The organism is Synechococcus sp. W60.1, from assembly GCF_047461575.1.
Classification (GTDB): Bacteria; Cyanobacteriota; Cyanobacteriia; order Thermostichales; family Thermostichaceae; genus Thermostichus.
Genome location: NZ_JANSHL010000002.1, coordinates 242,797 through 299,803, shown reverse-complemented (window position 1 = coordinate 299,803; position 57,007 = coordinate 242,797). Strand labels below are relative to the sequence as shown.

General features: G+C 60.0%; 51 protein-coding genes (2 of these 51 running past the window's edge). 26 read left to right on the top strand and 25 right to left on the bottom strand.

The genetic code is table 11. From position 1 onward, the window contains the following. Positions 1-672 carry the 3' portion of a response regulator gene (locus tag NW805_RS03490; RefSeq protein ID WP_414421648.1) on the top strand. It extends 339 nt beyond the left edge of the window, so the window shows 672 of its 1,011 coding nt (coding positions 340-1,011); its start codon lies beyond the left edge, outside the window; it ends in the stop codon at positions 670-672. On the opposite strand, the gene NW805_RS03485 is transcribed toward NW805_RS03490, so the two are convergent. Next, positions 673-1,839: a septal ring lytic transglycosylase RlpA family protein gene (locus NW805_RS03485; protein WP_414421647.1), complete on the bottom strand. Its 1,167-nt coding sequence runs from the start codon at positions 1,837-1,839 to the stop codon at positions 673-675. A gap of 144 nt (positions 1,840-1,983) precedes the next feature. On the opposite strand from NW805_RS03485, the gene purM reads away from it, so the two are divergent. From purM to NW805_RS03460, 5 genes are all read left to right on the top strand, one after another. After that, positions 1,984-3,048, top strand: a complete 1,065-nt coding sequence (purM, locus tag NW805_RS03480) for a phosphoribosylformylglycinamidine cyclo-ligase (protein ID WP_414387809.1) — start codon at positions 1,984-1,986, stop codon at positions 3,046-3,048. A gap of 215 nt (positions 3,049-3,263) precedes the next feature. Then, positions 3,264-4,274 carry an ABC transporter ATP-binding protein gene (locus NW805_RS03475; protein ID WP_414343290.1) on the top strand — a complete coding sequence of 337 codons (1,011 nt, stop codon included), beginning with the start codon at positions 3,264-3,266 and terminating at the stop codon, positions 4,272-4,274. Beyond that, positions 4,271-5,056 carry an ABC transporter permease gene (locus tag NW805_RS03470; RefSeq protein WP_011433262.1) on the top strand — a complete coding sequence of 262 codons (786 nt, stop codon included), beginning with the start codon at positions 4,271-4,273 and terminating at the stop codon, positions 5,054-5,056. The genes NW805_RS03475 and NW805_RS03470 overlap by 4 nt, the downstream gene beginning before the upstream one ends. 23 nt (positions 5,057-5,079) lie before the next feature. Continuing rightward, complete coding sequence (locus tag NW805_RS03465) at positions 5,080-6,642, top strand: GldG family protein (RefSeq protein ID WP_414421646.1); 1,563 nt, start codon at positions 5,080-5,082, stop codon at positions 6,640-6,642. An 18-nt stretch (positions 6,643-6,660) separates the two neighbouring features. Continuing rightward, positions 6,661-8,145, top strand: a complete 1,485-nt coding sequence (locus tag NW805_RS03460) for a DUF4340 domain-containing protein (protein ID WP_414421645.1) — start codon at positions 6,661-6,663, stop codon at positions 8,143-8,145. A 4-nt stretch (positions 8,146-8,149) separates the two neighbouring features. On the opposite strand, the gene NW805_RS03455 is transcribed toward NW805_RS03460, so the two are convergent. From NW805_RS03455 to rpsF, 4 genes are all read right to left on the bottom strand, one after another. Then, positions 8,150-8,797 carry a universal stress protein gene (locus NW805_RS03455; protein WP_414421644.1) on the bottom strand — a complete coding sequence of 216 codons (648 nt, stop codon included), beginning with the start codon at positions 8,795-8,797 and terminating at the stop codon, positions 8,150-8,152. A 95-nt stretch (positions 8,798-8,892) separates the two neighbouring features. Next, on the bottom strand, positions 8,893-9,591 hold the full coding sequence (locus tag NW805_RS03450; protein ID WP_414421643.1) for a M14 family zinc carboxypeptidase: 699 nt from the start codon (positions 9,589-9,591) through the stop codon (positions 8,893-8,895). Between the two features lie 27 nt (positions 9,592-9,618). Further along, a complete protein-coding gene (locus tag NW805_RS03445) occupies positions 9,619-10,017 on the bottom strand; it encodes a single-stranded DNA-binding protein (RefSeq protein WP_414421642.1) in 399 nt (132 codons plus the stop codon). Between the two features lie 73 nt (positions 10,018-10,090). Next, the gene (rpsF, locus tag NW805_RS03440) at positions 10,091-10,381 is read right to left on the bottom strand and encodes a 30S ribosomal protein S6 (RefSeq protein ID WP_414421641.1); all 291 of its coding nucleotides are present in this window, start codon (positions 10,379-10,381) and stop codon (positions 10,091-10,093) included. A gap of 231 nt (positions 10,382-10,612) precedes the next feature. Here rpsF and NW805_RS03435 point away from each other — a divergent pair, with 231 nt between their 5' ends. From NW805_RS03435 to NW805_RS03420, 4 genes are all read left to right on the top strand, one after another. Then, complete coding sequence (locus NW805_RS03435; protein ID WP_414343279.1) at positions 10,613-10,858, top strand: acyl carrier protein; 246 nt, start codon at positions 10,613-10,615, stop codon at positions 10,856-10,858. A gap of 33 nt (positions 10,859-10,891) precedes the next feature. Then, on the top strand, positions 10,892-12,172 hold the full coding sequence (fabF, locus tag NW805_RS03430; protein WP_414421640.1) for a beta-ketoacyl-ACP synthase II: 1,281 nt from the start codon (positions 10,892-10,894) through the stop codon (positions 12,170-12,172). 12 nt (positions 12,173-12,184) lie between these two features. Beyond that, positions 12,185-12,454 (top strand): hypothetical protein, encoded by a 270-nt coding sequence (locus NW805_RS03425; protein ID WP_414421639.1) that lies wholly within the window; start codon positions 12,185-12,187, stop codon positions 12,452-12,454. A 193-nt stretch (positions 12,455-12,647) separates the two neighbouring features. Then, on the top strand, positions 12,648-13,352 hold the full coding sequence (locus NW805_RS03420) for an HAD family hydrolase (protein WP_414421638.1): 705 nt from the start codon (positions 12,648-12,650) through the stop codon (positions 13,350-13,352). On the opposite strand, the gene queA is transcribed toward NW805_RS03420, so the two are convergent. The 4 genes from queA to NW805_RS03400 form a co-directional block, all read right to left on the bottom strand. Next, positions 13,349-14,527 carry a tRNA preQ1(34) S-adenosylmethionine ribosyltransferase-isomerase QueA gene (gene queA / locus NW805_RS03415; RefSeq protein ID WP_414421637.1) on the bottom strand — a complete coding sequence of 393 codons (1,179 nt, stop codon included), beginning with the start codon at positions 14,525-14,527 and terminating at the stop codon, positions 13,349-13,351. The genes NW805_RS03420 and queA overlap by 4 nt on opposite strands. Positions 14,528-14,610: 83 nt before the next feature. Further along, complete coding sequence (gene dcd / locus NW805_RS03410; RefSeq protein ID WP_011433274.1) at positions 14,611-15,192, bottom strand: dCTP deaminase; 582 nt, start codon at positions 15,190-15,192, stop codon at positions 14,611-14,613. A gap of 123 nt (positions 15,193-15,315) precedes the next feature. After that, positions 15,316-16,023 carry a cob(I)yrinic acid a,c-diamide adenosyltransferase gene (locus NW805_RS03405; protein ID WP_414421636.1) on the bottom strand — a complete coding sequence of 236 codons (708 nt, stop codon included), beginning with the start codon at positions 16,021-16,023 and terminating at the stop codon, positions 15,316-15,318. 1,074 nt (positions 16,024-17,097) lie between these two features. Further along, positions 17,098-18,309: a phosphodiester glycosidase family protein gene (locus NW805_RS03400; RefSeq protein WP_414421635.1), complete on the bottom strand. Its 1,212-nt coding sequence runs from the start codon at positions 18,307-18,309 to the stop codon at positions 17,098-17,100. 338 nt (positions 18,310-18,647) lie between these two features. On the opposite strand from NW805_RS03400, the gene NW805_RS03395 reads away from it, so the two are divergent. Beyond that, entirely contained in the window at positions 18,648-19,574 is a 927-nt protein-coding gene (locus tag NW805_RS03395) for a D-isomer specific 2-hydroxyacid dehydrogenase family protein (protein ID WP_414421634.1), read from the top strand. A gap of 84 nt (positions 19,575-19,658) precedes the next feature. On the opposite strand, the gene NW805_RS03390 is transcribed toward NW805_RS03395, so the two are convergent. From NW805_RS03390 to gltX, 3 genes are all read right to left on the bottom strand, one after another. Continuing rightward, positions 19,659-20,741, bottom strand: a complete 1,083-nt coding sequence (locus NW805_RS03390) for an isocitrate/isopropylmalate dehydrogenase family protein (protein WP_414421633.1) — start codon at positions 20,739-20,741, stop codon at positions 19,659-19,661. A 167-nt stretch (positions 20,742-20,908) separates the two neighbouring features. After that, positions 20,909-21,715 (bottom strand): GAF domain-containing sensor histidine kinase, encoded by an 807-nt coding sequence (locus NW805_RS03385; protein ID WP_414421632.1) that lies wholly within the window; start codon positions 21,713-21,715, stop codon positions 20,909-20,911. 78 nt (positions 21,716-21,793) lie between these two features. After that, the gene (gene gltX, locus NW805_RS03380; RefSeq protein WP_414421631.1) at positions 21,794-23,257 is read right to left on the bottom strand and encodes a glutamate--tRNA ligase; all 1,464 of its coding nucleotides are present in this window, start codon (positions 23,255-23,257) and stop codon (positions 21,794-21,796) included. A 234-nt stretch (positions 23,258-23,491) separates the two neighbouring features. Here gltX and NW805_RS03375 point away from each other — a divergent pair, with 234 nt between their 5' ends. Further along, entirely contained in the window at positions 23,492-23,842 is a 351-nt protein-coding gene (locus tag NW805_RS03375; protein ID WP_414421630.1) for a hypothetical protein, read from the top strand. Positions 23,843-24,128: 286 nt separating this feature from the next. Here NW805_RS03375 and miaB read toward each other — a convergent pair whose 3' ends face one another. Then, complete coding sequence (gene miaB, locus NW805_RS03370; RefSeq protein ID WP_414421629.1) at positions 24,129-25,463, bottom strand: tRNA (N6-isopentenyl adenosine(37)-C2)-methylthiotransferase MiaB; 1,335 nt, start codon at positions 25,461-25,463, stop codon at positions 24,129-24,131. Positions 25,464-25,584: 121 nt separating this feature from the next. Here miaB and NW805_RS03365 point away from each other — a divergent pair, with 121 nt between their 5' ends. Genes NW805_RS03365 through argB form a run of 3 tightly spaced genes read left to right on the top strand, consistent with a single transcriptional unit; the run spans position 25,585 to position 27,896 of the window. Next, the gene (locus NW805_RS03365; RefSeq protein ID WP_011433287.1) at positions 25,585-26,019 is read left to right on the top strand and encodes a BlaI/MecI/CopY family transcriptional regulator; all 435 of its coding nucleotides are present in this window, start codon (positions 25,585-25,587) and stop codon (positions 26,017-26,019) included. Further along, positions 26,016-26,945: a M56 family metallopeptidase gene (locus tag NW805_RS03360; protein ID WP_414421628.1), complete on the top strand. Its 930-nt coding sequence runs from the start codon at positions 26,016-26,018 to the stop codon at positions 26,943-26,945. The genes NW805_RS03365 and NW805_RS03360 overlap by 4 nt, the downstream gene beginning before the upstream one ends. 12 nt (positions 26,946-26,957) lie before the next feature. Continuing rightward, positions 26,958-27,896 (top strand): acetylglutamate kinase, encoded by a 939-nt coding sequence (argB, locus tag NW805_RS03355; RefSeq protein ID WP_414373667.1) that lies wholly within the window; start codon positions 26,958-26,960, stop codon positions 27,894-27,896. On the opposite strand, the gene NW805_RS03350 is transcribed toward argB, so the two are convergent. After that, positions 27,893-28,702, bottom strand: a complete 810-nt coding sequence (locus NW805_RS03350; protein ID WP_414421627.1) for a hypothetical protein — start codon at positions 28,700-28,702, stop codon at positions 27,893-27,895. The two genes, argB and NW805_RS03350, sit on opposite strands and share 4 nt — an antisense overlap. Before the next feature lie 230 nt (positions 28,703-28,932). Between NW805_RS03350 and NW805_RS03345 the strand changes: the two genes are divergently transcribed. Beyond that, complete coding sequence (locus tag NW805_RS03345; protein ID WP_414421626.1) at positions 28,933-30,801, top strand: ABC transporter ATP-binding protein; 1,869 nt, start codon at positions 28,933-28,935, stop codon at positions 30,799-30,801. 21 nt (positions 30,802-30,822) lie between these two features. On the opposite strand, the gene NW805_RS03340 is transcribed toward NW805_RS03345, so the two are convergent. Beyond that, the gene (locus NW805_RS03340) at positions 30,823-31,029 is read right to left on the bottom strand and encodes a hypothetical protein (RefSeq protein WP_041436551.1); all 207 of its coding nucleotides are present in this window, start codon (positions 31,027-31,029) and stop codon (positions 30,823-30,825) included. Between the two features lie 178 nt (positions 31,030-31,207). Between NW805_RS03340 and NW805_RS03335 the strand changes: the two genes are divergently transcribed. The 3 genes from NW805_RS03335 to NW805_RS03325 all read left to right on the top strand — a co-directional run bounded on the left by NW805_RS03335 (position 31,208) and on the right by NW805_RS03325 (position 33,764). Further along, the gene (locus tag NW805_RS03335; RefSeq protein ID WP_041436554.1) at positions 31,208-31,579 is read left to right on the top strand and encodes a hypothetical protein; all 372 of its coding nucleotides are present in this window, start codon (positions 31,208-31,210) and stop codon (positions 31,577-31,579) included. 198 nt (positions 31,580-31,777) lie between these two features. Continuing rightward, positions 31,778-33,289, top strand: coding sequence for an AAA family ATPase (locus NW805_RS03330; RefSeq protein ID WP_414421625.1), 1,512 nt, complete (start codon positions 31,778-31,780; stop codon positions 33,287-33,289). Positions 33,290-33,413: 124 nt separating this feature from the next. Continuing rightward, positions 33,414-33,764, top strand: a complete 351-nt coding sequence (locus NW805_RS03325; protein ID WP_011433295.1) for a DUF1257 domain-containing protein — start codon at positions 33,414-33,416, stop codon at positions 33,762-33,764. Positions 33,765-33,887: 123 nt separating this feature from the next. On the opposite strand, the gene NW805_RS03320 is transcribed toward NW805_RS03325, so the two are convergent. Beyond that, a complete protein-coding gene (locus tag NW805_RS03320; protein WP_414421624.1) occupies positions 33,888-35,126 on the bottom strand; it encodes a phosphoglycerate kinase in 1,239 nt (412 codons plus the stop codon). A 207-nt stretch (positions 35,127-35,333) separates the two neighbouring features. On the opposite strand from NW805_RS03320, the gene pds reads away from it, so the two are divergent. The 3 genes from pds to NW805_RS03305 all read left to right on the top strand — a co-directional run bounded on the left by pds (position 35,334) and on the right by NW805_RS03305 (position 38,687). Further along, entirely contained in the window at positions 35,334-36,752 is a 1,419-nt protein-coding gene (pds, locus tag NW805_RS03315; RefSeq protein WP_414421623.1) for a 15-cis-phytoene desaturase, read from the top strand. A gap of 156 nt (positions 36,753-36,908) precedes the next feature. Further along, positions 36,909-37,796 carry a phytoene synthase gene (locus NW805_RS03310; RefSeq protein WP_414421622.1) on the top strand — a complete coding sequence of 296 codons (888 nt, stop codon included), beginning with the start codon at positions 36,909-36,911 and terminating at the stop codon, positions 37,794-37,796. A gap of 75 nt (positions 37,797-37,871) precedes the next feature. Beyond that, positions 37,872-38,687 carry an ABC transporter permease gene (locus NW805_RS03305; protein ID WP_414342371.1) on the top strand — a complete coding sequence of 272 codons (816 nt, stop codon included), beginning with the start codon at positions 37,872-37,874 and terminating at the stop codon, positions 38,685-38,687. 14 nt (positions 38,688-38,701) lie between these two features. Here the strand turns inward: NW805_RS03305 and NW805_RS03300 are convergent. From NW805_RS03300 to NW805_RS03275, 6 genes are all read right to left on the bottom strand, one after another. After that, a protein-coding gene (locus NW805_RS03300) for an IS5-like element ISSoc13 family transposase (RefSeq protein WP_414421273.1) occupies positions 38,702-39,444 on the bottom strand; the annotation gives its coding sequence in 2 pieces (ribosomal slippage) (positions 38,702-39,126 and positions 39,126-39,444; 744 coding nt in all). A gap of 52 nt (positions 39,445-39,496) precedes the next feature. Next, positions 39,497-40,501, bottom strand: coding sequence for a Zn-binding domain-containing protein (locus NW805_RS03295; protein ID WP_414421621.1), 1,005 nt, complete (start codon positions 40,499-40,501; stop codon positions 39,497-39,499). Beyond that, on the bottom strand, positions 40,495-44,544 hold the full coding sequence (locus NW805_RS03290) for a DEAD/DEAH box helicase (RefSeq protein ID WP_414421620.1): 4,050 nt from the start codon (positions 44,542-44,544) through the stop codon (positions 40,495-40,497). The genes NW805_RS03295 and NW805_RS03290 overlap by 7 nt, the downstream gene beginning before the upstream one ends. Positions 44,545-44,636: 92 nt before the next feature. Then, the gene (locus NW805_RS03285; RefSeq protein WP_414421619.1) at positions 44,637-44,843 is read right to left on the bottom strand and encodes a type II toxin-antitoxin system VapB family antitoxin; all 207 of its coding nucleotides are present in this window, start codon (positions 44,841-44,843) and stop codon (positions 44,637-44,639) included. 30 nt (positions 44,844-44,873) lie between these two features. Next, on the bottom strand, positions 44,874-47,795 hold the full coding sequence (locus tag NW805_RS03280) for a DUF559 domain-containing protein (RefSeq protein WP_414421618.1): 2,922 nt from the start codon (positions 47,793-47,795) through the stop codon (positions 44,874-44,876). Between the two features lie 1,582 nt (positions 47,796-49,377). Further along, positions 49,378-52,272, bottom strand: coding sequence for a helicase-related protein (locus tag NW805_RS03275; RefSeq protein WP_414421617.1), 2,895 nt, complete (start codon positions 52,270-52,272; stop codon positions 49,378-49,380). Between the two features lie 97 nt (positions 52,273-52,369). Between NW805_RS03275 and NW805_RS03270 the strand changes: the two genes are divergently transcribed. Continuing rightward, the gene (locus NW805_RS03270; RefSeq protein ID WP_414383478.1) at positions 52,370-52,930 is read left to right on the top strand and encodes a Crp/Fnr family transcriptional regulator; all 561 of its coding nucleotides are present in this window, start codon (positions 52,370-52,372) and stop codon (positions 52,928-52,930) included. A gap of 156 nt (positions 52,931-53,086) precedes the next feature. Continuing rightward, positions 53,087-54,106 (top strand): type I glyceraldehyde-3-phosphate dehydrogenase, encoded by a 1,020-nt coding sequence (gene gap, locus NW805_RS03265; protein ID WP_414421616.1) that lies wholly within the window; start codon positions 53,087-53,089, stop codon positions 54,104-54,106. A 34-nt stretch (positions 54,107-54,140) separates the two neighbouring features. Here gap and NW805_RS03260 read toward each other — a convergent pair whose 3' ends face one another. Further along, entirely contained in the window at positions 54,141-54,701 is a 561-nt protein-coding gene (locus NW805_RS03260; RefSeq protein WP_414373648.1) for a 2'-5' RNA ligase family protein, read from the bottom strand. Positions 54,702-54,760: 59 nt separating this feature from the next. On the opposite strand from NW805_RS03260, the gene NW805_RS03255 reads away from it, so the two are divergent. After that, positions 54,761-55,210, top strand: a complete 450-nt coding sequence (locus tag NW805_RS03255) for a (2Fe-2S) ferredoxin domain-containing protein (protein ID WP_414383476.1) — start codon at positions 54,761-54,763, stop codon at positions 55,208-55,210. Here NW805_RS03255 and NW805_RS03250 read toward each other — a convergent pair. Together NW805_RS03250 and NW805_RS03245 are read right to left on the bottom strand one after the other, a co-directional pair. Then, entirely contained in the window at positions 55,179-55,811 is a 633-nt protein-coding gene (locus NW805_RS03250) for a lysophospholipid acyltransferase family protein (RefSeq protein ID WP_414421615.1), read from the bottom strand. The two genes, NW805_RS03255 and NW805_RS03250, sit on opposite strands and share 32 nt — an antisense overlap. A gap of 87 nt (positions 55,812-55,898) precedes the next feature. Continuing rightward, positions 55,899-56,609: a Uma2 family endonuclease gene (locus tag NW805_RS03245; protein ID WP_414330056.1), complete on the bottom strand. Its 711-nt coding sequence runs from the start codon at positions 56,607-56,609 to the stop codon at positions 55,899-55,901. Between the two features lie 152 nt (positions 56,610-56,761). Between NW805_RS03245 and NW805_RS03240 the strand changes: the two genes are divergently transcribed. Beyond that, a protein-coding gene (locus NW805_RS03240) for a GNAT family N-acetyltransferase (RefSeq protein ID WP_414330053.1) crosses the window boundary here: on the top strand, positions 56,762-57,007 show its 5' portion. The gene runs 234 nt beyond the window's last position; 246 of the gene's 480 nt are visible here — the first part of the coding sequence; its start codon is at positions 56,762-56,764; its stop codon lies off the right edge, out of view.

Sequence of the window (57,007 nt, the reverse complement as noted above, 5' to 3'; positions counted from 1 at the left end):
AAAGAGCGGGAACTCTACACCACCATCGAAATTGCCCTGCACAACCACCGCCAGAGCCTCGAGAACCGCAAGCTGGAAGAAAAAAGAATCGAAGAGCTGCGGCAAAAACTGCAGCAGCTGCAGCAGTTCTCGGAGGTGAAGGGCACTCTGTTCAAGAAATTCTTGCAGGATCTGAGCGAGCCCCTCTCGAACCTCAGCTTTGCCTTGGGTCTGCTCAAGGATGCCGAGTCGGAGCAGAAGCGGGAGCACTATCTGCAGGTGCTGGAGGATGAGTTTCGCCGTGAGCTGGAGCTGATCCACCAAACCTCTAACCTGGAAAATCTTTTAAACCTGGAAAATGTTGGCCTGTTGAGCCAGTTCAGCCTGCTGCGTCCCCAGGAGCCCAGCCGTAGTCACCGGTTGGAGGAGGAAGCCCCCACCCCTGCAGCCACGGCCCCCCAAGAGTCGGCAGGCTCTGCCCCCGCACCCAGCCCCACCGCCGTTACGGCGCCACGGGCACCGCTGCGCCCCCTCAACCAGACTCAGTTGGCGGAACGTTTGGGGGTGGTGGTTTCCGCCATTACCTATTGGAAATTCAAAACCGGGTTTCCGGAGTGGAGCCGCAGCCGGGATCCCGAGGGCATTTCTTGGCGCTATTCCCCCGATTCCAAGCGCTTTTCACCCGTGCCCTAGCTAGCGTTGCACCACTTCCACCCGCACAGGCGCCAGCCCTGAGCGCACCATCCCCAACACCTCTGCCGCCCGCAGGGAAAGGTCGATGATCCGACCGGGAATAAAAGGGCCGCGATCGTTGATGCGCACCACGGCCTGGCGGCCATTTTTCAGGTTGGTCACCCGTACCTCGGTGCCAAAGGGCAGGGTGGGGTGGGCAGCCGTCATCTCATGGCGGGTTGGGTGCAGGTCATACCAAGAAGCAATGCCCTCTTGCACAGGCCCAACCACACGGACGGGGGTGGGTTCCTGCTGAGGGGCTGCTTTCGACTTGGGGCCTGCCATGGTGGCTTTGGCGGTCAGAGCAGCCGGTTGAGGCAGGGCCGGAGCTGCAATGGGCGGGGCATCGAGCAGCAGACGGCGGAGACGGTTGGCGGCCAAAACAGCCACATCCACCGGGCGCTGGTTATCGATCAACAGCACTCCAGCGTCGATGCGCAGCAATTCCTTGTTGTTGACCTGAATGGTGTAGAGAGGAACACCCAAGCCTTGTTCGGCCAATTCCAGATCTGCCCAACCTAAGGTGATGGTGGTGTCTTTCAGGGATCCCTGGGCCATTTGGTTGAGCTGGGCCACAAGGGCGCTGGCCCGCATGAGCGGTGGCTCCAGCCCAGGGTGCTCGACAAAGCTGACAATGGGCAGATCCCGCACATAGACAGTGACCACCTGTCGGCCATCCATCTGATACTCGTAGAGGGTGGAGATGGGCTGGCTGGTTTGCTGCCGTTGCTCGCCGATCTTGAGAATGGGATCCTCTTCCAGGCGGTGCGGGATTGCCTGGCGAGTTCGGTTCAAAGAAGGATCCAAGTTCAGGGTACCCAGTTTGGCAGGGGCAAGACCTTTGTGGTCGGAGATAGAGGTTTGGGGAATTCTCGGCAGCGTTCTGACTGGGGCTGCGGCAGCAGGGAGGGGTTGGGAAGGGGTGGCCGGGGGGGGCAATTTGGATGCAGGTGACAGCTCTGCTGCTCGGGTGTTGGGGGATCCGGTTCGCGTCGAGGCTTGTGCTCGCGAAGTCAAGCCGCCCAACATGCCTACCGGCAAGCCCAAAGCCGTGACACAGAGACAGCTGACCAAGCCCATTTTGCGGGCGGGATCCAGTCCCTGTCCAAGCTGTTTCCAATTTCGCATGAGGCCGCGCTCCTCTCCAATCCTGTACAACTTCCAAGGCGACGGTTAAAACAGAAGTTAATGTACCATAGGTTCCTGAGTTGACCAGTTTGCACAGTCGGGCACAAAAGCCCAAGTCTTGATAGCATAAGGGGTTTTGGCATTTTGGACTACCGCTCAGCAGGGGTTGACATCGATCTGGGCCAGGCCTTTGTCAGGGGGATCCGCGAGCGCGTTGAACGGATTCAAGTTCCGTCTTCAGGTTCTTCAGAAACCTTGGGTGGCATCGGCGGCTTTGCCGGCCTGTTTGAGCTGCCGACAGGGTATCAAGCGCCGGTGTTGGTGGCGGGCACCGATGGGGTGGGGACAAAGCTGGACATTGCCCAGCAGTGGGGTCAGCACCAGGGGGTGGGCGTCGATCTGGTGGCGATGTGTGCCAACGATGTGCTGACGGTGGGGGCCCGGCCGCTGTTTTTCTTGGACTATGTGGCCACTGGCAAGCTGGAGCCAGAAGCCCTGTGGCAGGTGATCGATGGCATCTTGGCGGGCTGCCAGGAAGCGGGCTGCCAACTGCTGGGCGGGGAAACGGCGGAGATGCCGGGGTTTTATCCCCCTGGGAAGTACGACCTGGCCGGGTTTTGTGTGGGAATTGTGGAGAAGGCGGCCATTCTGGATGGGTCGCGGGTACAGCTTGGGGATCGGTTGTTGGCTTTGCCCAGCAGCGGCCTACACAGCAACGGCTACAGCTTGGTGCGGCGGATTGTGGCCGACCGGGGTTGGCGCTGGGATCACCGGCCTCCCGGCTGGGATCGGCCTTTGGCGGAAGTATTCCTCACCCCCACCCGCATCTACGTGCAGGCGGTGCAGCGGCTGCAGGCAGCAGGGATCGCCATCCACGGCATGGCCCACATCACTGGCGGCGGGATCCCGGAAAACTTGCCCCGCTGTTTGGCCCCCAACCAGGCGGCGCGGCTGCAGCCCCATAGCTGGCCCATCCCACAGGAGTTTCTCTGGCTCCAAGAACAGGGCCAGGTGGAGACCTTGGAGATGTTCCGCACCTTCAACCTGGGGGTGGGCTATGTGCTGGTGATCCCCCCTGAGGCGGAAAATCAGGTGAGATCCCTGCTCCCCGAAGCCTTTCCCATTGGGGAGGTGGTGGCGGCCTGTCCAGGGGAAAGCCGCGTTCTGGGACTGGAACAGTGGGGATCCCTCACAAGCCCTGCCGACTAGCCAACCGATGGATCCCCACCAAAAGGGGGAAAGGGATCCCAGTTCCCTCGACTCATCCTCGCCGTCGCTATGCTAAGTTGGCATGTGGCCTCAGCGCTGTTGCCCGCCTTCTTGCCCGAGCCTGCTTCCCGACATTTGTCCTCTTTGGGAATAGGGGTAACTCGGCCTTGGACCGTTTGCTAATCGCTGCTGACCCTCTAGGTTAGGAGTTGCTGATGACAGGTTTACCCACTGCTCGTGCAACCGCGGGTGCCATCGAAGTTGAGCATCTGAGCAAAACCTACGGCAGCTTCACTGCCATCCGCGATGTTTCCTTCCAGGTGAACGCCGGCGAGATCATGGGTTTTTTGGGGCCGAATGGGGCTGGCAAGACCACTTCCATGCGCATTTTGGCGGGGTATCTGCCTGCCAGCGAGGGGACGGCGCGGGTGGCCGGGTTTGATGTTCACGAAAACTCGATGGCGGTGCGGCAGCGCATTGGCTATCTGCCGGAAAACCCACCCCTCTACCCCGACATGACGGTGGAGGCGTACCTGCACTTTGTGGCCCAGATCAAGCGGGTCAGCGCTGGCGATCGGCCCAGGCGGGTGGACGAGGCGATCCGGCGGTGCAGCCTGGAAGAAAAGCGCCACACCCTCATCCGCAAGCTCTCCAAGGGGTTTAAGCAGCGGGTGGGCATCGCCCAAGCCCTGGTTCACGACCCGCCGGTGATCATCCTGGATGAGCCCACCATTGGGCTGGATCCCAAGCAGATTATCGAGGTGCGCAAGCTCATCAAGAGCCTGGCGGGGGAGCACACCATCATCCTCTCCACCCACATCCTGCCCGAGGTGAGCATGACCTGCGACCGAGTGGTGATCATCAACCGCGGCCAGGTGGCGGCCATTGGCACGCCTGCCGAGCTGACAGCCCAGCTCCAGGATCGGCAGCAGGCAAAGCTGGTGGTGGGGGCAACCGAGGCAATGGCCATCCGGACGGCCCTGCAGCCTTTGCCCCAAGTGGAGGTGGTGAGCCTACAGCCCTTGGCGGCGGATCCCTCCCGCTGGCAGGTGCAGCTCAAGAGCAACGCTGCCGCGGACGGCTGGATCCCGGAGGTGGCCAGGGTGCTGGTGCAGGCAGGGATCGACCTCTACGAGATAGGCCGCCCGCAGGCTTCTTTGGAAGAGATTTTCCTGCAGCTCACTACGCAAGAGGGATCTGAGGGCGCATTGGAGGAAGCGGCATGAACGGAGTGGTTGCCATTTTTCGCAAAGAGCTGCGCGGCTACTTCACCTCCCCCATTGCCTATGTGGTGGCCGCGGTGTTTTGGGGACTGGCGGGGTTTTTCTTCTTTAATATTCTGGTGCGGGTGATCAGCTTTTCTCAGCAGGTGGATCTTTTCGCCCAGTTCGGCCAGGAGAACAATTTCGACGCGGCCACCATCCTGTCACAGCAGTTTCTCAACCTCTTGGGCACCCTCTCCTTATTTCTATTGCCCATCTTCACCATGAGCTCCTATGCCGAGGAGCGGCGGCGGGGCACCATGGAGCTGCTGGCTACTTCTCCCATCACCAACTTGGAGGTGGCCCTGGGCAAATGGTTGGCGGTCTGGGTGTTTTTCATCACGCTGCTGCTGCCGCCGCTGGTCTACCATGTGCTGGTGCTGAGCAGCGCCAACCCGGCAGTGGACTACCGCCTGACCCTGATGGGCTATGTGGGCCTAACCCTGCTGGCGGGTAGCGTTATGGCCTTGGGGTTGTTTATCTCTTCTCTGACAGACAGCACCCTCATCGCAGCAGTGGCCACCTTTGGCTTGATTTTGTTGCTCTGGGTGATCGACGCGGCAGCCGGCCAGGAGGAAAACTGGATTGCTGCAACGCTGCGGCATGTGTCTTTGCTGCAGCAATATAGCAACTGGGTGCAAGGGATCCTCAGCAGCAGCAGCCTCATTCTTTTCTTGAGCATCATCGTCCTGGGGCTGTTTGCCACGGTGCAATCGGTGGAAAGCCTGCGCTGGCAACAGAGCTGAGGTCAGATGGGAGGAGTGCGGTGATGAAGGACTGGCGCGCGTTATTGGACTGGACAGGGATCCTGGGCATTGGCGTCATCGCCATCGGCCTGGTGGTGGGATCCGCCTTCACCGGTTGGACGGCTGTGCCCCTGAGCATGCTGGCAACAGGTTTGGCCCTGCTGGTGGCTTGGGGCATCACCCACCGGCAGGAGGTGGGGGTCTTCCTCGGTTTGCGTTCCACCCAGACCAACGCCAACATCCTGGTGGCGGCGGCGGCGATGGCCGTCATTCTAGTGCTGGTGAATGTAGTGGCGGTGCGCTACGACCTGCGGCTGGATCTCACTGAGGAGGGTCTGTTTACCCTCTCGCCCCAAACCCGGCAATTGGTGCAGGGATTGGCGCAACCGGTCAAAGTTTGGGTGGTCACCACTGCGCCGGATCCCAATCTGCGGGAACAACTGGAGCGCTATCGCCGCCTTAACCCCAACCGCTTCCAGTTTGAGTTTGTGGATCCCAACCGGGATCCCCTGACCATTCAGCAGCTGCAGGTGACCCAGAACAACACCCTGGTGGTGGAGGCCGGAGAAAGCCGGCAACAACTGCCTCAGCCCCCTGCCCCTGATCTGGAGAGCAAACTGACCCCCGTCCTGTCCAAAGTGGTCAACCGAGGGGAGTTGCTGGCCTATTTCGTGCAAGGGCACGGGGAAGTGGGGCTGGAAGCGAGGGAAGGTACTCCAACTCTGGCCCAGGCGGCGGCAGCCCTGGGTCAGGAAGGCTATCGGGTAGAGCCCCTCAACTTGGTGCAATCGGGGATCCCAGAAGAGGCGGATGTCCTGGTGCTGGCGGGGCCACAGCGGGCTTTGTTCCCCGGCGAGGTGGAGAAACTGCAGGATTATCTGGCGAAAGGCGGACGGCTGCTGTTGTTGATTGGGCCACGGGTGGATGCCGGCCTGGATCCCTTGCTGGAAGAGTGGGGCGTGGTCTTGGGGGATGACATCCTCATTGAGGTGAGCAGCGTCAGCCAACTGTTGGGGACAGGGCCGGCGGTTGCCCTGGTTACTACCTACGGGGATCACCCCATCACCGCCCCCTTGGCGGCCCAGCGGCTAATGACCCTGTTCCCCCTGGCCCGCTCTGTGGAAACCGAAGCCCGCGAAGGGATCCAAGCCACGCCCCTACTGCGCACCAACCCGCAAAGCTGGGGGGAGACCAGTCCTGACCTGGAAAGTGGCCCCCTGCAGTTCGATCCGGAGCAGGACAAGCCTGGCCCCCTTACCCTGGGCGTTGCTTTAACCCGCCGTCTGGACACCGACCCAGAACAGGGCTCGGGATCCCGGCAGGAGGCCCGCCTGGTGGTGATCGGCAATGTCAACTTCGCCCTCAACGGCAACTTGCGGCAGCAGGGCAACCGGGATCTCTTCTTGAACACCCTCAACTGGCTGACTGAGCAAACGGAGCAGATCTCCATCCGCCCTAAATCCATCACGGATCGCCGTCTCACCCTGACCGGTCAAAACTTCCGCTGGCTGGTGCTGGGATCGACGGTCCTTTTGCCCTTGGCGGCCCTGGGTTCCGGAGCTGCCCTGTGGTGGCAAAGACGGTAGAGCTGGAGGAAAGCAGGCATGTTCAAGCGAACCACCTGGATTCTCCTGGGTTTGGCGGTGGCCTGTTTGCTGGGCTACTTCCTCTTGGACAACATCCGGCAACTGCGTCAGGAGCAACAGGCGGAGCGAGCGCGGCTGTTCCACTTTGCCACCGACACCATCGCCCGCATTGAAATCCGCCAACAGAAAGAGGGGGAACCCGTTCGCGGCAGCGGTGCGGAGTACTTGGAAATCCTTTTGGAGCGCAATCCAGAAGAAGAGGGATCCCACTGGCGGATCGTCGGTCCCATCCAGTCGGCGGCGCTGGACTTCCCCATTGAGCAGTTGCTCAACACCTTCTCCCGCCTCACCCCCCAAATCACTCTGGAGGGGGTCACTGACCTGGCCGCTTTTGGCCTGGATCAGCCGCGACACCAAATTGCCCTTTTCCCCAAAGAAGGGGATCCCTACCGCCTAGCCATCGGCAACGACAACTTCGATGGCTCCGGCTTCTACGCCCAGCCCGAAGGGGGACAGGTGGTGCTTCTAAGCAGTGCCCAGAAGGGATCCCTGTTGCCCTCTCTCTTGGCTTTGCGGGACAAGACTTTGCTTCAGTTTGATACAGCCGAGGTGAAAGCCCTGCAAGTGCAGTTGGCAGAGGCGGAGCCGGAAGTTGTTCGCCTGCAGCGGCAAGACGTTCGCGCCAGCGGTGCGGAGCACTTTACTTGGCAGATTGTCCAGCCCCGCGAGCTGCCTGCCGATGACCTCAACGTCGATCGTCTGCTCAATACTTTGTCTCGCCTGCAAGCCGTGGAGTTCCCCGCCGAGACCAAAGACGAGCTCGCCCCCTATGGCTTGGAGCAGCCTTCCGCCCGGCTGACGGTAGAGCTGGAGGGCGGCAAAACCCTGAAGGTCGCTTTGGGATCGGAGAAAGATGGCCAGGTGTACGTCATCACCTCTGAGCACCCGGCAGTGGCCACCCTGCTCACCAGCACCGCCGATATTCTCCGCTCCGACTTGGAAGAGCTGCGGGATCACCGCATTGCCCGCCTCAACGCCAACCAAGTGGGCCAAGTCACCTTAGAATCCCAAGGGGAAAAGGTCACCCTCACCCCTCGGCCTTCAGAGAAGGGATCCTTGGAGCTGCGCTGGGAAAACCCGGAGCAACCGGGCCAGCCTGTGGATCTCAGCTCTCTGTTCTCCAGCCTGAATGCTGCCCGCGCCAAGGAGTTTGTGGAACAGGCCGACGCGGAAGCCCAAAGGGTGTTGTCTGAGCCCGACCTACGGCTGACCTTTGAGCCCAAGCCTGACGCCGAGCAGGATCCCTTAACCCTGACCTTGGCCTCCTCTGGCTTGCGGGCTTATGTGCAAAGCAGCCGCCAGCCGGACATTGCCGTGATCGAGCTGAGCACCTTCAACAGCCTGGAAACCGAAGTGAATCGCCTCTTGGAAGGCCAGCCGGAGAGCAAGGACTCCGCCCCACTCACGCAACCGCCTTCCACCCCCTCGCCCCCGAGTTCCTAGAGCCTTAGCCAGCAGAGGTAGCTGTCTTCTCCTCCGCGGTTTGGGTTGCTTTTTTCAGGGCTTCCCCTTGTATCGTCAGCACCGAGCAGGGAGCGCGGTGGAGCACGTAGTTGCTAACGCTGCCCAGAAACAGCTCGCTCAGGCCGGAGTGGCCGCGGCGGCCCACCACCACCAAGTCCGCATCCCAAGAGCGGGCCAGATCGCAGATGACCCGACCGGGGTTGCCGTAGTTGAGGGTGTACTCAGCGCGGATCCCGTGCTCAGCCGCTTTCTCCACCAGCGAGCGCAGGTAGTCCATCTGGTTTTGCTCTAAGATGGCACATTGCTCCCGGTAGGACTGCCACAGCTCGGCGCTGATGGTGGAGCTGTAATCTACCCCCAGGATCATCGGCGGCTCTGGGGCGCCCGGCTCTTCCTGAGACAGAACATGGAGAATCATCATCTGGGCCTGCATGGCCTTGGCCACTTGGACGGCCTTTTGAAATACTCCCTGGCTCAGCTCCGACCGATCCACTGCCACCAAAATCCTGCTGAACATATCGGCTTCCTCCAGATGGCTAACAGCGGGGCACAAGGCAGAAGCAGCGTGACTTCGGGGTTGACCTCTGACCCCTTTTCCCTCGACTCCAAGCTCCCCTCTGCTCTGCCCCACCTATCTGTGTTGTAGAAGATTTGGGCGAGAAAACCCCAGATATCTTGAACGAACTAGGCAGATTGGCAACGAAAGTTCAGAGATCTTGACACCGGTCAGAAGGCATCGCCCTGGGCCGCCCACTCCAACACCGCCTGCAGCGCCTCGGCCTGCTCTTGCCAGACTTGATCGAGGGGAGTGCCCCGCAGGATTTCCAGCGTTAGGGTTGGGATCCGCCGTTCCTGCCCTGCCCAAGTGCCCAGAGAACCAGGGGTAGGGTAGCCAATGTCGGCGGTAATGGGCAAGCCGTTGCAAGCGGCCATCACCTGGGCCAGCTCAAGGGCAGGGCCGTTGTAGTTCACACAGGGGTGTGCCTGACAGGAGTGGGCAGAAAGGATAAATTGGGGCCGCATCTGGGCCAAGCCCTCCAACAACGCCTGCGTCTCGGGCTCGGAGCCTGGGGCTGCTCCGGGCGGATAGCGAGCTTCCAAAGAGGCCGGGATCCAATCTTGGGTGGGCAGATTGCGGTTGAGATCGACGCCGTTGGCATTGAGACGTTGCCCCAAGGCACAGCCATCCGGGTTCAAGCGAGGGATTGCCCATAGGGTCGCCTTCCCGGCCAAGGATCCCCATCTCCCCGAGGCCACATAGCGCTCGATCAGGGCATAGCCCTCCACCTCATCCCCGTGTACTCCGCCGATCAGCAGCAAGGAGCGGCTCCCTTGGGTGAGCTGCCAAAGGTGAATAGGACGTCCCTGCACCGAGTAGCCGATGACCTGCAGGGATCCCAAGGGTTCGCCAAGTTTTTGAGACATGGGGGATCCCGACAAATCTCACAACCTCTAGAACGGGATATCGTTGGGATCGGGTGGGGAAGGGACATCCCCTTCAGAGGATTCCACAATCGCCGGTTCGCCCATCCCCGTCAGAGAGAGGACGCGAGCGGATCCCAGCTGATGGACACGGCGCGCAGTGATCTCGGCCAGCTTTTCCTTGCGCCCATCTCGCTCCACCACATTCATGTGCAGTTGGCCTTCCACTGTGATTTGGTCGCCCACATGGCAGGTGTCCACCACCCTTTTGGCCAGTTCTCCAAAAGAGGAAACGCGCACCCGGTAGGGCGGCTCATCCGGGCGCAAGCTGGGAAAGCCAATCACCAAGGACGCAACAGCTAAGTTACCAGGGGTGTAGCGCAGCTCTGGCTCAGACAGAACCTCGCCCATCAACACAATCGAGTTCATAACGGAGCCATCCAGGGATAAGGGGCAGCTCAGGGCACTTCCATCATGCCCGCAGGCCAGGATGCCGTCAAACCTAGCCGACGCGGAGAGTCATGTGGCGCAGCACACTCTCGTTGATGCGCAGGTTTTTCTCCCAGGCAGCCACCGCATCGGGTTCGGCTTCGTAGTTGAACTGGATGTACAGACCCTCCTTGAACTTTTTCATCTCAAACCCGGCAAAGCGGCGCTTGCCCCTATTGGTAATCTCCACGTGGGTTACTCCGTTCTCTCGCAGGATTGCCTCCTGACTGCTGAGCAGTTGTTCGAGGGGTTCATCTGACAGATCAGGACGCACAATCAGCATCGTTTCGTAAGCGCGGGGCATGGAAGCAAGTTCTCCTTAGAATCCAGTGGTAGAGACGCAGTGGACTATACTAGCTTTTCTTTCCCACAACCGAAAAGGCTGCCGCCCAATTCCCATACCCTGGCCGCAGCAGCCAATGCAGGTGAGGCTGCTCACAAGAGGGAATCCATTGTCCGATACAATAGGGATTGCTTCATTGGCCGCTGGTTGGCCCGGCCAAGACACGCTGAATCGAGAGTTGGGATTCCAAGCATGAGCGCAGACGAAGTTTACAGCCGTGTTCGTAAGATCGTGTCCGATCAACTGGGCGTGGAAGATGACAAAGTGACCCCAGAAGCCAATTTCCAGAACGACCTGGGGGCCGACAGCCTTGATACGGTGGAGCTGGTCATGGCTTTTGAAGAGGAATTCGACCTGGAGATCCCCGATGAAGATGCAGAAAGGATCGCCACCGTGCAAGACGCTGTCAACTACATCCTCTCGAAGAAAGCTGCCTAATCTGCCTCCATACCCCTGGGCTAACACCGGACGATGGCTACTCTGGATCCCGCCACTGCTCTCAGGCCAACCCGCCGCGTTGTGATTACGGGGCTGGGCGCGGTCACCCCCATCGGCAACTCTCCTGCCGAGTTTTGGCAGAGCCTGCTGGCAGGGCGCTGCGGCATTGGGCCGATTACCCATTTTGATGCCTCCCGCCACGATTGCCGTATTGCCGGAGAGGTGAAGGGATTTGATCCCCTCGACTACTTGGATCGCAAGGATGTCAAGCGCACCGACCGCTTTGTGCACCTGGCGATGGCGGCCACCCGGCAAGCCTTGGAGGACGCCGACTTTCACATCACCGATCTCAACGCCGAGCAAGTGGGGGTGATCTTGGGCACCGGCATCGGCGGCATCCGCGTCTTGGAAGAGCAGCAGACCATCTATCTGCAGAAAGGGCCGGATCGCTGTAGCCCCTTCATGGTGCCCATGATGATCGCCAATATGGCTGCGGGTCACCTGGCCATTCATTTTGGCGCCAAAGGCCCCAATTCCTGCACAGTTACGGCCTGTGCCTCTGGCTCCAACGCCATTGGCGATGCCTTTCGGCTCATCCAGAGGGGAGAGGTGCAAGCGGCGATTACAGGTGGCACGGAAGCGGCGGTCACCCCTTTGTCCATGGCGGGGTTCAGTGCCATGAAGGCCCTTTCCACCCGCAACGACACCCCGGAGCAAGCCTGTAGGCCCTTTGATCGGGATCGGGATGGCTTTGTCATGGGGGAAGGAGCAGGGATCCTGGTGCTGGAGGAGTTGGAGCACGCCCGCGCCCGCGGGGCCAAGATCTATGCGGAGATAGTCGGCTATGGCCTCACCTGCGATGCCCACCACATGACCAACCCTGCCCCCGGCGGCGAGGGAGCGGCCCGGGCGATGCGGCTGGCCCTCAAGGATGCCGGGCTTCAGCCTGGGGATGTGCAACACATCAATGCCCATGCCACCAGCACCCCTGTAGGGGATATCGCCGAGGTCCAGGCCATCAAGTCGGTCTTTGGCGAGCATGCCCCCCGTTTGGCCATCAGCGCCACCAAGTCCATGACCGGCCACCTGTTGGGGGGAGCGGGCGGCATTGCCACGGTGGCCACAGCTTTGGCCATCCACCACGGCTGGGTTCCTCCCACCCTCAACTTGGACAACCCCGATCCCGAGTGCGAAGGGCTGGATTTTGTCCCCCACAAGGGGCGGCAGATGGCTGTTGAGGCCGCTTTGGTGAATGCCTTTGGGTTTGGTGGGCACAACGTCACGCTGGCCTTGCGCCGCTACTCTCCCGCTTGAAGGGCTTGGCCTATGTCTTCTCCCGAAAGTTCACTGCCCTCAGTTCGCCAACAAGCCTTGGCCGCTTTGACGGCGGAGCTGGCGCAGCAGGGTCACCCGCCCGAATATGCTCAGCACATGGCGGCGGCGGTTATTTTTCAAGCGGATTTGGATCTGTGTGCAGCTCAATTGGCGCGGGTGCTCAGTTGGCTGAAGCAAAACCATCCTGAACTCTATCCAGAGGCGGTGCAATTGGTGGACGCCACCCGCGAAGAGTTCGAGCGTCGCGTTCAAAATGGATAGACAAGCCATCTGCTGTGATCTGAAGCAGGGATCCGGCAGTTGGGTTGCGGTCGTTAGCAGAGGGTGATGTCCCCCCTATGGGACTGCAAGGGGTGATCTTGAGCTGGAGTGGAGTGGTGGCCGATGACGAGAACTTGCACCTACAGGCCATCAACCAACTGCTGGTGGAAGAGAACCTGCGCCCCTGGAACCTGTGCTGGCCGAAGTCGGGATCCCCTGGGCAGCGGAGCTTTACCGGCTGCAATACCTGGGCCGACCGGATCGAGAGCGCCTGCCGGCTCTGTGGGGGGAGCAGGGGCGGGTGCTCAACCCCAAGCAGCTGGAAGAGCTGCTGAAACGCAAGGCCCTATACTACCAGCAGGCTTTGCAGGGGCAAAGGGAGCTGCCTCTCATTCCCGGCCTGAGGGAAACTTTGGAGACGCTGGAGCGGCTGCAACTGAAGGTCGGCCTGCTGTGCGGCCAAGCGGCAGCCGAGGTGACCGCTTTTCTGGAGCGCTTCCAGCCATGCTGCCCGGCCCTGACGCGGTTGACCGATGGGGGATCCTACCGAGTGACGGGGGATGATGCAGGCCCAATGCTTTCCCCAGGACACTTGCACCGCCTGCTTTTGCAGCGGATGGAATTGCCCGCCCAGGCGTGTTTGAGCATTGAAGCCACCTACTCTGGCATTCAGGCAGCCCGTTCGGCAGGGATCCCGGTGCTGGCTCTGGCCACCTTCTTTCCTCTGCACATGCTGCAGCGGCGGGCCAATTGGGCGGTGGACGGCTACCATCAGGTGGAATGGGATCGCATCCGGAACTGGTTTGCCGGCGGGCAAAACCGTCCTTCGACCCCAGTTGAAGGAGAGGCGGAGGCCGGTTCCTTCAAGGGATCCCAGGGAGGTCAGCCCCAGCCCTAGGGCAGGATCAGCATGCCATCCCCAAAGGAATAGAAGCGATACCCCTGGTCGACGGCCTCTCGGTAGAGATCCAGCAGCCTTTGCCGCCCGATCAGCGCAGCCACCAGCATCATCAGGCTGGAGCGGGGCAGATGAAAATTGGTGACCAGTCCTTGAATCACCCGCCAGGAGTAGCCGGGGTAGATGAATAGATCGCTTTTCCCCTGCCAAGGCTGCAAGGTGCCAGAGGCTGCCGCGGTTTCCAAAGAGCGCACCACAGTCGTTCCCACCGCGATCACCCGCCCCCCTCGGGCTTGGGCTTTTTGGATGGCTGCCACCGTTTCTGCCGGCACCTTGAGCCACTCGCTGTGGAGACGATGCTCGGTTACCCGCTCCGCTTCCACCGGTCGGAAGGTACCCAGGCCGATGTTCAGGGTGATGTAGGCCGTTTGGATCCCTTTTTGGGCCAGCCGCTCCAGCAGCTCCTGGGTAAAATGCAGCCCTGCCGTGGGAGCAGCCACCGAGCCGGGGTGTTTGGCCCAGAGGGTTTGGTAGTCTTGAGGGCGAACTTGTCCTGAGCCCGGGGATCCGGAAGCCTTGATGTAGGGAGGAAGCGGGATCCGGCCCACCTGTTCCAGGATTTCCTCAAAAGGCTGTGCCCCCTCCCACTCAAACTGCACCACTCGCCCACCGGTCTCCGGATCCAAATCCAGGACAGTGGCTCTCAGCCCAGAGGGGGATCCCTGCTTGCTCCAAAAACCAATCCGATCCCCCACCTTCACCCGTTTGCCCGGCCTGACCAAAACCCGCCAGTTCCACGCCTGATCTGGCAGAGGTTGCGCAGCGGCAGGGATCCCTTCCAGACAAGGCTCCAGCAGCAACACTTCGACCCGCGCCCCGGAGGGTTCCTTGGCCCCGAACAGGCGGGCCGGGATCACCTTGGTATCGTTGAGAACCAGCAGATCCCCCTCCCGCAGGTAGTCGGGCAGATGGCAGAAGCGGCGATGCTCGTGCCTATCCGGGTACACCACCAGCATCCGCGCCTGATCCCTGGGCTCCACCGGCGTTTGCGCAATCTGGTCTGGAGGGAGAGTGTAATCGTAGGAAGCTGTGAGCAGATCGGGATTGGACTCCCTATCGCCCAAAGGCTCAGCCTCACCGGGGGGAGCGGCAGCAGGCGAAAAAGAGTCAGGCATGGAGATGAATCAAGATGGGGTTCTACGTGGATCCAGCATAGCCAACCGGATCCCGCCAACCCTCTCCCTTTTGAGGGAAGCAGCTAAACCTTGGCCACCACCACCTGCTGCGGCTGATCCTGATACTTGCCGGCGCGGTCGGCGTAGGTCACTTGGCAGGGATCCCCTTCCAGAAAAAGAAGCTGGACCACCCCTTCGTTGGCGTACACACGGCAGTCGGCGCTGGAGGCGTTGGAAAACTCCAGGGTGAGATAACCCCGCCATCCCGCCTCAGCGGGCGTCAGGTTGGCAATCAGGCCCACCCTGGCATAGGAAGATTTGCCAATGCAGATCACGGTAATGTTATCCGGAACTTGCAGCCGCTCCAAAGACACCCCCAACCCATAGGAGTGGGCCGGGATGATAAAGTAATCCCCCATCTCGTCGTGGTGCAGCTCCACCGCTTCCAGATTCTTGGGGTTAAACCGTTTGGGATCCACCACTGTGCCGGGCACATGGCGGAAGATCTTGAACTCCACCGGCGACAAGCGGATGTCGTAGCCGTAGGAAGACAGCCCGTAACTCAAAACGGGCCGAGATTCAACAGCGCGCACCAGCTCAGGGCAGAACGGCTCGATCATCCCTCGCCGCGCTTGCTCACAGATCCAGCGGTCGTTTTTCAACATGGCTACAGCCGGCTTCCTGGAGAGTGAGGGCACATCTGGTGGACAAGCTCCAGTCTTATTGGGACTCCGCCCCCCTGACGCGACCCGTGTTGCCTAGGTCTTTCGGAGCGGAAACTGTTTGCGCTAGCGGTGCGGAGCAACATGGGCTGCTGTAGGCATAGCACCTGTGCCGCTGACTTGAGGGGGATCCAGAGAACAGGCAACATTCCCATCGGCAGTGCGGAGCCCTGGGCCTGGGATGCCACGTAGGCGCAGCTGCGTGATCAAGTCGGCCCGCTCCAGAAACGAATCTGGCATCTCCGGCCCGGTGATCACCATGTCCATGGAGATGGGGCGTTGGTCGATTAAGCTCAGCACTTCCGCTTCTGGGATCAGGCCCAACTTCACAGCCAAGCTCAGCTCATCCAACACCACCAAGTCATAGCGGCCACTCCTGACAGCCTCCTGGGTAAATTGCCACAGCTCATCCAATGCCACCCGCTCCTCAGGCTCTAGGTGAGGTGTATCGATGCAGCGGTGCAGGCGACAACGAACCCACTCCAAGGATCTGCCCAGGGAGAGACGATTTTCGGGCCCCTGATTGATCCCACCCTTGAGAAATTGCACGATCAGCACCCGCGTTCCCTGGCCTGCCAAGCGCATCGCCTGAGCCATGACGGGCGTAAACATGCCCCGGCTGGGGTGGGTGTAAAGCTGCAGGGATCCCTGGGGAACCAACTGGGCGGAGAGGGATCCATTCTGCTGAAGGAAAAGCTCGCCGGCAGCAGGGCTGGCTTGAGGCGCAGGCTGTTTGGCGCGGGCTACAGGAGCGGCATCCTTGGAGGAAGGCATAGGATTTGGAGAAGCAGTGCAAACCACGTTCTATCTCGCGAGCAGGCTAGAGAACACGGCCCTAGGTTATAGGGCCTACAAGTGGTGGAGAGCGTCGGCTATGGATTCCATGAAACACCACCTGTGCGTATCCGTCAATGAGTCGGTTCTGCTTCTAGCTGGCATACAAATCATCCCCAATAGAGTAATAGAAAATACAATCCTTGCCCATCCTAGCCTTTTGGCACAAGAGGCAATACCTGAAAAGCTTTGACAGGGGATCTCAATAAAATTTCAGGCCTAGCCCAGAAGCTTGTGTGCAGGGCTATCTCACTTGAGTATAGAGGTGCTCTATAAAAATTTGAGAAAAAGATCAATTTCTTCCAAATAAGATTAACTCTCACAAACAGGAATGCCAGTACCAGCAGCCCACCCACGAGAGAGGAGCAAGGGTCAACCTACCCCAAAAGCCTTGTCCACCAGGAGAGATAGTCATTTTTAAAATAACTATACATTTGGTCGGGAGCCGGGTAGGCCTACACATTAGCGAACATTCGTAGTAGAGAGAATTGTAACCAAAAGTCCAAGGAGTTAATTTCTAACCTCGAGAGTGAAGAAATATAAATTCGTCAATCATCTTCGTCAAAAAATGGATTATTGACAATACTTTTTTGAAAACCAGCATCTGATTTAGCAGAAGCGTAAAGAATTGCGTGCCTTTTATACTCTGAGGTCGTCTTCTTCAAGAGATCGCCTCTTTGATCATTTTTCTTACCGGTCTCAAGGCCAATGTTTTCTACTTAATTTAATCTCTATTTCTGTTATGAGAAATGAGCATTGGGCGTTCAGTTTGGATCCCACTTAAAATTGACCTGAAAAAGCTCTGGGGCTTTGGGTGCTGAGATTGCCGGGATCCCATTGCGCAATCAAAGCCGAGTCCTTCCTCTGGCGAGGAGAGATTTTTGTTGAGAAGGTAGATCCAATCCTGGAGAATACTTGACCCCTCATCCAATCAGCCAGAAAGTCCGGGGATCCCACCCTCGATCCCTGGATCAAAGGGAAAAGACTCCATCCCGCCGGCACAAAAGTTTTCTGTCACCGACTTGGGCTTGGGAAAAACCCTAGGCCATTGTGAACTCGGGGTGTACGCCGCCGGGAGGGACTGGGATCCGTCTCACTGTTGGGTGGGCTGGCTTCTGGGTGTCGGTGTTCCAAATTGACGGCCTCTCCCCCCAGCACCAAGGTGGAAGCATTGCCCCCATCCAAGTTCAGGGCATGGCGACAGCCCAATTGCTGCATCAACTGCGCCATCTCCAGCAGGGTAAGCCCTTGGTTTTCCTGGGCATTGCCGGCGGTCACCAGCAGCAAATGTCCGCTGTCCAGTTGGCCGATGGCACTGCGGGCGGCTCGCTGCCGGCGAAAGAGGGGTTGAAATGCCTCCAATCGGGCATCCAAAACCACCTGCCCATCCAAGAGCAAGAGCGGCCCTGCCCCTAGGATGTGGGGATAAGCTTCCAGCTCGGGCGGATCCAAGCGCAGATGAAGGCTGAGGCGATCCCCGGGAACCAGCTTGCGGGCTTCTAGGGCACCTTCTAGCCCCCGCCCTGCCAATACATACCCCTCGCTGGGAATCTGTACCGTCAAACTGCCGGCCAGGCCCGCCACCAGAATTTCTTGCACCTGATCCTGCCGCACCATCACGAGCATTTCGTCGTCCGTTTGGGTGGTGTAGGTGGATCCCCAGTCGGGGGTGAACTGGGAGATGCCGGGCAGGATATAGCCTGTATTGATGCCCACCACTGGGATTTGATCCCCAATGGCATTGCGCAGCTCTGCTTGCATCCGCAAACGGGCAAAGCGCACGGATCCCCCTTCTTGCCCTGCCGTCCCATCCGACCAGGCGATGACCCCACGACCCAAAATGGGGCTGGAGATCCAACGGCCATCCCGACGAATTGCCCCCAGCGGCTGACGGGTGTTGCGGTTGAAAAACCCACCGTTAATGGCGGCTACTGCTCCCTGTTCGGGGCCAAAGGAAGACAGCTCCCCCAGACCCACCAGCCCCGCAGGTGCAGCCCAGATAGGCCGCAGTTGGCCCGCTGCGAGAGAAATGACCACGATAGAAACGGGGATCCGATTGTCTCCAACCCAAACCTCCTTCTGGTGCAAAGGGATCCCTTGCACCACCCGCACCGGCTGCACACCGAGGGTCACCTGAGCTTGAGCAGCCACGCTGGGCAAAAAGAGAGCAGCAGTGCAGGCTAACCCCCAGCCCATGACCCAGGCGCTCAGCTTGGTTTTGGACATGTCTTCACGTCTTTAGGGCTTCACCATTGTCATTGGGGGAGATGATTATCCCCCTGCGGCAAAGGTTCCCATCACAATGAGCGACAACAGGATCCCGGGAAAGAGCAGCGTCACCAAGATCAGCAGTTCGGATAGGGTCATTGGGGAATGCTACCTACTTAAGGATTGAGCCAACACAGCAGCCCTAATTTTCACCCTAGCGATCCTATGGAAGTGGCCCAGGATCCCTTTGGGATCCCTTAACACTCGATCACCGGTTTTTGCGGCTGCCCGTGCATGCCATCTCTCGCTCTGCCGACAGTATCCTGGCAAGGGGAAAGCCTTATCCAACGGTTCCTATGGGCATCCAAGGCAAACGCATTGCCGTCGAACCCGGCCATCTTCGCCCCTGGCTCAAAGAGGCTGTTTTGGCAGGGGGTGGCGAAATTGTGCCCCTGGCAGAAGCAGAAGCCTTGGTCTGGGCCGATGCCTTTGATGTGCCTGGCCTGAAGCGTTGTCTGGCGGAAGGGAAAGGGATCCGCTGGGTGCAGTTGCCCTGGGCGGGGGTAGAGCCTTTTGTCCGGGCAGGGGTTTTGCATCCTGCCTATGTGTGGACTTGTGGCAAGGGAGTCTATGCTCAACCGGTGGCAGAACATGCCTTGGCCCTGACCTTGGCCGGCTTGCGCGACTTGAAGATCCGCGCCTTGGCCCAAACTTGGCAGGAGGGCTCCGGTACCAGCCTCTGGGGTAGCCGTGTGGTCATTTTCGGGGCCGGGGGCATCGCCCAAGAGTTGATCAAGCTGTTGCAGCCTTTTCAATGCTCCATCGACGTGGTGCGTCGCAAGGCGGATCCCTTGCCGGGTGCCACACGGGTGGTGACGCTCGCGGAACGGCAAACGGTGTTGGCAGGGGCAGATGTGGTGATCCTGGCTTTGGCCCTCACGCCGGAAACCGAGGGGATCATCGCCCAAGCTGAGTTGGAGCAGATGGGATCCCAGTGCTGGCTGGTGAATGTGGCGCGAGGAAAACACATCGTGACCTCCGACTTGGTGGCCGCCCTGCAGCAGAGGGTCATTCGCGGGGCTGCCTTGGATGTTACGGATCCCGAGCCCCTACCGGATGGGCATCCCCTCTGGAGCTTGCCCAACTGCCTGATTACCCCCCACACTGCTCTTACCGATGCCATGATTGTCCCAGCCCTCTCTAAGCGGGTGCGAGAAAATGTGCGGCGCTTCCGGGCCGGGGATCCCTTGCTGGGGGTGGTGGATCCGGTTTTGGGGTATTGAGGCCCTCACCCCCACTGACTCTTCCCAAGAGAGAGGGGAGAGCGGAGTCAGAACGTTTGATTGATCCCCAATCAGCGATCCCAACTACTGCGGAGCCATCTCCTGCACGCGGGCAGCAATGGCCTTGGCCATCTCCTGAGTGCCGACGGGATCCCCTGTGGCCAGGTCATAGGTGACCTGCTTGCCCTCGGCGATCACCGCCTGCACCGCCGCCTCCACCCTTGCGGCAGCCTCCCGCTCTCCCAGGTAGCGCAGCATCATCGCCCCGGAGAGGATCAGAGCGCAGGGGTTGACTTTGTTTTGGCCAGCGTACTTGGGAGCAGAGCCGTGAATGGCCTCAAAAACCGCAATCCCATCGCCAATGTTGGCTCCTGGCGCCACCCCCAGCCCGCCGATCATCCCCGCGCACAAGTCGGAAATGATGTCCCCATAGAGGTTGGTGAGCACCAGCACATCGTAGAGCTGCGGCTTTTGCATCAGTTGCATGCACATGTTGTCCACGATGCGATCTTCAAACTCGATGTCGGGGTACTCCTGGGCCACCTCCCGTGCCACCTGCAAAAACAAGCCATCGGTGAACTTCATGATGTTGGCTTTGTGAACTGCCGTCACCTTCTTGCGGCCATTCTGGCGGGCGTACTCAAAGGCAAATTTGACAATGCGGCGGCTGCCGAAGTCCGAAATGGGCTTGATGCCAATGGCGGATCCCTCGCGGATGGGTTTGCCGGAGAGGCGCATCATTTCCTCCCGCGCTTGGATGGCTTCCGGCGTGCCCCGTTCAAACTCGATCCCGGCATAGAGATCTTCAGTATTTTCCCGCACCACCACTAGGTCAATGTCTTGAAAAGGGCTTTTGACACCGAGCATGGATTTGGCCGGGCGCAGATTGGCGTAGAGATCCAGCTCCTTGCGAATGGCCACGTTGACCGAACGAAAGCCAGTACCTACGGGAGTGCCAATCGGCCCTTTGATCGCCACTTTGGTTTCCCGAATGGACTCCAACACCTGGGGCGGCAAGGGGGTGCCGTATTTCTCGATCACCTCCACTCCTGCTTCTACCGGGATCCATTCCAACCCAACCCCGGTAGCCTCCAAGACCGTGGTCATCGCCTTGGCCACTTCCGGGCCGATGCCATCCCCAGGGATCAAAGTCACACGATAGGCCACAGATGCTTCTCCTCGCAGTGTTAACGACAGCGCAAAAACTCCGCCTTGCCAGCGTGAGAGGATCCCTCCACCAGACAGGTTAGAGAACCGGGAACCCTTGAGCTTAAACGACTATAGAACAGGTTGAGACTGAAAATGCTGCGTCTGCTACCTCAGAAAAGGGGGGGCTAGCCGCAAGATCGGGGACTCGGCGGCAGAGGGACTCGCAGCTCTACAACTGTGCCACTGCCAAAGCGGCGATTACGCCAAGCAATGCTTGCCCCGATCAACTCGGCTCGGTAGCGCATGTTGAGCAACCCGTGTCCATGGCCAGACGGCTGGGCGGGATCCGCCCCGCTCTTGGACTCCGGCATACCGCAGCCATCGTCGATGATCTTCAGCTCCAAGTGGGTGTAGGGAGCCTGAGGGTTGATAGAGGAACCGGCGTCCTGTTGAACCTTGGGCTGAATGATGAGATCGATGCGCCGTGCCCCCGCGTGTTTGACAATCAGAAAGCTGGCTTCCAGAGGTGTCCGGCTCAGCAGAGCCAAAGCCCCCAGCCGCTCCTCCCCCCGGTTAATCGGGTAGGCAACAAAGCCTCGCAAGCCATTGGCCTTCACCCACTCCGGGGCGGGCATCCAGGCTTCTTGGGCGGGATTGTTGCTCAAAAGCGGCAGACCCTCCTGGGCCACCCGCCCCAAAGGGCTGTCGTCAGGGTAGATCCGCTGAATTTGGTCATGAGCAGGACTGAGCAGGCCGGCATGGGCCACCGACTGAAAACATCCTTCCTGCGGGTCGAAAAACCAAAGGCGAGCTGAGGCTGCACCCAGACGATCCACCATCTGCCGTACCAAGGTCTGGGCCAACTTGAGCACACACTGCTCCAGCTCCCTCGTCTCTACAGAGTCCGAAGAGGATGGGGAAGACAACTGAGAAGAGAGCAGCACCAGTTCTTGGACAATTTGGTTTGCAGCCTGTAGCTGGCCTAGCAGCATGGGATCCCATCGCGGCAGCGGTGCGGAGCACTTTCAACAGAGGCAACCGAAGGCTTAACAGCAAGAGATAAACTTCCATCAACAAGAAACCAACTTCTGCACAGCCTCTAACCGCCCCAAGGCCCAGCCCCGCCGCTGCAGAAGCGCAAAAGATTGCAGCAAATCCGGCCCCTCTAGATCTCCTGTCAGGGCAGCCCGCAAACTCTTCATCAGCAGGCCCTTTTTCATGTTCTGGGCTTTGGCCACCTGATCCACCAGCGGCTTCAAGCTGTCCACCATTCGCGTCAGCGGGACGGAGTCGTTAACCTGAGGCAGCTCGGCAGCAGCCAGCGTGGCAGCCATAGCAGCCATAGCCTCTGCCACCCCAGGCAGGCGCAACTGTTCCAGAGCTGGCAACGTGTAGCAGAGGGGCTCCTGAAACAAAAAGCGGCTGAGCGGAGGAGCTTCTGCCAGGCGGTCGATGCCATCGGCAATCAGGCGGGCCACATCTTCTAACCAGGTGGGATCCGGCACTCCGGAAAGGTCAAACCCTGCCGCCTGCCAAAAGGGGGTGAGCCGCTCCACCAGTTCTGGCGGGGAAAGCCGCTTGATGTACTGGCTGTTGATCCAGTTGAGCTTGTCCCAGTCAAAGCGGGCAGCCGCACGGTTAACCCGGTCAAAGTCGAACAGCGCAGCCGCCTTTTCCAAAGAGAAAAGCTCTTCCCCATCTGGAGGAGACCAACTGAGCAAGGCCAAATAGTTCTTGAGAGCTTCTGGCAAAAAGCCCAGCTGCTGGAACTCCGTCACCGAAGTTGCCCCATCCCGTTTGGAGAGCTTTTTCCCCTCCGGGTTCAGGATTAGCGGAGAATGGGCGAACTGGGGAGGTTCGTAGCCAAGAGCGCGGTAGAGCAAAATCTGCTTGGGGGTATTGCCGATGTGATCTTCGCCGCGAATCACATGGGTGATGCCCATGTCGATGTCATCCACCACCACCGCCAAGTTGTAGAGAGGGCAGCCATCCGCCCGGGCAATGACCATATCCCCCCCCAAGTCCTGGGTGTTCCAGGTAATGGGGCCGCGAATGAGATCCACCCAAGACACTTCCAGGGGCTCCTCGATTTTGAAGCGGATCACCGGCTGCCGACCCTCGGCTTCGTAGGCTCGTCGCTGGGCTTCGGTGAGAAAGCGGTGGCGGTTGTCGTAGCGGGGGGCTTTGCCGGCAGCCTTCTGGGCAGCGCGCATCTCCTCCAGCTCTGCCTCGCTGACGTAGCAGCGGTAGGCCAGCCCTTGATCTAGAAGCTGCTGTACCACCGCTTGATAGCGCTCGATGCGCTTGGATTGGTAGACCGGCCCTTCGTCCCAGTCTAGGCCCAACCAGGCCAGGCCCGCCAAAATGTTGCGGGTGTAGCGGGGCAAAGAGCGGTCGCGGTCGGTGTCCTCGATGCGCAAAATGAACCGGCCACCGTGGCGACGGGCATACAGCCAGTTGAACACTGCCGTTCGGGCGGTGCCGATGTGCAGATTTCCGGTTGGGCTGGGGGCAATGCGAACACAAACACTCACAGGTCTAAGGATCCCAAGCAGAGCATCCTGATCCTAGTCGGCGGCGAGATCCTTTGTCATGTTGGCCCTCCATTGGGTTGCAGGCGGTTGCCAATTGAGGCATTTCGAGTAGAATCCGCTCTAGCTGCCGGTCAAAAGGTAGGCTGCACGGGGATCAAGGTTGACTGGCAATGTCCAACCCCCCCTTTTTTCCAGTGTTGAGGAAAAGCTGTAGCGCAGGAGGAATCCCAGCACATGCGTCTGACTTTGGCCATTCTTCTGGGTTGTCTGTCCGCCGGGATCCCGGCTGGATCCGCCTTGGCCCAAATTGCCTATCCTTCCTATCCGGTGGGAGATGCCCTGGATAGGATCCTGTTGGATACAGGCAGGAATGTGGATCCGGTCATTTTCCCTGAGGAGGTGGTGCGCTCCCAGGCCCGGCAGACCACCGCCTTCTTCACGACTTTGCTGAACCAGCGCACCAACATCCCACCCCTGCGCTCGCTGGATTTGCCCAGCCCCTATCAAGCTTCGGTTCGTACCCAGGCCGGGTACTACCGCGTGACCCAGACAGAGCCCGTTTTGGATTTTGAAATCTTGCGCTAGGCAGGGCAGGTATTCGGGGCCTGTTCCAGCGCCGGCCTGTTGCTGTTGCCAAAACGTTGTGTATGAAGCTCCGTTCTACTGCTGCGCGGAAGAAAGCTAGCTAGGGCGGTGGTTGTGCCCTGGTCGGCGTGGCGGAAAGGGCAGTGACTGCCTGGCGGTTGCCTTAAAGCTGTTCACCCAGGAGGGCATGGTTTTTCTCAGCGAAACAGCTCCCTGGAGAGGCGCTCCGCCGGCGCAATCGGACAAGAGGGAACTGGGGAAAGTTGTGTTTGTGAGAGCCTTCATCCTATGGCTCGCTCGCGCGGACGGTAACTGCCTCTCCGGTCAGCGAAAAAGCTCGCGTGGCGGTAATGCGCACCGGCACCAGGGATCCCTGCAGTTGCTCCGGATTGCCTTCAAAGAACACCACGCGATTGCCGCGGGTACGCCGCATTGCCTGGCGGGGGTGTTTCGGGGTGGGGCCTTCCACCAGCACCTCTTGCACCTGGCCTAGAAGTCGGGCACTGCGGGCGGCGGCCACCTCGGCCACCAGTCGGTTCAGCCGTTGCAGGCGGTCGCTTTTTTCCTCCTCGGGCACTTGGTCGGGCCACTCAGCGGCGGGGGTGCCGGGACGAGGGGAGTAGGCGGCGGTGTTCACTTGGTCAAAGCCAATGTCCTGCACCAGTTGCAGGGTTTCTTGGAACTGAGCTTCGGTCTCTCCCGGGAAGCCGACAATGGCATCGGCGCTGATGGCGGCTTCGGGCATGTATTGGCGGATGAGCTGGATGATCTGGCGATAGCGCTCGTGGGTGTAGCCGCGCCGCATCCGCTTGAGCACTTCGTTGCTGCCCGCCTGGAAGGGAATGTGGAAGTGCTCGCAGACTTTGGGCAGCTCGGCGCAGGTGGCGATCAGCTCCTCGGTAAAGTAGCGCGGGTGGCTGGTGGCAAAGCGAATCCGTTCAATACCTTCCACCGAATGGACGAAGCGCAACAAGCTGGCCAGGTTGGTTTTCGGATCCAGATCCCGTCCGTAGGCATCGATGTTCTGCCCCAGCAACGTCACCTCTCGATAGCCTGCTCTGGCCACGTCTTCGATTTCGGCGCGGATGGCCTGGGGCTGGCGGGACTGCTCTTGCCCTCGCACCCGCGGCACGATGCAGTAGGTGCAGCGCTCGTTGCAACCGTAGATAACGTTGATCCAAGCAGTGACCTGGCTGTCGCGACGGGGCTTGGTGATGTCTTCTGGGATCTCAACCGGCTCGGTGGCCACCACCTGGTTTCCGGCTTCCACCTGCGCCAACAGATCCCCAAGGCGGTTCACGTACTGGGGGCCCATGACCAGATCCAGCTCAGGGACGCGGCGCAACAATTTCTCCCCCTCTTGCTGGGCTACACAGCCGGCCACGATCAGCTTGATGGCCGGGTTCTTGCGCTTGCGCTGTGCCTGGATGCCCAGGTAGGAATAGACCTTCTGCTCAGCATTGTCGCGGATGGTGCAGGTGTTGTAGAGAACTAAGTCCGCCTGCAACTCATCTTCGGTGGCCACATACCCCAGGGACTCCAGGATCCCGGCCATGCGCTCGGTATCGGCGCGGTTCATTTGGCAGCCGAAGGTGATGGTGTAATAGGTGGGAGCAGCCATGGGAAGAAACAGTACGAAGAACCACCATCTTCGAGCTTAGCGGATCCTTAAAATGGCTGCGGGGCTTGAGACTCCAACAGTTAATCTAGCTAGATAGAAATTCCTACACCGGCAAAGGCTCATGTTGCCCAAGCATCGTCCCAAGCAACTGTCGCTGGGCCCTCTGGAGTCGGAAATCTTGGACATCCTCTGGGATCTGGGCAGTGCCAGCACCCGTCAAATCCACGAGCGCATCTTGGCCGATCCGGATCGGGAGCTGGCCTATGCCTCTGTGACCACAGTTTTGCAGCGCTTGAGCCAGAAGGGCTGGGTGAGCTGTGAGCGCCGCACCGATCCCCAAGGGCGGAATCTGCCCATGCTGTGGCGGCCTCGTCTTTCTCGTCAGGAAGCGGCCAGCCTCAGGGCCTTCACCCACCTGCAGCAGTTTTTGGCTGTAGGGGATCCCGATACGGTGGCAGCCTTTGCCGATAGCCTGGATCAGGCCAGCGTGTCCCAGTTGCAGGCGATTGCCGAACGGCTGCGGGCAGCCCGTCAAGCCAGGAGGGATCCGCGATGAGCCACTTGGGCATGTTATTGCTGGGCTTGGGCCTCAGTTGCCTGTGGCGAGCCCAGGTGCGCCTGGACAGGAGTGGGGGATGGGGCCGACGTTGGCAGCGGGCTTGGATCCACTTCTTGCTGCCCCCGCTGCTGTTGCTGACCACTGCTTTGGCCTTGGCCTGGATGGGGCCGTGGGGACAAATGGCCGGGGTGGGGGGCTGGTTCTGCTACGGCTGTGCTCTGCTGTTGCTGGCCGTGGCCGGCGGCGTGGCCTTGCACTGGATTTGGGAATACTGGCGCTCCTATCGACGTGCCCACCTGCAAGCTCTGGCCCAGGTGGATTTGCATGGCTCTCCGGCCTATGTGCTGGATTTGGAGATCCCTTTTGCTGCCCAAGTGGGGGTGTGGAATGCCCAGTTGGTGGTCAGCCGCGGCCTGCTGGAGCAGTTGGATGATGAGCACTTGCGGGCTGTAATCGCTCACGAAGAAGCCCATCGCCACTACCGCGACACCCTGTGGATGTTTGGGGTGGGCTGGCTGCGACGCCTCACCGGCTGGCTGCCCAACACCGAGGCCCTCTGGCAGGAATTGCTCACTCTGCGGGAACTGCGGGCGGATCGCTGGGCTGCCCAACGGGTGGATCCCTTGCTGTTGGGAGAGGCCCTGCTGCAGGTGGTGGGCTATGGCGTGGTGGAGCAACCGGCGGCAGCTTGGGTTGGCTTTGCAATGACCGTGAGTTCAGACCCAAGGCAGCGGCTGCAAGAGCGTATCGATGCCCTGTTGCGGCAGGCAGAGTCAGGGCCTGTTGCTCCCCCCGCCCCATTTTTCTTTAATTCGGGGTTGGGCCTGGTTGGGGTTGGCCCTGTTGCCTTTGCTGGCGATCCCGTTCCATACCTGAGGATCTGCAGAATGCGATACTCTGGGTCAGGTTTTCTGAACTTCTAGGGACTTACGGCGGTGCAAACCAACTCTTCCCTTTCTGAGGCGACTGGGTCGGCCTGTGATCCCCTCACGCGGGCGCAGATCCTCATCGAAGCGCTACCCTACATTCAGCAGTACCAAGGCCGCGTCATTGTCATCAAATATGGCGGCGCAGCTATGGTGCATCAAGAGCGACGGGCCGAGGTGCTCCGAGACATCGTCTTTCTGGCCTGTGTGGGGATCCGCCCGGTGTTGGTGCATGGGGGGGGGCCGGAGATCAACAGTTGGCTACAAAAACTGGACATTCCCTTCAAGTTTGTGGATGGCTTGCGGGTTACCGATGCCGCCACCATGGAAGTAGTGGAGATGGTGTTGGTGGGCAAGGTTAATAAGCAGATCGTGCAGCTCATCAGCTTGGCCGGCGGATCGGCGGTGGGGCTGTGCGGGCGGGATGGCAACTTGATCAAAGCGCGATCCCAGGGCCGGGCGGAGATTGGCTTTGTTGGGGAAGTGAGCAGTATCAACCCCCAGTTGCTGCAAACCCTATTGGAAGGTGGACAGATTCCGGTGATCTCCAGTGTGGCTGCCGATGAGACAGGCCAAGCCTACAACATCAACGCCGATACGGTGGCGGGAGAACTGGCGGCTGCTCTGGGGGCAGAAAAGCTGATTTTGCTCACCGACACCCCTGGCATTCTCAAAGATCCTCAGGATCGCAGCTCTCTGATTACGTTGCTGGATATCGAGACGGCTCGCCAGTTGATCCAAGCCGGTGTCGTCAAGGGCGGCATGATCCCGAAGGTGCAGTGTTGCATTCGCGCCTTGGCACAAGGGGTACGGGCAGCCCACATTCTGGATGGGGGATCCCCTCACTCTCTGCTGCTGGAGATTTTGACCGATGCCGGGGTGGGCACCAAGCTTGTTCCTTCTCAGTTTTCCGCCCAGTTGGAAGGGCTGAACAACGGATCCCGCTAGGCTTCCTTGATGAAGCGCAGGATCTCCCGCACATGGCCGAGAAATTGGCTATCCACACTGAGCTGAGCCACAGCTTGGCGGGTCTCTTGGCGCAGTTGGCTGTGGTCTAGCTCGTTGCTGGCCCGCAACTGTTCCAGTTGGGCCTTGAGCGCGGCCAGCTCCTGCCGTAGGTAGCGCCGGGTTTCTTCCTCTTGTTGGGCCCAAGAACCGGGCTTGCCGGGATCCCATTGCTCCTGCAACTGCTCGACTTGGCGCTGCAACTGCTCTAGTCGTTCCGCCAGCTCGAGGGCATCTTCGCGAGGGATGCGGATTTGCCCTTGCAACTGGGCCAAGCGGTCGGCCAAATACTCGTAGCCGCGGATGGCCGGGCGCAGAGCCGTCAACAACAGGGCAGCCACAGCGCTGGGGTAGCCGAGGGGGGTCACCTGCCCAGCCGCCAGGCCGTAGAAAACCAGAGCCGACAGCCCATGCAGGGCAATGGCTATGCGCAACGACCAGCAGCTGAGCTTTTGCAGGAAGGCAAACGTTGAATCTTCCACCGGGATCCCTCGTTCCTGAGACACAACCGCCTCCTGCTGAACGGCCTTGGCCTGAAAGTAGAGGTTCCAGGGAAGGGTGACGATCACCACCAGCCACCAAAAGCTGGCGATCCCAATGGCCCAATCGGCCAGCTCCCCAATAGGTAGCCCAAAAGCCCGCAACAGGCCAAACAGGATCCCGCCGCCGATCAACAACAGCAGCCCCGCCACCCAAACTGGGAAAAAGATTTTCGAGTAAGACACGGAGTAAGAGGTTGAGTAAGACATTGCCGGTTTCTCCTCATCAAGCTGCCTACAGCCTGCCCGAACCGAGCGGCCAGAAGCTCCTGAAGCGGCCAGTTTTCCGTCCGTCCCAGAGCCATTAGGGGTGCAGCTATAGCCATTCCCAATGGCGAGGAAACCCTTGCGGATCCCAAACTCCCTCTCCCTCAGGGAGAGCGCTTAGAGTAGATCAGTGCTCTCTATGAGTTGTCTTTGTTGTTCTTGGGTGTAAGCCTGTGAGCCTTGCCGCCTCTCCCCCCGATACCGATTTAAGTAGGGATCCCCGCCCTCGGCGAGAAAGCGATTGGCGGCTGCTGCGGCTGCTCTGGCCCTATGCCCGTCGGCACCTCAGGCTGGTGTTGGCGGCCTTGGCCTTTCTGCCCCCTTTGGCCTTGGCGGATGCGGTGCAGCCTCTGATCCTACAGCGGGCTCTGGATGGCCCCATTGCCCGAGCGCTGGAACGAGGTGAGGCCGGGATCCTCTCCGACCTTTGGCCCTATGTGGGGCTGTTGATCCTAACGGTACTGGTTCGCTGGCTCTTCCAAGCCCTGGAAGGGTATGTCAGCCAAAAGCTGGGGCAGTTGATGACCCGCGACATCCGCGACGATCTCTTCGCCCACATTCTGGCCTTGCCGGCTCAGTTTTTCGACCGCACCCCGGTGGGCAAGTTGATCACCCGCATCACCAGCGACGTGGAAGCCTTGGGGGATGTCTTTTCCACCGGTGCCGTCGGCATTGTCAGCGACCTGTTTACTCTGGGGGTGATCGCGGTGGTCATGCTCAGCCAACGCTGGGATCTGGGCTTGCTGCTAATCCTCATCGTCCTGCCCATCAGCGCTGTTGTCCTCGAGTTGCAGCGCCGCTTTCGGGATGCCAACTTTCGCGTGCGCGAAGAACTCTCCAAGCTGAACTCCTGGATCCAGGAGAACATCTTGGGCATTACCGTGGTGCAACTGTTTCGGCGGGAGCGGCTCAATAGCGAGATTTTTCAAACCATGAACCGCCGCTACATCCGGGAAGTGGATCAAACCATCCTTTATGATTCTGCCCTTTCTGCCGTTTTGGAGTGGGTGTCTTGGCTGGCCGTGGCGGCTTTGCTCTGGGTGGGCGGGCAGCAGGTGATGTCAGCCGGTAGAGGCTCACTTGGAGGGGGATGGACGGGATCCCTGCCCCTGCCCGGGGAACCCCTCACCTTTGGCAGCCTCTACGCCTTTGTTCTCTTTTCGCAACGGTTTTTCAACCCGCTGCGGCAGTTGGCCGAAAAGTTTACGGCCCTACAGGCGGGGTTCACCGCCGTCGAGCGCATCGACGCCATCCTCAGCCTGCCGGTTGCCATCCGGGATCCCGCTCAGCCCCGCCACTTGCCCCCCAATGCCAGAGGAGAGGTGCAGTTCGAGCACGTCTGGTTTGCCTACAACCCCGGGGAGTGGGTGCTCAAAGACCTCACCTTCACCATCCGCCCCGGAGAAAAAGTGGCCCTGGTGGGGCCCACGGGAGCCGGGAAAAGCTCCATTATTCGCTTGCTCTGCCGTCTCTACGACGTAACCCAGGGATCTATTCGCATTGACGGCGTTGATATTCGGGATCTCCCCCAGGCTGAGCTGCACCGCCACCTAGGGGTAATCCTGCAGGATGGATTTTTGTTTTCCGGGGATATCCAGCAAAACATCACCCTAGGAGAGAAGGCAGATCTAGCGGCAGTGGAGCAGGTCGCCCGCCAACTCAACCTGCATGACTTCCTCCGCAATTTGCCCCAAGGCTACGCCACCCCTGTGCGAGAGCGGGGCAGCAACCTCTCCAGCGGCCAGAAACAGCTTATCAGCTTTGTGCGGGCCATGTGGCGGGATCCCAAAATCTTGGTCTTGGATGAGGCCACGGCCAGCCTGGATGTGGGCACCGAAGCCCTCCTGCAATCCGCTCTAGACACCCTGCTGCGGGATCGCACCGCTCTGATCATCGCCCACCGCCTTTCCACCATCCGCAATGTGGATCGCATTTTGGTTCTGCAGCGGGGGGAACTCAAGGAGCAGGGATCCCATGCCGAGCTCATGGCCCTCAGCAGGCTCTATGCCAGCCTCTATCGGCTGCAAGATCTGGGCGGCTAGCAGGGTGCTTCTGCCCAACCGTCAGCGACTGGCGCCAAAGCGAGACCGAATTGCCTTTAGGGTGGTGAAGCTGGCATCCGCGAACGCGATGCGAGCCTTGCAGAGTAACAGATTGCCGTTATCCACGGCAGTGTCTCTCAAGCTGGCCAAACCATCGCTGGCCTGCACCAGGGCACGGCGGCCCCAGCTAGAGAAATTTTTGCTGAGGGTGTTGATCAAGCGTTCCATAGGGATTGGACATTCCGCTCCTTGTCTTCCACCTAGCCTACTCCCCCAGCCGCAGGTATCCACAGAGGGCCATCAAGAAAATTGTTTGTTACAGATTGTTAAAAACTTGCCGTCAAGCCGGCAGACTGGCTATGATAGGCCCCAAGTTTGGCAAGCAATTCAAAGAAAGCGGTTAGCCATGAATCATCGGCCAGAGGTAGTGGAAGGCACAGAGTCCAAGCAGAAGGTGACCCTGTATCTCTCACCTGAGCTGCACCGGAATCTGAAGATTCGGGCTGCCGTGGAGCGGGAGCCGATGTCGGCAGTGGCAGAGAAGGCCATTACCTTCTATCTGCTTCACCCAGAGGTCATTGAAGGGGTACAAGGTAGCGCCTATCGTGTCCATCAATGTCCCAAGTGTAGTCACCCATTTGTTATCCGCGATGGAGAGGTGGTTTCCCTGCACCAGACATCGGCTGCCGAAGCCATCCTTGAAGAGGTGGAGCCAGAATACTGGGGATCGGCTGCTGGCTCGGAAGAGCAACGGCAGGATGCTCTGGTACCCTGCTAGAACGCTCCCAAGCGGGCCCCCTTCAGGAACTTGAGCTGATAGGAGCAGACAGCAACACAGAAGGCTTCTAAAATCCTCTCAAAATCCATCCAACAAGGGCGTACTCCCAAGTGCAATCCAATACCTAGGCAACTCGAACCCCATTTTTCAACCGTTCTGGCGGCTCCTGAAATTTCCCCTCTGCAGTTGGTGTTTCCCATGCAAGAGCTAAGCATCCTCATTCAAGCTCAATACCCACTGCTGTACCTGCTGACTCCAGAGGAGGAACGGGCAGAAGCGGCTCTGGCAGCAATTGCCCGCACCCTTAAGCCTCAGCGTCGCCTATTCATTTGGACAGTTACCCACGGCATCGTCGAATACGGCAACCCCCGCAGCCTCACCCAGCACAACACCCAATCCCCCCAGCCCGCCATCCAGTGGGTAATGGAGCAAAAGGATCCCGCCATCTGCGTCTTCAAAGACCTACATGACTTCTTGGACAACACCGAGGTGAAGCGCTGGCTGCGGGATGCTATTGCCAGCCTGAAGGGATCCCACAAAACCATCCTGCTCATGTCGCCGGTGCAGGTGATCCCGGTCGAGCTGGAGAAAGACATTTGCGTAGTGGACTTCCCCCTGCCGGACATGGCCACATTGGAGCGCGCCCTCAACCGCCAGCTGGAGCAGATCCCGCGCTCCCTGCCTTTGGCTCCTGATACCCGCGAAAAGTTGCTCAAGGCGGCCCTGGGCCTAACGCAGGACGAGGCAGAAAAAGTCTACCGCAAGGCTGTGGTGATGCATGGTCGCCTCACCGAGGCAGAAGTAGACATCATCCTCTCTGAGAAGAAGCAACTGATCCGGCGCAACGGCATTCTCGAGTTTATCGAAGAGGACGAGACCATCGACGCCGTTGGCGGCCTCGAGGAGTTAAAGCGCTGGTTGCTGCAGCGTTCCGAGGCTTTTACCGAGCGAGCCCGCGCCTACGGGCTACCTGCCCCCAAGGGCTTGCTGATCCTGGGCGTGCCCGGCTGCGGTAAGTCGCTGATCGCCAAGACCACTGCCCGTCTCTGGGGCCTGCCCCTGCTGCGTCTGGACATGGGCCGCGTTTATGATGGCTCCATGGTGGGCAAATCGGAAGCAAATCTGCGCAGTGCCCTGCGGACTGCTGAATCTCTCGCCCCTGCCATCCTTTTCATCGACGAGCTGGACAAAGCCTTTGCTGGATCAGCAGGCTCCAGCGATTCTGACGGGGGCACCTCCAGCCGCATCTTTGGCTCTTTCCTGACCTGGATGCAGGAGAAGCGCTCGCCGGTCTTTGTCATGGCCACGGCCAACCGTGTGGATCGTCTGCCGGGTGAATTCCTGCGCAAGGGCCGTTTTGACGAGATTTTCTTCGTGGATCTCCCCAACATCAACGAGCGGATGGAGATTTTCGAGATCCACCTGAAGAAGCGGCGGCGCGACATCAGCCGCTTTGATCTGCGCCAGTTGGCCGCAGCCTGTGAAGGCTTCTCCGGCGCGGAGATCGAACAAGTTTTGATTGCTGCCATGTACGAAGCGTTTGCCCAGAACCGCGAATTTACCCAACTGGACATTTTGGCAGCAACGAAAGCAACTCAACCGCTATCTCGCACCATGACGGAGCAAGTGGTAGCGTTGAGGGAATGGGCCCAGCAGCGGGCTCGGCCTGCAGCGGCCTCTGTAGCCGAGTACCAGCGGCTGGAGTTCTAGGAGGAGGTGAGGATCCAAAGCTACCTTGACAGAAGCAGGGACGGCAGGGCCCAAACCTTCCCCAAAGAACAGTGCCCATTGTTTGTGTCGATGTTCCAACCCCTATACAAAGGAGAGAAACACCATGTCTCATTTTAGCACCCTGCGTACCAAAATCACTGACGGTCAAGTCCTGATCAACTCTCTGCGCGATCTCGGCTACACCGTTAAGCTGAACGCCGACGTGCGTGGCTACAACGGCCAGCGTGTTCGCGCTGACATCGTGGCTCAGTTGGAAGGCGACTACGACCTGGGCTGGTCGAAGAATCCCGACGGTTCCTACGACCTGATCGCCGATCTGTGGGGCGTGGCCAAGAAGCACAACCAAACCGAGTTGATCAACTCCATCAACCAAAAGTACGCCGTCAACAAGACCTTGGCCGAGGTGAAGCGTCCTGGCCTGAACAACGCCAACGTTAAAGTGGTGGTGCACTAGGCCGGATCCTGTCTCGCCATCGCTGCAGCGATCTACACCGACTAAAGTTAGGAGGGGCTGAATCCAGCCCCTACTTTTTGGCTTGGTTTTTGGATTGGAGGGGCTGCGACCCGAAGGAGGAACCTACGCTTCTGTGAGAGCGGCAATGCCGGGCAGCACTTTGCCTTCCAATAGCTCCAAGCTGGCCCCGCCGCCGGTGGAGATGTGGGTCATCTTGTCAGCGAGGCCAACTTTCTCGACAGCTGCCACCGAGTCGCCGCCGCCGATGATGGTGGTGGCTCCCGCTTGAGTGAGATCGGCCAGGGTGCGGGCAATGGCTTCTGTGCCCAGGGCAAAGCGGTCGAATTCGAACACGCCCATTGGCCCATTCCAGACCACGGTTTGGCACCCCTGCAGGGCAGCCTGGAAGGCTTTGATCGATTCCGGGCCGATGTCCAAGCCCATCCAATCCTCGGGGATGGCGTGGATGGAAACGGTCTGGGCCTGGGCATCTTTGTCAAACCTATCGGCTACCACCACATCCACCGGCAGCAGCAGCTCCACCCTCCGCTCTTTGGCTTTTTCCATCAGGGAGCGGGCGAGATCCAGCTTGTCGGTTTCTACCAGGGATTTGCCGGTCTTGAGGCCCTGGGCTTGGTAAAAGGTAAAGATCATGCCGCCGCCCAGCAGGAGCTTGTCCACTTTTTCCAGGAGCCGCTCAATGACGCCGATCTTAGTGGAGACTTTGGAGCCGCCGATGATGGCCGCCAAGGGGCGCCGCGGATTCTCGATGGCGCCCGAAAGAAACTGCAGCTCCTTTTCCACCAGGTAGCCGGCCACAGCAGGCTGGAGGTAGGCGGTGACGCCGGCAGTGGAGGCGTGGGCGCGGTGGGCGCTGCCAAAGGCGTCGTTGACAAACAGGTCGGCCAGTGAGGCCAGCTTGCGGGCAAATTCCGGGTCGTTGTCCTCCTCTTCTGGGTAGAAGCGGACGTTTTCCAGCAGGGCCACCTGGCCGTTTTCCAGGCGGTTCACTACCGCCTCGGCCTCAGGGCCGATGCAGTCGGGGGCAAAGGCAACCGGCTGGCCCAGCAATTGAGAAAGACGGGTGGCTACGGGGGCCAGGCTATTGCCCTCGCGGGCGACCTTAACCGCGCCTGTCTCTTTGTCCTTCTTGACGGGGCGGCCCAGGTGGCTGGTGAGGATCACTTTGGCGCCTGCCTGGGTGAGGGCGTGGATGGTGGGCAGGGAGGCGCGAATGCGGGTGTCGTCGGTGATGTTGCCCTGGGGATCCAACGGGACGTTGAAGTCGGCGCGCACCAGCACGCGCTTGCCGTTTAAATCAAAGCCAGATGACAGCAGGGATCCCAGTGTTTGTTTGGCCATCGTTGTTTTCCCCCGGACTGCAGAAAATCTTTATTTTTTCTTCCGTATGTATCCTACCAGCGATTGGGATCCCGACAGCGAGACCGATGGGCTCAGGGATCCCCTTGTTCCGCTGCTTTTGCTGGGTCGGCCTTCCGTCTGCCCCTTGGCCCCGGCAATTGTAACGGTTTGCAAATAGAATAAAAATGTTGCTCTGTCGTTACCCTCATGCGTGTTGCCATTGCTGGTGGCGGGCTGGCCGGGCTGGCCTGTGCCAAGTATCTCTGCGATGCCGGGCATCAACCGCTCCTCTTTGAGCGGCGGGATGTTTTGGGTGGCCTGGTGGCTGCCTGGAAAGATGCCGACGGCGACTGGATCGAGACGGGGCTGCACAACTTTTTTGGCGCCTACCCCAACACGTTGCAGCTGTTCCGGGAGCTGGGCATCTCCGATCGCCTGCAGTGGAAGGAACACAGCTTGATTTTCAACCAGCCGGACAAGCCGGGCACCTATTCCCGCTTTGACCTGCCGGATATTCCCGCTCCTTTCAACGCCATTGTCGGCATCTTGCGCAACAACGACATGCTCACCTGGGGGGAAAAGGTGAAGTTTGCCCTGGGGCTGGTGCCGGCCATGATTCGCGGCCAGCGCTATGTGGAGCAGATGGATCGCTATAGCCTCTTGGAATGGCTGCGGCGGCAGGGTATTGACGAGCGGGTCAACACCGATATTTTCATTGCCGTCTCCAAGGCCCTGGCCTTCATCAACCCGGAGGAGATCTCGGCCATGGTGCCCCTGACGGCCTTGAACCGCTTTTTGCAGCAAAAAGATGGCTCTAGGATTGCCTACCTAGACGGCGCTCCCCCAGAGCGGCTCTGCCAGCCGATGGTGGACTACATTGTCGCCCGTGGGGGGGAAGTGCATTTGAAGGCGGCGTTGCAGGACATTCGTCTCAACCTCGATAACAGCGTGGCCGGGTTTTGCTTAGCCACCCCCTCTGGGCCGGTGGAGGTGACTGCCGATGCCTATGTCTCGGCCCTTTCGGTGGACGCGCTCAAGGAGCTGCTGCCGGCGCAGTGGTGGGGGATCCCCTTTTTCCAAAAGCTGCGTGAACTGGAGGGGGTGCCAGTAATTAGCCTGCAGATCTGGTTTGACCGCAAGATTACTCACATCGATCACTCCTTGTTTTCCCGCTCGCCGCTATTGAGCGTGTATGCCGACATGAGCAACACCTGCCGGGCCTATGCCGATCCGGAGCGGTCCATGTTGGAGCTGGTGCTGGCTCCGGCTGCCGAGTGGATTGATCGCGGCGATGAGGAGATCTTTGCCGCCACGCTGGAGGAACTGAAAAAACTCTTTCCCCAGCACCTTACCGGCCCCAACCCCGCCCGCGTGCGCAAGTGGGTGGTGGTGAAAACGCCGCGCTCGGTCTACAAGGCTACCCCTGGCAGACAGCAGTATCGCCCCACTCAAGTTACCCCTATTCCCAACTTCTTCTTGGCGGGCAGCTACACCCTACAGCCCTTCCTGGGCAGCATGGAGGGGGCCATCCTCTCCGGCAAGTGGGCGGCGGAGGCCATCAACAAGGAGATCCCATTTCAACGCGCTTCTGTCTCGGCCTCAACTCTGGCAGCTGCGGGGGTCTAGCTCTCCGCCGTCCGCCTCCTATGCCTTTTGAATCTTTCTTTTCCCCACAACCTCTTCTAGGCTATCCGCGGCGTCCGCTTTCCCGTAGTGTTGATATGTGCCCTCGCCGTTCCTCTTCCTTCTCTATCCTGGCCCTGTGCTCCTGGAGATAGCCAGATGAGTCCGCTTGAGCAATCTTTTGCCCTCTGTCGCCAGATTACGGCCAAGCACGCTAAGACTTTCTACCTGGGATCCCTGCTCTTGCCCCAGTCCAAACGGCGGGCCATCTGGGCCATCTACGCTTGGCTGCGGCAAACCGATGAGTTGCTGGATGGACTGGAAGCCAGCCAGGCAGAGGTGGAGGTCACCCGCAGCAAGCTGGAGCAGTGGGGATCCCATCTGGAGTCGCTCTTCCAGGGAGGCGAGCCGCAAGTCCCCACGGACCTCGCTTTGATCCACACCATCCGCACCTACTGCCTCTCCATTGAGCCCTTCCGCGAGATGTTGCGGGGGCAGAGCATGGACTTGGATACCCAGCGCTACGCCACCTGGGAGGATCTGCGGGTCTACTGCTACCGCGTGGCTGGGGTGGTGGGGCTGATGTGCTCGGAGATCATGGGGTTTGTGCCGGGCCGGGATGGCCGCGAGGAGGCGGTGGCGCTGGGGATCGCCATGCAACTAACCAACATCTTGCGGGATGTGGGAGAGGACGCCCGCCGTGGGCGGATCTACATCCCCCTGGAAGATCTGCGCCGCTTCAACTACTCCGAGCGGGACCTGTTTAACTATGTTATTGACGAGCGCTGGATGGCTTTGATGGACTATGAGATCCGGCGGGCTAGAGAGCTCTATGCCCAAGCGGAACGGGGGATCCCTACCCTGCAGCCGGACTCCCGCTGGCCGGTAGCCGCTTCCTTGATGCTCTACCGGCAGATTCTCAACGCCATCGAGCGCAACCACTACCAGGTTTTTCGCACCCGCGCTTACGTGTCCACTCTCAGCAAGGCATTGGCGCTGCCGGTGGCCTGGTGGCGGTCGCGGCGCTCCAACTACTACGGTTACTAGTGGGGAGCAGCAAGCAGTTCCCCACGGCCGCGGCAGCAGAAAACAAGAAGACCTCTAATACAGCGAAGAAAACCTATGGTAAGCCGTGCCCTGACCCTACCCTATCAGCGAATCTGGGAAGACAGTTTAACCATCTTCTGGCGCGACTGGCTGGATCTGCGGGGGCGAGTTTGGCAGGTGGTGGCCTCGGGGCTGGTGGCTCCCCTCATCTACATTGTTGCCTTTGGGGTGGGCCTAGGGGGATCCCTGCGGGCCGAAGCTTTGGCCGAGGTGGCCGGATCCACGGCGGCAGGTTCTTATTTGCGCTTTATCTTGCCGGGGATGGTGGCTCTTTCAGCCATGACCATCAGCTTTGCCGGCACCACCTTCTCCATTTGTGGATCGCGGCTATTTACCAAGAGCTTTGAAGAGCTGCTGCTGTTGCCGGTGCACCCCTTGTCTTTGCATCTGGGCAAGGTGCTGGCGGGCATTGCCCGCGGCCTGCTGACGGCCTTGGGGGTGTTGGCGGTGGGGGTGCTGGGTACGGGGGCCTGGGGCCTGCTTCACCCCTTGTCGCTGTTGGTTCTACTTTTGGATTGCGCCGTCTTTGCCGGCATTGGGGTAATTGCTGGCTTGAAGGTGCCCAGCCTGGAGAGTGTGGGCGTGCTAACCAACTTTTTGATTACGCCCATGTCTTTCCTAGGGGCCACCTTTTTCGATCCCGCCCAGTTGCCGACCTACCTGCAGGTGCTGGTCTATTGCCTGCCCCTTTCCTACGCCAGCATTGGCATGCGGGCAGCCGCCTACCAGCCGCTTGCGGAGTTTCCCTGGTACACGGTGGGAGTTTTGGGCGGCTTGGCGGTAATCCTGGCTTTTGTGGGAGCTTATCTGTTTTCCCACCAGCAGGACTAGGTTGTGTTGATCTTTCATTTGAGCCAAAAGAGAGCACTGACGAGATAGAGAAAACTCAAGAAGTTCCTGGCCAATTTGTCAAAACGAGAACATAGATGCCGGTACTGCTTTAACTTATGAAAAAAGCATTCGATTAAATGCCTCTCTTTATACAGATGCTTGTCATAATGCCGCTGCGTCTTTCTATTCCTTTTAGGCGGAATAACCGCTTGAGCTTCCCCTATCTTCTTAATCAACTTATCCGCATCATATCCTTTATCCCCAATTACTTTGGTATCCTTTCTCTGCCAGCCCTCTATCAATTCTTCCCCTTGAGTAATATCGCTCTTTTCTCCGCCAGTTATTCTCAATTCCAGCGGATTTCCCAACCCATCTACACTCACATGAATCTTGGTGCTGTATCCGCCTCGGCTTCTCCCCAAAGCTTGCTCCCCTTTTTTCCGGCAGCACAGGAGTGCGCTCGAACCGTGGTTGAATCAATAATGAGATGCTCTAAATCAGGGTCGTCAATAAAATACTTGAACATCCGTTCCCACACTCCAAAACGACTCCACCGGTGGAATCTTTGATAGATGGTGTACCATTTGCCATATCCTTCTGGGAGGTAGCGCCAAGGAGCACCGGAACGGGCTATCCAAAGAACTGCTTCAATAAACTGTTTGCAGTTTGCTTCTTTCCCAATGTTAACTCTCTCTTCTGTCTGTAAAAAAGCCAATATCTTCTGCCATTTGTTTTCATCTAAAAAAACCAACTTCATCCTCTTTCCTCTATAAATTACTCTCTCTATCCTAACATAAGATCAACACGACCTAGCTGCCCTTGCCAAATACTTCTGGGTAGCGAGCCAGCTGCTCTTGCAAATCTTGGTTGTAGCGCAGAACAAGCACGCGGTAGCCCCGTCCCTGCAGCTGCGAGCGCAGTTGGCGATCCCGTTCCGCTTGGGCAGGCTGGTCGTGGACTGGGCCATCGCAGAAGATGCAGATGTTGGGGCTGTAGAAGAAGTCAACGACGCAGTCGGGATCGGCAATGGCTTTCTGGGCATCCTCAGGCAGCCGATACCCTCCTGCTGCCAGCGTTTCGAGAAAGCGGCGCTCCAGTTCAGAGCGAGGGTCCAGGAGCTGGCGCAGCCACTCCAGGTGCTCTTGGCGGGAGCGACCCAGGGAGCGCAGCTCGGTGCGGCTGTTGGCCAGCAGGCCCAAAAGATCCCGGATCTGATAGCGGTCAAGCTGCAGCGCTTCCCGTTGGTTGGCATAGCTGAGCAGGCATTCGTAGCAGGCTGCTCGGCATTCGGGCCACAGGTCTTGGATCCCGGCCTCTGAAAGCTGGAAGTGACAGATCTCCAGCGCCACTTGGGCCACTTCCGCTAGAGCCTGGGGCTCTTCCACCAGGCGCCGCAGGACGCCAGCGCCCCCTTCTGCTGTTTCGTAGAAGAGCATGGCCTGATGGGATCCCTGGCCAATGGACTCGGCCGCCAGCTCCGTCTCCTCCAGCTCAAAGGTCTCCTCGATTCCCCGCTTGAGGGCATAGCGCAGGGTCGTTTCTAGGGCCTGCAGATTCCCCAGGCTGGGCTGAACCAGCCGCACCAGCAAGAGGTTTTGGGTAGCGCGCACTGCCAGGCGGATGGGCTGCAAGGACATCTGGCTAGACGAGCTGGCTCTATGGCCCCCCAGCTGATCTCGAGAAGGGACTTCGCCATTGTCAAAGTTGACCAGGAAACCTCGCCCCCCACTGCCCCGCCAGCCGGAGTTGATGCGCAGTAGCGTGGCGGCTGGGGCATAGCGCAACTGCAGCAGGGGAGTTTCGCCCCTTAGCACGTCGGCTTCCTGGACGCGGTAGCCTGAACTTTCGGGAGCAAACTGAAGAAAGTCTGCAGCTCGTATCCCTGTCGCCGCCGCTCTTCTTCGTCGGCAGTAATGCGATCCCGGCGCCGCATGCGCACATTAGGCATTTCCAGAAGCTGCGCTAAAAGGCTATTTTGCCCATCGAAGCGGGTACCGCAGACGGGGCAGCAATCCAAGGAGGGATCCCCAAAGGCCCCACAGCTAAAGCAGAGCTTGTGGCTGCTTTTGCGCTCCTCCAGGCCGCCGGGCGGAGCCTGAAAGGCCACCGATTCCCACTGGCAGCCCTCGTGGTAGAGGAAGTTGTGGGGGGCAAACTCGCGAATGGCCAAAAACCGGGGCCGGGCGATGAACTCCCCTTCGCTGCCGCGGGGCACCCAGGCCCGCACGGGCAAGGCGGGGAAGTTGTAGCCGGGCAGGAACCCCTCGCTGGCTAGGTAGCGGTAGGGGTAGAAGTCGCTTTCCTCCCGCTGGGTATCGATTTGCAACAGTAGGTTCCGCTGGCGCAGAGCCTCCTGCTGGCGGCGCCTGGCTTCCTGCTGGTCTTCCCGACGGCGAGCCGTCTGCAGTTGCTGGTTAGCGGCTTCCAACTGTTGCGTGGCGGCCCGATAGAGCTCCCGCCAGCGGTCAAAAGCGCGGTCAAAGGCGCGGGGGGCTTCTTCAATAACCTGCTGGATCCAGCGCCGGCTAAACCAGCCGCTGCGCTCTAGCACTTCCCGGTCAGCAGCCAAGAGCGCTTCCACCCGCTCCGCCACCTCTTGGCGGGCTGCCTCCCCTAGCTGGATGGAGGCAACCACCTCTTCCCGCAGGGGCAACTCTGGCCGATCCAAGTTGATGACCGTTTCGATGGAGTTGCCCAAGGGCAGGCGCACCTGGGCCAGCCAGACGGCGTGGATGTGGGCCCGCAGCAGCGATTCGTTGGCTAGATCCAGGCGGGGAGGGCGCACGCGACCGGCCACCATCTCGGGGCAGCGGCGGAAGTAGTACTGGTCGTGGCTATTGAAAGCCCCGCAATAGGTGATGATGAGTCCCGGCTGCCCCTGGCGGCCTGCCCGACCGCTGCGCTGGGCGTAGTTGGCGGGTGTGGGGGGCACGTTGCGCAGATGCACCAGATCCAAATCGGCAATATCGACCCCCAGCTCCAGGGTGGGCGAGCAGATTAGGTAGGGAAGGCGGCGATCCCTCTCCTCGCCGCGAAAGCGCTTTTCTCGCCGCTCCCGCTCCCCTAGGCGAACCACCTGAGCCGTGTGCTCTCTGGCCTCCAGGGATCCTAGCCCTGCTGCCCCGGCTCGGTAGAGCTCCTGAAAGAAGGGGTTGATGGGACGGCGGACAGAGGTGTAGCCCTCCTGCTGGGCGCTGCGGGAATACAGAGGATCCGGCGGCGGCAGGCCATCCCCCAGACACCAGCGCAGACAGCCGGCGTCTAGCTGGTAGGTTACCTGGCCATTTTCCACGTGGCGCCGTAGCAGGCCCTGGCTGACCAGGAGAGACAGCAGGGACTCCAAAAACCTGTCGTAGGCTTCTTGGTTCAGATCAAGGCGCCTGCGGAGGAAGCGACCAATGGTGCTGCGGGGGCCCAGGCTGAGCATTTGCCCGTTTTCCCGGGAAGGGTTCTGGCCAAAGCAGCGAGCCGTCCGCAACTCCTCATGCTCTTCCAGGCCCCAAAACTCATTGAGATATTGCTGGGCGCGCCGGCGCAGCCTTCTCTGGGGCTCTGCCTTGAGCACGGGCACATCGATGGCCAATTTGCGCCGAAACTGATCCAACAGAGCCCGCAGCAGTTGCTCTTGCTCCTCAGGGCTGGCTTGGGCAAACCAGGGGTGAAGGGAAGCCAGGGCTGAATTTTGGCAGAGCTCCCCGAGGCCGCGGTACTCGATTTTCAGCAGGCCCACCTGTTCCAAGTTGGGGTGGGTAACCCGCCAGCCGCGCCGCAGATCTTCATAGAGCCGGTATTCGGTTAGCTCGCTAAAGGTCTGCCACACTTCCTCGGCACTGGGCGAGGCAGGGTCCAAAGCCGGGTTTTGGGCGATGTCAGCAAGCTCCAGGCCAGAAGCCCGCACCACTTCCTGGGCCACCTCGTCAAAGCCCAGCTCTTTTTTCTTGAGGAGGGCAGCATAGAGCGAGGCCCGCAGAAGGGCCACATGCACAAAATCGTTGAAGTGGCCGGCCTGCAGGGAGGCGTCCTGGCGGTTGTCGGTAAAAGTCAGCAGCTTGCTGCAAGCGGCCTGGGTTTGCTCGGCATGGCGCAGTAGGGAGGTGGCAAGGATGGTGGTGGCGCTGGAGCGGCCCTCGCTAGAAAGGGAAGCCAGCTTGACAAACTCCCGCTCGCGGCCACTGTAGTACTCGCCGCAGGCCAGGCACAGGGAAAAGGGGTGGGGCTGCCACCACATCTTCTGCGCCTCCGCCTGGGGGTACTCGGAAAAGGATCCATCTGGGCGCACCCAGACCGCTTGGGGGATGCGCTTTCCCCAGTCGGTCCTGAGTCTGCCCTCAGGGGTGTACCAGTCTTCGGGGATCTGCTCCAGCGACCACTCGTTGTCAAGAGGATCCAAGCTCAGGTAACCGGCTTGCTGGTCTTCGTCCTGCTCCACCTCTTCTCCCACGGGATAGGGCAGGAACTGATCCCTGGACTTGAGGACGTGGTAGTAGTCCTGCCCACACTGGCGGCAGAACTTGACGGGGAAAAAGAGCTTGCCCTCCCCCGCCTGCATCTGCCCTTCTAGGGAAAATTGCCGCTTTTCCCGACTCTCCAGGGTGGCGTAGAGGGTGCGGCCTTGGGAGATAAACTGGTGCAGCTTGAAGGCCACTCCTCGGCTGTGGTCGTCTTTGAGGCTGCTGGCGTGGGCAAGGAACTGGCGCAGCGTTGCCGCACAGTTTTCGCTAGCGGTGCCGGTCAGTTGGGCCAGTTGGGCGGCCACCTCGGAGAGCTCCCTGGGCACGCGGCGCTTGAGGCTGCCGTCGGGACTGAACTCTAGGCCCAGCTCGTACTCCAACCAGCGCATCAAGGGGTGGCGGCGCAGGCTAGCTAGGTCGGTGGGCCAGGGGGGATCGAGGACGGGTTTGAGCTCTTCAGGTGAAGGCGGGCCACCTTCGCTCAAAGGGGCCAGGGTCTCCTCGATAATCTGCTCCGGTGTGAAGGGATGGCCAAAGAAGCGGCTGGCGAAGTCGGCCACGGTCTGGCGGCGCTCCAGGGCACTGGCCTCGGGGCGGGAGATCATGGTGGCGCTGGTGCCAATGTGCACCAGGTTCTTGGCGGCGCAGCGTCCCTTGAGGCGGCGAACCAGCATGGCCACGTCGGCCCCCTGCCGACCCCGGTAGGTGTGCAGCTCGTCAAAGACCAGAAAGCGCAGGCCGTTGGGGCTGAGGAAGCGCTGATCTTCGGGGCGCACCAACAGTACCTCGGCCATCACGTAGTTGGTCAGCAGGAGCTGGGGTGGATCCCGCCGCAGGTTTTCCCGATCGCTTTCCTCGGTTTCGCCGGTGTATTTGGCAAAGCGCAGCGGAAAGGGGCGACTGTAGCGGCGCTCATACCGCTGGCAGAGATCCTGTAAAGCCTGGTACTGGGAGTTCACCAGCGCGTTCATGGGATAGACCACTAGGGCCGTCACCTGGCCCACGGATCCCCCCTGGCGGATCCAGTTGTCGATGATGGGCAGGAAATAGCAGAGGCTTTTGCCGGAACCGGTGCCGCTGGTTACCACAAAGCTTTCCTCGGCCAAGGCTTTGGCGATGGCCTCCTCTTGGTGGCGGTAGAGACGAAAGGGTCTGCCGTCCTCAGAGCGGAAGATGCGGGCTGTTTCTTCAGTAATCCGCCCCGTTTCAGCCAACTCATCAACGGTTGGGCCGGCTACGTAGGCAGGGCTAAGCTGCACAAGCGGCTCTGGCCAGAGGTGGATCCCTTCTTCCAGAGCTTGGTCTACAAACGCCTGTGCCCGTGGGTCGGCAATGAGAAAAAAGGAGCGGACGAAATTGGCGTAGTCCTTTAGAACCCTCTCGTGCAGGTCAAAAATGGTGGCCATCGGGGCTCTCCAAAGCCATTTTGGCTAGGTTAAGCCTAGCAGGTGTTCTAGCGACTGCAAGAGGATCGCCCTGAGGCTTGGGCTGGGAGATCTTAGGGAGAGGGGAGGCGTTGCTCGTGCAGATCTCCCTCCCATTTCAACTTGCCGCGTAAGTTGCGGATCTCGGCTTGCTCGTAGAGCCGAATGAGGGTGCGCAGCGCTTCGTGAATTATCTCGCGCTTGGTCTTGAGGCCGGTTAGCTGGCGAGCCCGCTCGATCAACTCGATCAGCTCGTCATCCAAGACAACGTTAGTCCGCATGGGAAGCTCCCCTGTTTACGCATAATGAAATTAGTGTTGCGCCAGCTTCTCCCATGCCTCTAGCACCAGCCGCCGGGTGCGGTACTCGCCAAATTGGCGGATTTCTTTTTCCTTGAGCACGCGAAAGGTTTCGCCGGGGAAGGTGCTAGCAGCAGCGCGGGTAGCGTAGCCAGCCGGGTCGAGCGGGTCTGCCACCTCTTCCCGCGGGTCGAGTATGTCTTCCAGTTCGCGTTCGGTGAGGTCTGCCGGGTCGAGGATGTAGCGCAGTTGCTTGCGGGTGAGGCCGTAGAGCTGGGCGTAGTACGCATCCAGTTCAGCGCGGAGGATGGCGCGGCGTTCCTCGTTCCAGGTGAACGGCGGGAAGGGGAAGCCCTCACCCAGTGCTGCGGGCGAGGGGGTCGGGGGGTGAGGTCTAATCACAGCCCGCAATCCTTCGTCTGCCTCTCGCCATACGTCGTCGGCGAAGGGTTTCATGTCCCAGGAGGTGTAGACCAGCTCCAGCGCGCGCGGGACGATGAAGCGCAAATCCTCGGGGGTGTAGGCATCCGGCGGCAGGACGGGGAACTGTTCGATGTAAAAGAAGTTCATGTTAACGCCTGCCAGTTTTTGACGAACGACCCAGTCAAATGGGAGCGAAATCAAGTTACCTGTCAGGGTTGCTGTGAGTACTGAGTTGGTATCTGGCAACAGCAGAAATACATTATCTCCGGCTCCTGTCGTGGGTATTAAGGCAAATATGGCAGTGCGTTCATTTGTTGCATTCGTAATACGTCGGAAGCCGAGCAGCCAGCCGCGCTGCCAGTCGCCCAGGCGCTTCGTTACTTCTTCAGCGGGCACCCAGTACCAGGGCTGGACAACAAAGTGCGGGTCGGCGTGCTGGCGCTCATTGGGGGTGGGCAGTTGGGTGCTGGAGCGGTCGCTCACGCCCTCATAGGTGCCGTAGCGGTGGTCATAGTGCCAGATCATCTTGGCTTCGTAGAGGGGGAGGTAGCCCTCACCCCCGGCCCCTCTCCCAAGGCTTTGGGAGAGGGGAGAAGGATGCTCGTAGGAATGGGCAGTGACATAGGCAGCAATCTCTTGGAGGACTTGTTCTGTGTGGTTGAATATCTGCTCATTGGTAAAGCGCAGCATGGCAAAGCCATGTTCGCGCAGGATTTCCTCCCGCAAACGGTCGCGTTCCTGCTGAGTGGGTTCGCGGTGCACGGCGCCATCTATCTCAATGATCAGGCGGGCATCGTCACAGAAGAAGTCGGCGATGAATTGTCCAATCGGATGTTGACGTCGGAATTTTCGGCCTAGCAGCCGACGGTCACGCAACAATTCCCAGAGCAGGCTTTCGGCGGTCGTCGCCTCGCGACGCAACTGCCGCGCCCTGGCAATCAGTTCCCGGCTGGCCCTGGGTAACTTGTACTCCCCCTCTCCCGCAGCGCGAGAAGAGAGGTCGGGGGCTGCGATCCTTCCCCCCTCTCCCGCAGTGTGGGAGAGGGGGCCAGGGGGTGAGGGCACAAACCGGTTCCCCACCAGCCGGTAACCTTGCTTTTCCAGCTCTGCACGGGTGCGGAAGAGGTGCGAGTCGTTGGACATATCGAACATGCGCAAGAAGCGCACGCCCCAGGGGTTTTCTCCCGTGCGTTCGTTCACCAGTACCGGCACGCGCTGGTAGATGGCGCGGGTGAGGTCGGCGTCTTGCCGGGTGCGGAAGACGGGCAGGGTGCGGGTGTTGGGGTTGATGCGGGCAATGTCGTCCGCTGTGAGGGTGAAAACGCGACGCGGGTCGCGCAGATGTTCGGTGCGAGTGGCGAAGAAGGTAAAGGTGGTGGCGTCGGTCTGGGTACGGCTGCCAGTGAGGGTGAGCAGGCAGAATTTGTAACTGCGATGTACGCCGGGAAAGAGCGCTTCACGGTTTTCAAAATCGAACAGACTGGCCAGTTGTCCCTGTTCTACCAGATCGGCGAAGAAGAACTGATTGGTGGCGTCGGTGGCAATGCCGGTGGGGACGATGATGCCCGCCCGCCCCCGGATATTGAGCAGGCTACGCACCCGTTCGGCGAAGACCGAGTAGGTGTTGATGTCGCCGCGGCCGGTGAGGGGATATTGCCCACTGCCCCGTAAAAAGCGGCTGGTGCTTTCGGCGCCGTGCAGGGCACGCTGGTAGTCGTGCCAGAGGGCGGGGTTGGTCTTGGGTAGGTCGGCGATCAGCCGTTTACGGGCGGCGGCATTCGGAGCCCGAGCAATGGCGGTATTGCGGCTGGCAAAGAACTCTTCTTCCTGCAACTTGATGCGTTCCCAGGGTGGATTGCCGAGGATGACATCGAAGCCGCCACTTTCAAACACCTCCGGGAACTCCAGCGGCCAGTGGAAAAACCGGTTCTCGACGGCGAGGGCCTGAGCAGTGGCAAGGGCCTGGGAGGGGGTTCTCTCCTGCAGTCGATCAGCCACGGCTTGGGTGGTAATGGCCCTAGAGAAGTCAGGGATCAAGGGCTGGAAAAAAGCGGCTGTCCACAGGTTGCAGGCTTCCACTAGCTTTTGGTGTTGCGGGTCTTGGCAGTAGCGGCTGTAGAGCTGCTGCTTGCGGCTAACCTCTGCCGGGGAGTTGTCTGGAATGGCTTCTAGCTTCTGTCGCTCCTGGCTAAGCTCAGCCACCACCTGGTCAGTGTCAAAAGCAAGGGAAAGCTGCCCTGTTTGCAAACTCTGGCACTCGGTGCGATTGCGCTGCTTTAGCGAGCGGGCAGCCTCCTTGGAGTCAGCGCTAACCGGGGTAAAGGCTTCATCGGGGATGCCCTTTTCCAAAATCGCCAAATCCAAGACACCCACCAGCGAATCGCCGCACTTGATGTGGTGATCCAGGAAGGTGAGGGGCTTGCCGGCGCAGTGGGCCTCCAGCCACAGGGCCACGCGGCAGAGTTCCACCGCCAGCGGGTTTTTGTCAACGCCGTAGATGCAGTGCGCCACCACATCGCGGATGGCCTCGCGGACGCACTCGGGGCAGGTTCCTCTTCGCCGGTGCGGATCTTTGCCAGTTCCTTGCCCAACCTGCGGGCGGCAGCAAGCAGGAAGTGACCGGATCCGCAGGCGGGATCACACACACGGATGGACAAAATCGCTTGCTCTTTTTCCTCAGGTGGGCGAGCGGCTTTCAGCCGTTCTTCAATCACTGGCTCCAGCGCCGAGCGGACCAGTTCAGCCACTAGCTCCGGTGGGGTGTAGTAAGAGCCCGTGCTCTTGCGCTCTGAGCCGTAGCTCAACTCAAAGCGAGGCGCCCCTTGCCCAGTTACAATCTGAGGCTGGTAGTCGAGCAAGCTTTCGTAGACGGATCCCAGTTCTTCTACATCCAGCGCCGCGTAGTTGACCCGCCGAAGGGGAGAGGTGGGGTTTTCTCGGTAGTAGGCTAGGTGCGAAAAGGCTTGCAGCAGATCCCGGTTGCTCAGGCTGCACTCATCCAGCTCCAGAGGGGCAAACAGCTCTCCGTTGAGAGGAGCAGCCCCCAGCAGCTCCGCCAGCTCCTCTTGGGAAAGCACCCTCCAGAGCACCCGCAAGCTGCACCAGAGATCCTCGTGTTCGTCTTGGGCACTTTGCCGATCCAAAAACCGCCGCAGCCGCGTCACGCTGTAGTGCTCGCGATAGAGCGCCGCGCTGCTCATCAACCCCCGCTCTTCGGAAACCAAGAGGAACAGGAACCGGTAGACCAAGCGCAGCAGTTGGCGGTAGAGCTCCCTGGGATCCGACAAGAGCCGCGCTCTCAGCCTCTGGTTCTTGGGATGGGCCAGGAACCCATTTGCCAGCAACCTGATGCACTCCTCAACCCCCTCCCGCAGCCGTTCCCGTACCCGGCCACCCTGCTCCAGGGCCTGTTGGTAGTACTTTTCCAGCAGACAATCCCCTGCTAGCTCTGCCGTTTGGGGCAAGCGGCTGCGGTGCAGCAGCCGAAAGAGGATAGCAAAGTCGTTAAACCGCTGCTCCTCTAGGATCTGCTTCAGGTCAAACTCCACATAGGCCTGCCGACGCACATAGGTGGAGTCCCGCAGGAGGCGCAGGGTCAATCCGTTGGTAACAATGCCCCAGAGGTGCTCGCTGCGGTTGAGATACTCCTGCAGCAGCGAGTGGGGTGCCAGGCGAGGCCGGCCAGAAGCCGGCACGCGGCCCAGCTCCTGGCGCGCGCCGACGATGTGCACCGGTGGCGCGTCTTCCGCCTCGCCCATGCGATGCGAGATGGGGAAGTTCATTCTGTCCACCTCGCAGGCGCGCGGTTGATAGCGCACCTCGATCCCCAGCAAACTGAAGAAGGGGATCGCCCAGGCATCGCGGGTGATGCTGGTGGCGAGATCGCTTTCGGGCAGGCGCTGCAGGCGGCTCTGGAAGGCCTCCCAGTACTTTCGACAATCGGCAAAGACCGCGGCAATCTCTTCGACTGGGCCGCGCTTGCTGTTAAAGCCGAAGTCTTCTGGCTTCTGTCCTGGCAGATCCCCTGCCAGCAGCTTTTCGAGAATATCGGGCCCCAACAGGCCTCCTTCGATGCGTACCCCAGAAAACTCGCTCATCGGCAAACCACCGGTTGGAGAACAAGGAGTCCTAAAAGATCGGGGGGAAGCTGCGGCTTCACCTTCAGCCCCCGCCCCTGTAGGGACACGGCTTGGCGGATGCGCCTATGGGCAGCCTCCAGCTCAGCAGCACGCTGCAAAATCCGCTCCCGCGCCGCCTGCTGCAGCCGGTGATCCCTTCCCCAGTTTTCCTCTGTCTCCTGCCACGGGCCGAGACAGGCCAGGAGATGCTGAACCAGCTCCCGCTTTTCCGCTAGCGGTAGGTTCTCATCCGGCTTGGCCGTGGCCAGCAGTTGGAGAGCTGCGCCCGTCTCCAGCCAGCGGGCCTCGCCGCTCTCCAGGCCAACACCGCCTAGCACCAGCACCTCTTCCGCCAAGAGAGGCTGCCCCTGGGGTTGCTCCACCAGGTAGCGCACCCGCAGCAGCAGTAGAGTTGTAAGATCAACTACCGCTCGGGTGCGTAGAGCGCCGCAGCGGGAGACGACAGCATCCCCTTTCTCTGGGTTGTCGAGGGCTTCCTCCAGCAAAAACTGGGCCAGGGCAACCACGACGCGGTGGTTGCGGCCAATGTATTCGGCACCTTCGGGCGTGGGCGAGTCGAAGCTGATTAGCCAACGCCCGCCTTTGGGAGAGGGCAGGGCCAGGCGAATGGCTTCCGGCAAGGTGGCAGTGGCTTCGGAGCCGACGCTAACCTGGTAGACCCCCGACCGCTTCCCTGGGGTTATGGCTAGGTTGAGGCGCTGGGCGGCAGCCAGGAAGAATTCGCGCACAGCTTCGGGATCCCCTAGCACGGCATCGGTGGCCTCCAGCTCCCGCTGCACTGCCTCAGGCTTGAGGGCCCGCTGGGCAAAACGGGTGCGGTTGCGCCGCTCCTGTTCGACAGAGCGATCCCAGCGCCGGTGAAACTCATCCACTTCCGGCACGCCAAGATCGAGGGTTAGCTGGCGCTCGGCGGACCAGTGTCCCTTGCGCAGGAAGAGGGCTTCGAGCACAGCCTGGGTAACGCTTTCGCTAGCCTCCGGCACAGGCACGTGGGTGCCCAGGGTGCGGTGGATCTCCCGCGCTTTGTTGAGCAACACCTCCAGTACCACGCCATCTACGGGGTTGTCGCGGCCAAAAAAGCGGATGACCTTGACCCGGCTGGCCTTTTGGCCGTAGCGATCCACCCGGCCCTCCCGCTGCTCCAGCCGATTGGGGTTCCAGGGCAGGTCGTAGTGGATGACGGCTGTAAACTTTTCCTGCAGGTTGATCCCTTCCGAGAGGCAGTCGGTGGCCACCAGCACCCGTGGTCGGTCAACTTCCAGGTTCGCGATCTTGGCCTCCCGCTCCTCGTCTCCCATCCTGCCCGTTACACAGGCTACTTGGGCTGGGGATCCCAGCTGTTGCCGAAGGTAACTGTCCAGATACTCCGCAGTGGCAACGTAGCGGCACCAGAGGATGGGATGAAAACCTTCCTGAAGCAACTTTTTCACCAGCTCGATGGCCCGCGCCAGTTTGGTGTCGTGCTCTGGGCCCTGGAGCTGTTTGGCCAGACGGGCCAGGGCCTGCAACCGGCGGCGGTCGCTATCCGGCAGGGTTGGGTCTGCGGCTTCAAGAGCTGGCGTTGGCAGCTCATCGTCGGTACGCTCTTCTGCCGACTCGAACACCCAGCGGCTCAGTTCTGCCTCAACCTCTTCTTCTGCCTCCAGGGTTGCTCCGCTGCGATTGTGCAATGCCGCTACTGCTGCCGCCGGGCTGGACATTACGCAGCGCAAAAGGGCCAGCGCTCCCCAGTAGCGCACTCGCTGCTGGCGCTTCTCTAGTTGCTGCCCTGTGCACACCAATTCCGAGCAAAACCCATAGGTGTCCTCGAACAGCTTGCGCTGCCCCTCAGAAAGGGTGTAGGTTTCATCTTCAGCTTCCCGGGTTGGAAAACAGGTGAGCTCCTGCCAAGTTTCCCGAATATCTCGCCGCGTGCGCTGGACAAAATGACGGGCTAGCTGGACGCGTTGGTCTTCGTTGAGATCCTGGAGATCCCATGTCTCGAACTCGGGCCGCAGCAGCCCCAGCAGCGAGCGGAAGGCCTCTTCGACACCGCTGTGGGGAGTTGCCGTCAGCAGGATCAGGTGGCGGTTGGGGTTTTGGGCCACCGCTTTGAGCAGACTGTGGCGCTCCTGCTGGTTTTTGCCATGGGCCGCCGCTGCCCCATGGACTTCGTCGGCAATGACCAGCTCAGGACAAAATTGCAGAAATGGGTGGCGGTTGCGCTCGGTCTTGACGAAGTCAATGCTGGCCACCTGGACAGGAAAGTGCTCGTAGAGGCTGCGCCCAACAGGGGTTTTTCGCTCCAATTGCCCCACCGTTCCCGAGCGGATGACCACTGGCTCCAGGCTAAACTTCTCGGCCAGCTCGCTGGCCCACTGCTCGCACAAATAGGGAGGGCACAGGACACAAAGGCGTCGGATCTCGCCGCGATCCAAAAGCTCCCTGGCTATCAGCAGCGCCTCGATGGTCTTGCCCACCCCTACGTCGTCGGCAATCAATAGCCGCACCGGATCGAGGCGCAGCGCCATGAGCAAGGGCACAAACTGGTATACCCGTGGCCGAATCGAGAGGCGCCCCAGGGAGCGAAAGGGAGTTGCGCCCTCCCGTAAAATCAGCCGGGCCGCCTGCCAGAGGAGAAGGGTACTGGTGGCATCGGCAGGATGATCCCCAGAGGGCCAAGGAAAGGCGGTAGGCTCCACTCGCTCGAAGGGCAAGGTGCCGCCCACAAGGTTCATCAGGTGTCGGTGAATGCAAACCGCATCTTCTGGGGTGCCGGTGAGGGGCCGCAGCACCACAATTTCTTCTGAATCAGCGGGGAGCACCACCCACTCGCGGTTGCGGCAGCGGACAATTGAGCCAGGTTGCATGGGATCCCTGGGAGCGACCTACCTTTTCCATTGCATCTTAGATACTCTTTGGGGACAACTCTCTCCCATCTCCCAATACCCTGCCGGCAGCGGTAGGATGAAACGGAGCCGGCCTCAGGTACCCCTCTGGCCCACCGACATCATGAGCAGCCCCCGTTATCCGTTTGAGCGTGTTCGCGAGCACTTGCTCTTCCAATCTTTGGAAGATGCCGAGTGGAAGGCGCTGACGGCAGCCCTGTTGCCCAGCTGCTTCTCTCCTGGCCAGGTGATCTTTCAAGAGGGGGATCCCAGCAGTGACCTGTACATGATCCTCAGTGGAGTGGTGGAGCTGCGTCGCCAATATGTGCGACATCCGGGAGATTATTGGCTGGCTACGCTGCACGCCGGGCGTTTGTTTGGGGAACTTTCTCTGCTGACGGGACGGCGGCGCTCCTTTACAGCAGTGACCATAACCGAGGTGCAGACCCTGCGCCTCTCCAACGAGGGGCTGATCCTGTTGCCTCTGGAAGTCCAGGTGAAACTCTACCGCGCCTGGAGCCAGATCATCAGCGAGCACCTTTACTGGCTGGATAGTATGTTCACGGATCTTCTGGAGCAGCGAGGGGTAGAAAATGTAGCCTCGGCTATGGCTCTGCTGCACCAGCGCTATCCCGCTTGAAAGAGGCTCAATCCCTGCTCCGCATAGGTTTGCAGGTCAACGTCCACGAAGACAACCCCTTGGATCCCAAATTTTGTCTTCAGAATGTTCAGGGGTTGCGATATCATGTGCTAAGCAGCAGCCCCCAAGAGATTTCAAGCAGCGAGGTCAGGAGCAGTGGTTAGGGTAGCCATCAACGGGTTTGGTCGCATTGGTCGCAACTTTTTGCGCTGTTGGCTGGGTCGCTCCCAGTCCAACCTGGACATTGTTGCCATCAACGACACCTCAGATGCTCGCACGGCTGCCCACCTGCTCAAGTACGATTCCATCCTTGGGCCGTTGCAGGGAGCAGACGTTGAGCCTGCAGAAAACGGTTTGGTGGTGAACGGCAAGCATATCTATGCTGTTTCCGACCGCAACCCCAGCAACCTGCCCTGGAAAGAGTGGAAGGTGGATCTTGTTATTGAAGCTACAGGTGTTTTTGTCGACTACCAGGGTGCCTCTAAGCACATAGAAGCGGGGGCCAAAAAGGTGGTGATCACCGCCCCGGCCAAGGGGGGAGACATTCCCACGTTTGTCTACGGTGTTAATCAACACACCTACGACCCGGTGCGGCACAACATTGTCAGCAACGCCAGCTGCACCACCAACTGCCTTGCCCCGATCATCAAGGTGTTGCTGGACAAGTTCGGCGTCCTCCGTGCCACCATGACCACCACCCACAGTTACACCGGCGACCAGCGGATCTTAGATGGTGGTCACCGCGATCTGCGGCGGGCCCGGGCAGCAGCATTGAGCATGGTGCCCACCACTACGGGGGCTGCCAAGGCGGTGGCTTTGGTGATCCCGGAGCTGAAAGGCAAGCTGAATGGGGTGGCGGTACGGGTTCCCACGCCCAATGTGTCTCTGGTGGACTTGGTGGTGCAGACGGAGCGGCGCGTGATTGCCGAGGAGGTAAACGCTGCCCTGAAGGAAGCCTCGGAAACCACGATGAAAGGGATCCTCGCCTACTCGGATATTCCCTTGGTCTCCATCGACTACCGCGGCCACGACTGCTCGGCCATTGTGGATGCGGAGATGACCAGTGTGCTGGATGGGGATCTGGTCAAGGTCATGGCTTGGTACGACAACGAGTGGGGCTACTCCCAGCGGGTGTTGGACTTGGCGGAATACATGGCCGCTCACTGGGTGGAGTAGGCTGCTTCGGTTGGCAACCCTCTTCTGTTCCCCATTATTCCCCCATCGAGAACTGGGCAAAAACCTGCCAACGTTTGCCGTCGTGGAGGAGGAGCGTCAAAGCTGACGCTACAAACGCACTCTGGAAAGAACGCGTCTTGAACTCTGGCCAGGCGGCGCGAAAGTGGGCGGGGGTTAGGTCTCGGAAGGCCACGGTTATGTGGGGCACAAACGGACGGGCTTGAGCGGTCGTTTCTTTCCGGTTGAGAAGGAGCCCCATGTGGTGATGGGCTTGAGCTTGTAGCTGCTGCAGTTCTGGGGAGGGCACGACGTGAATAAAAATGACACGCGGCGCGAAGGCCCCAAAGCCGGATAACTGGATGGCGACGGGAGTTTGCTGCTTGGCAAAGGCCTCTAGGGATCCCGTCAAGGCCGGCAGATCGGAACTGGGCCACTCGAACGGCGGCACCAGAGTGATGTGGGGAGGCGAGCGCAGGGCCGCTTGGCTGGCAAATTGCTCGGCAAACTGCTGTTTGATGGCTGTCACCTGCTCTTGCAGTGCTGGAGGGGGGAGCAGAGCAAGAAACAGTCGCTGCTTGGGGTTATCCACCAGCATCGGTAAGAACCTAAAGAACAGGGGATAATGCAACTGTAGCCAAGCCCAAACATCTTGTTATGTCGCGTCCTGTCGCTTCTTCCCCTATCCTGGATCCCTCCTCGGCAACCGGATCCCCAGGTCAAGATTCCCATCCGGCCTCTATTCCAACCTATCAGTGGCACTTGTTCCTGTGTGCAGATCAAACCAAGCCCAAATGTTGTGAGAAAGCTGTGGGATTGGAAGCCTGGGACTATTTGAAATCGCGGATCAAGGAATTGAACCTGGAAATCGGGAGCGGGGGATCCCTGCGGGTACACCGCACCAAAGCCAACTGCCTGCGGGCATGCGACTATGCTGTTCCTGGCCCTGTGTTGCTGGTGTATCCCGGTGGGTTTTGGTACCACTCGGTCACGCCGGAGGTGGTGGAGGAGATTCTTCAAAAGCACATCTTGGGAGGGATCCCTGTTGTTGAGTATCTGGTAGCCCAAGATACCCTCAGCGCCCCTGATCCAAAAGGACATGGATAGCCTGCACGCACTCTGCCGTCACCCGCTGCAAATCGGCCTTATCGCTGGAAGCGGGGGGGGGAATCACGTTGCCAATGCGCACCGTGATGGGGCAGAACAAACGCGGCCACCGGGATCCCTTGGGCAAGACCTTTTCCGTGCCCCAAAGGGCTACAGGCAGCAGAGGCGTTTGGGTGCGGGCTGCAACCAAGGCCGCTCCCAAGTGGGGCTGAGGAATGCGGCCATCGGGGGTACGAGTGCCATTCAAAAAGATCCCTACCGCCCATCCCTGCGCCAAAGCTGCTTCCGTGGCCCGCAGGGCAGCGCGGTCAGAGCCGCCTCTTTTGACCGGGTAGGCGCCGTAGAGCTGGATCACCTGCTTCAGCCCCGGCACCCGAAACAGCTCTTCCTTGGCCATGAAGGCCACCGGGCGGCGCACCGCATTGGCCACCAGCGGCGGATCCAAATGGCTGGCGTGGTTGCTGACGACGATGAGGGATCCCTGGCGAGGCACGTTTTCCTGCCCATAGGTGCGCCCAAAATACAGTCCCCGAAACAAGGGGTTGACCACCAGCCACTTGAGCAGCCAGTAGGCCAACCAATCCCGGCGGCGATAACCCATCTGTGAGTCCAACGATCCCTGCCACTCCGGCAGCAGTTCCCTCTCTGAGTGTAGTGGAGGGTGGGTGCTGAAGGAGATCCCTGGGCTTCAGCTCTCCAAATCGGGATCCTCACCCAAAGCCCGCAATCTTGCCGCCAGACGCTCCGCCCGTTGATGTTCTCGCTCCGCCCTTTGGCGTTCTTGCTCGGCCCGTTCCCGCTCCAACTCAGCCCGTTCATCGCCGGTCAGCAGCAACTGCCCTTGGGCATCACACCAGCGCAGCCAGCGAGCTTGTTTCCCCTCAAAAACGCCTTCCCACACCGTCAGGCCCAGCCCCACCTGTTCTAGCCAGGTCTCGGTCATTTCCGCGTAGTGGCGGCCCCGCAGTTCGAAAATGCGCAACTCCTCTGGCCCCAGCTCATGATTGGGATCGAAGACCGCGTAGTAGCTAACTCGCATCTGCTCATAACGGCTCAGCTTGCCTTCCAGCTCGTCGCCTTCGCGGTTGGAGACGATCTCGATCACCACATCCGGCGGCTTGTCAAATTGCCAGAGCAGGTAGCAACGGTTTTGCTTCTCCCACCATTGCTCCGGCACCGTGACGTCCAGGCTGAGAAAAACATCCGGCACAATTGGGGGCCGACCGATGGCGGTGTAGATGCCTACATTTGCCGCTGCTAAAAAGGTTTTGCCGCGCAAAGCGCTGTAGAGAGCTCCAGTCAGGAGGCGCTGCTGTTTTTCCGAGGCAAAGTTATCCACCGGGGTATCATCCTCTGTTACGAGATCGGCGACGTCGGGAACCAGCAGTTCAGTATCCATGGGCAGATGGGGTTGGGGATGCTAGCGATCTTAGCTGCTCACCTCAGGGATCCTCTGCTCCCTGAGAAACAGAGAAAACAGAGTCCTCGAGCAAGCCCAGGTACAATCGAGAAAGCTTTACTTAACGATGATTTCTTTTTCTTCGCTGCTCGATGCAGATCGACATCCGTCCTGCGGAAAACTCGGACAGTGCGGCTCTGCTCCACATTTTGCAAGTGGTCTTTGCGGAGTATCCAGGCTGTGTATTGGACATCGAAGAGGTGCCGGAGTTGCTTCAGCCTGCCACAGCTTTCGCGGAGATGGGGGGATCCCTTTGGGTGGCGCAGCATCAGGATCAAGTGGTCGGCTGTGTCGGCCTTGTGCCCGATGGGATCCCTGGGCGCATGGAGCTGAAAAAA

Bases quoted from the DNA above. Each gene is read 5' to 3' on its own strand.
- NW805_RS03350 (WP_414421627.1), bottom strand. From the start codon at position 28,702: ATGTCTTACTCAACCTCTTACTCCGTGTCTTACTCGAAAATCTTTTTC.
- NW805_RS03445 (WP_414421642.1), bottom strand. From the start codon at position 10,017: ATGAACTCGATTGTGTTGATGGGCGAGGTTCTGTCTGAGCCAGAGCTG.
- NW805_RS03435 (WP_414343279.1), top strand. From the start codon at position 10,613: ATGAGCGCAGACGAAGTTTACAGCCGTGTTCGTAAGATCGTGTCCGAT.
- NW805_RS03260 (WP_414373648.1), bottom strand. From the start codon at position 54,701: ATGCTGGTGGATAACCCCAAGCAGCGACTGTTTCTTGCTCTGCTCCCC.
- NW805_RS03405 (WP_414421636.1), bottom strand. From the start codon at position 16,023: ATGCCTTCCTCCAAGGATGCCGCTCCTGTAGCCCGCGCCAAACAGCCT.
- queA (WP_414421637.1), bottom strand. From the start codon at position 14,527: ATGCCTGACTCTTTTTCGCCTGCTGCCGCTCCCCCCGGTGAGGCTGAG.
- NW805_RS03255 (WP_414383476.1), top strand. From the start codon at position 54,761: ATGTCGCGTCCTGTCGCTTCTTCCCCTATCCTGGATCCCTCCTCGGCA.
- NW805_RS03305 (WP_414342371.1), top strand. From the start codon at position 37,872: ATGGTAAGCCGTGCCCTGACCCTACCCTATCAGCGAATCTGGGAAGAC.
- miaB (WP_414421629.1), bottom strand. From the start codon at position 25,463: ATGGCTGCTCCCACCTATTACACCATCACCTTCGGCTGCCAAATGAAC.
- NW805_RS03320 (WP_414421624.1), bottom strand. From the start codon at position 35,126: ATGGCCAAACAAACACTGGGATCCCTGCTGTCATCTGGCTTTGATTTA.
- NW805_RS03270 (WP_414383478.1), top strand. From the start codon at position 52,370: ATGAAACGGAGCCGGCCTCAGGTACCCCTCTGGCCCACCGACATCATG.
- dcd (WP_011433274.1), bottom strand. From the start codon at position 15,192: ATGTTGAAAAACGACCGCTGGATCTGTGAGCAAGCGCGGCGAGGGATG.
- NW805_RS03245 (WP_414330056.1), bottom strand. From the start codon at position 56,609: ATGGATACTGAACTGCTGGTTCCCGACGTCGCCGATCTCGTAACAGAG.
- NW805_RS03465 (WP_414421646.1), top strand. From the start codon at position 5,080: ATGAAGGACTGGCGCGCGTTATTGGACTGGACAGGGATCCTGGGCATT.
- NW805_RS03340 (WP_041436551.1), bottom strand. From the start codon at position 31,029: ATGGAACGCTTGATCAACACCCTCAGCAAAAATTTCTCTAGCTGGGGC.
- NW805_RS03290 (WP_414421620.1), bottom strand. From the start codon at position 44,544: ATGGCCACCATTTTTGACCTGCACGAGAGGGTTCTAAAGGACTACGCC.
- NW805_RS03375 (WP_414421630.1), top strand. From the start codon at position 23,492: ATGCGTCTGACTTTGGCCATTCTTCTGGGTTGTCTGTCCGCCGGGATC.
- NW805_RS03310 (WP_414421622.1), top strand. From the start codon at position 36,909: ATGAGTCCGCTTGAGCAATCTTTTGCCCTCTGTCGCCAGATTACGGCC.
- NW805_RS03470 (WP_011433262.1), top strand. From the start codon at position 4,271: ATGAACGGAGTGGTTGCCATTTTTCGCAAAGAGCTGCGCGGCTACTTC.
- NW805_RS03460 (WP_414421645.1), top strand. From the start codon at position 6,661: ATGTTCAAGCGAACCACCTGGATTCTCCTGGGTTTGGCGGTGGCCTGT.
- NW805_RS03485 (WP_414421647.1), bottom strand. From the start codon at position 1,839: ATGCGAAATTGGAAACAGCTTGGACAGGGACTGGATCCCGCCCGCAAA.
- NW805_RS03450 (WP_414421643.1), bottom strand. From the start codon at position 9,591: ATGTCTCAAAAACTTGGCGAACCCTTGGGATCCCTGCAGGTCATCGGC.
- NW805_RS03275 (WP_414421617.1), bottom strand. From the start codon at position 52,272: ATGCAACCTGGCTCAATTGTCCGCTGCCGCAACCGCGAGTGGGTGGTG.
- NW805_RS03250 (WP_414421615.1), bottom strand. From the start codon at position 55,811: ATGGGTTATCGCCGCCGGGATTGGTTGGCCTACTGGCTGCTCAAGTGG.
- fabF (WP_414421640.1), top strand. From the start codon at position 10,892: ATGGCTACTCTGGATCCCGCCACTGCTCTCAGGCCAACCCGCCGCGTT.
- NW805_RS03385 (WP_414421632.1), bottom strand. From the start codon at position 21,715: ATGCTGCTAGGCCAGCTACAGGCTGCAAACCAAATTGTCCAAGAACTG.
- NW805_RS03330 (WP_414421625.1), top strand. From the start codon at position 31,778: ATGCAAGAGCTAAGCATCCTCATTCAAGCTCAATACCCACTGCTGTAC.
- NW805_RS03285 (WP_414421619.1), bottom strand. From the start codon at position 44,843: ATGCGGACTAACGTTGTCTTGGATGACGAGCTGATCGAGTTGATCGAG.
- NW805_RS03395 (WP_414421634.1), top strand. From the start codon at position 18,648: ATGGGCATCCAAGGCAAACGCATTGCCGTCGAACCCGGCCATCTTCGC.
- pds (WP_414421623.1), top strand. From the start codon at position 35,334: ATGCGTGTTGCCATTGCTGGTGGCGGGCTGGCCGGGCTGGCCTGTGCC.
- rpsF (WP_414421641.1), bottom strand. From the start codon at position 10,381: ATGCCCCGCGCTTACGAAACGATGCTGATTGTGCGTCCTGATCTGTCA.
- NW805_RS03365 (WP_011433287.1), top strand. From the start codon at position 25,585: ATGTTGCCCAAGCATCGTCCCAAGCAACTGTCGCTGGGCCCTCTGGAG.
- NW805_RS03325 (WP_011433295.1), top strand. From the start codon at position 33,414: ATGTCTCATTTTAGCACCCTGCGTACCAAAATCACTGACGGTCAAGTC.
- NW805_RS03425 (WP_414421639.1), top strand. From the start codon at position 12,185: ATGTCTTCTCCCGAAAGTTCACTGCCCTCAGTTCGCCAACAAGCCTTG.
- NW805_RS03400 (WP_414421635.1), bottom strand. From the start codon at position 18,309: ATGTCCAAAACCAAGCTGAGCGCCTGGGTCATGGGCTGGGGGTTAGCC.
- NW805_RS03475 (WP_414343290.1), top strand. From the start codon at position 3,264: ATGACAGGTTTACCCACTGCTCGTGCAACCGCGGGTGCCATCGAAGTT.
- NW805_RS03335 (WP_041436554.1), top strand. From the start codon at position 31,208: ATGAATCATCGGCCAGAGGTAGTGGAAGGCACAGAGTCCAAGCAGAAG.
- NW805_RS03360 (WP_414421628.1), top strand. From the start codon at position 26,016: ATGAGCCACTTGGGCATGTTATTGCTGGGCTTGGGCCTCAGTTGCCTG.